General features: G+C 38.6%; 55 protein-coding genes, 3 pseudogenes and 1 riboswitch (2 of these 59 cut by a window edge). Of the genes and pseudogenes, 12 read left to right on the top strand and 46 right to left on the bottom strand.

The genetic code is table 11. The features are described 5' to 3' along the window. From glsA to nirB (MKX65_RS04965), 15 genes are all read right to left on the bottom strand, one after another. Positions 1–329, bottom strand: the beginning of a protein-coding gene (gene glsA / locus MKX65_RS05035; protein ID WP_340902667.1) for a glutaminase A. The gene continues 601 nt to the left of window position 1, outside the view; 329 of the gene's 930 nt are visible here — the first part of the coding sequence; its start codon is at positions 327–329; its stop codon lies beyond the left edge, outside the window. A gap of 116 nt (positions 330–445) precedes the next feature. Continuing rightward, on the bottom strand, positions 446–1051 hold the full coding sequence (locus MKX65_RS05030; RefSeq protein WP_340902666.1) for a GerMN domain-containing protein: 606 nt from the start codon (positions 1049–1051) through the stop codon (positions 446–448). A 148-nt stretch (positions 1052–1199) separates the two neighbouring features. Next, positions 1200–1634: a hypothetical protein gene (locus MKX65_RS05025; RefSeq protein ID WP_340902665.1), complete on the bottom strand. Its 435-nt coding sequence runs from the start codon at positions 1632–1634 to the stop codon at positions 1200–1202. Then, positions 1631–1894 (bottom strand): LLM class flavin-dependent oxidoreductase, encoded by a 264-nt coding sequence (locus MKX65_RS05020; RefSeq protein WP_340902664.1) that lies wholly within the window; start codon positions 1892–1894, stop codon positions 1631–1633. Before MKX65_RS05020 ends, MKX65_RS05025 begins: the two co-directional genes overlap by 4 nt. Positions 1895–1977: 83 nt before the next feature. Next, positions 1978–2961: a DUF3231 family protein gene (locus MKX65_RS05015; protein ID WP_340902663.1), complete on the bottom strand. Its 984-nt coding sequence runs from the start codon at positions 2959–2961 to the stop codon at positions 1978–1980. A 101-nt stretch (positions 2962–3062) separates the two neighbouring features. Then, the gene (locus MKX65_RS05010; protein ID WP_160549012.1) at positions 3063–3254 is read right to left on the bottom strand and encodes a YwbE family protein; all 192 of its coding nucleotides are present in this window, start codon (positions 3252–3254) and stop codon (positions 3063–3065) included. Positions 3255–3371: 117 nt separating this feature from the next. Next, a complete protein-coding gene (menC, locus tag MKX65_RS05005) occupies positions 3372–4478 on the bottom strand; it encodes an o-succinylbenzoate synthase (RefSeq protein WP_340902662.1) in 1107 nt (368 codons plus the stop codon). Between the two features lie 15 nt (positions 4479–4493). Beyond that, a complete protein-coding gene (locus tag MKX65_RS05000) occupies positions 4494–5279 on the bottom strand; it encodes a GNAT family N-acetyltransferase (RefSeq protein ID WP_340902661.1) in 786 nt (261 codons plus the stop codon). Positions 5280–5305: 26 nt separating this feature from the next. Further along, positions 5306–6436 carry an amidohydrolase gene (locus tag MKX65_RS04995; protein ID WP_340902660.1) on the bottom strand — a complete coding sequence of 377 codons (1131 nt, stop codon included), beginning with the start codon at positions 6434–6436 and terminating at the stop codon, positions 5306–5308. Between the two features lie 20 nt (positions 6437–6456). Beyond that, positions 6457–7845 (bottom strand): YjiH family protein, encoded by a 1389-nt coding sequence (locus MKX65_RS04990; RefSeq protein WP_340902659.1) that lies wholly within the window; start codon positions 7843–7845, stop codon positions 6457–6459. Positions 7846–7877: 32 nt separating this feature from the next. Further along, positions 7878–8735 carry a MurR/RpiR family transcriptional regulator gene (locus MKX65_RS04985; RefSeq protein ID WP_340902658.1) on the bottom strand — a complete coding sequence of 286 codons (858 nt, stop codon included), beginning with the start codon at positions 8733–8735 and terminating at the stop codon, positions 7878–7880. Positions 8736–9026: 291 nt separating this feature from the next. Continuing rightward, positions 9027–9350: a nitrite reductase small subunit NirD gene (gene nirD, locus MKX65_RS04980; RefSeq protein ID WP_160549006.1), complete on the bottom strand. Its 324-nt coding sequence runs from the start codon at positions 9348–9350 to the stop codon at positions 9027–9029. Between the two features lie 28 nt (positions 9351–9378). Then, positions 9379–11793, bottom strand: coding sequence for a nitrite reductase large subunit NirB (gene nirB / locus MKX65_RS04975; RefSeq protein WP_160549005.1), 2415 nt, complete (start codon positions 11791–11793; stop codon positions 9379–9381). A gap of 146 nt (positions 11794–11939) precedes the next feature. Beyond that, positions 11940–14084, bottom strand: coding sequence for an assimilatory nitrate reductase catalytic subunit NasC (gene nasC, locus MKX65_RS04970; protein ID WP_340902657.1), 2145 nt, complete (start codon positions 14082–14084; stop codon positions 11940–11942). A 39-nt stretch (positions 14085–14123) separates the two neighbouring features. Continuing rightward, positions 14124–16484, bottom strand: a complete 2361-nt coding sequence (nirB, locus tag MKX65_RS04965) for a nitrite reductase large subunit NirB (RefSeq protein ID WP_340902656.1) — start codon at positions 16482–16484, stop codon at positions 14124–14126. A 672-nt stretch (positions 16485–17156) separates the two neighbouring features. Between nirB (MKX65_RS04965) and MKX65_RS04960 the strand changes: the two genes are divergently transcribed. Both MKX65_RS04960 and MKX65_RS04955 read left to right on the top strand, forming a co-directional pair. Then, complete coding sequence (locus MKX65_RS04960) at positions 17157–18362, top strand: MFS transporter (RefSeq protein WP_160549003.1); 1206 nt, start codon at positions 17157–17159, stop codon at positions 18360–18362. Positions 18363–18534: 172 nt separating this feature from the next. Beyond that, positions 18535–19263, top strand: a complete 729-nt coding sequence (locus MKX65_RS04955) for a UTRA domain-containing protein (RefSeq protein ID WP_160549002.1) — start codon at positions 18535–18537, stop codon at positions 19261–19263. 32 nt (positions 19264–19295) lie between these two features. On the opposite strand, the gene MKX65_RS04950 is transcribed toward MKX65_RS04955, so the two are convergent. The 5 genes and pseudogenes from MKX65_RS04950 to MKX65_RS04930 all read right to left on the bottom strand — a co-directional run. After that, positions 19296–20117: a PfkB family carbohydrate kinase gene (locus MKX65_RS04950; RefSeq protein ID WP_340902655.1), complete on the bottom strand. Its 822-nt coding sequence runs from the start codon at positions 20115–20117 to the stop codon at positions 19296–19298. 14 nt (positions 20118–20131) lie between these two features. After that, on the bottom strand, positions 20132–21019 hold the full coding sequence (locus MKX65_RS04945; protein WP_160549000.1) for an ABC transporter permease subunit: 888 nt from the start codon (positions 21017–21019) through the stop codon (positions 20132–20134). A 3-nt stretch (positions 21020–21022) separates the two neighbouring features. After that, positions 21023–21886 (bottom strand): ABC transporter permease subunit, encoded by an 864-nt coding sequence (locus MKX65_RS04940; RefSeq protein ID WP_160549017.1) that lies wholly within the window; start codon positions 21884–21886, stop codon positions 21023–21025. 116 nt (positions 21887–22002) lie between these two features. Continuing rightward, the gene (locus MKX65_RS04935; protein WP_340902654.1) at positions 22003–23283 is read right to left on the bottom strand and encodes an ABC transporter substrate-binding protein; all 1281 of its coding nucleotides are present in this window, start codon (positions 23281–23283) and stop codon (positions 22003–22005) included. A gap of 83 nt (positions 23284–23366) precedes the next feature. Then, positions 23367–24230: pseudogene (locus MKX65_RS04930) on the bottom strand (SIS domain-containing protein); the annotation flags it as partial. Positions 24231–24526: 296 nt separating this feature from the next. On the opposite strand from MKX65_RS04930, the gene MKX65_RS04925 reads away from it, so the two are divergent. Continuing rightward, a complete protein-coding gene (locus tag MKX65_RS04925) occupies positions 24527–27589 on the top strand; it encodes a GNAT family N-acetyltransferase (protein WP_340902653.1) in 3063 nt (1020 codons plus the stop codon). Between the two features lie 21 nt (positions 27590–27610). Beyond that, a complete protein-coding gene (locus MKX65_RS04920) occupies positions 27611–28465 on the top strand; it encodes an amidohydrolase family protein (RefSeq protein WP_340902652.1) in 855 nt (284 codons plus the stop codon). A 69-nt stretch (positions 28466–28534) separates the two neighbouring features. Here the strand turns inward: MKX65_RS04920 and MKX65_RS04915 are convergent, their stop codons facing one another. The 13 genes and pseudogenes from MKX65_RS04915 to MKX65_RS04865 all read right to left on the bottom strand — a co-directional run bounded on the left by MKX65_RS04915 (position 28535) and on the right by MKX65_RS04865 (position 39981). Next, positions 28535–28945: an NUDIX domain-containing protein gene (locus MKX65_RS04915; protein WP_160548996.1), complete on the bottom strand. Its 411-nt coding sequence runs from the start codon at positions 28943–28945 to the stop codon at positions 28535–28537. 108 nt (positions 28946–29053) lie between these two features. Beyond that, positions 29054–30103 carry an aromatic acid exporter family protein gene (locus MKX65_RS04910; protein WP_340902651.1) on the bottom strand — a complete coding sequence of 350 codons (1050 nt, stop codon included), beginning with the start codon at positions 30101–30103 and terminating at the stop codon, positions 29054–29056. A gap of 69 nt (positions 30104–30172) precedes the next feature. Continuing rightward, a complete protein-coding gene (locus MKX65_RS04905) occupies positions 30173–31075 on the bottom strand; it encodes an AEC family transporter (protein WP_160548994.1) in 903 nt (300 codons plus the stop codon). A 138-nt stretch (positions 31076–31213) separates the two neighbouring features. After that, positions 31214–32023: a DUF2935 domain-containing protein gene (locus MKX65_RS04900; protein WP_340902650.1), complete on the bottom strand. Its 810-nt coding sequence runs from the start codon at positions 32021–32023 to the stop codon at positions 31214–31216. Positions 32024–32097: 74 nt separating this feature from the next. After that, positions 32098–32532: a transketolase family protein gene (locus MKX65_RS27050; protein WP_445677943.1), complete on the bottom strand. Its 435-nt coding sequence runs from the start codon at positions 32530–32532 to the stop codon at positions 32098–32100. 15 nt (positions 32533–32547) lie between these two features. Continuing rightward, positions 32548–33015 (bottom strand): annotated as a pseudogene (locus tag MKX65_RS27045) (transketolase family protein); the annotation flags it as partial. Then, on the bottom strand, positions 32918–33121 hold the full coding sequence (locus tag MKX65_RS27040; RefSeq protein WP_445677906.1) for a hypothetical protein: 204 nt from the start codon (positions 33119–33121) through the stop codon (positions 32918–32920). The gene MKX65_RS27040 and the pseudogene MKX65_RS27045, both read right to left, overlap by 98 nt. After that, entirely contained in the window at positions 33054–33905 is an 852-nt protein-coding gene (locus MKX65_RS04890) for a transketolase (RefSeq protein WP_340902649.1), read from the bottom strand. Before MKX65_RS04890 ends, MKX65_RS27040 begins: the two co-directional genes overlap by 68 nt. A gap of 95 nt (positions 33906–34000) precedes the next feature. Beyond that, entirely contained in the window at positions 34001–35371 is a 1371-nt protein-coding gene (locus MKX65_RS04885; RefSeq protein WP_340902648.1) for a PTS ascorbate transporter subunit IIC, read from the bottom strand. 42 nt (positions 35372–35413) lie between these two features. Further along, entirely contained in the window at positions 35414–35695 is a 282-nt protein-coding gene (locus MKX65_RS04880; protein ID WP_160549144.1) for a PTS sugar transporter subunit IIB, read from the bottom strand. 281 nt (positions 35696–35976) lie between these two features. Continuing rightward, positions 35977–37092, bottom strand: a complete 1116-nt coding sequence (locus MKX65_RS04875) for an IS4 family transposase (protein WP_340902647.1) — start codon at positions 37090–37092, stop codon at positions 35977–35979. Between the two features lie 120 nt (positions 37093–37212). Beyond that, complete coding sequence (locus MKX65_RS04870; protein ID WP_340902646.1) at positions 37213–39222, bottom strand: BglG family transcription antiterminator; 2010 nt, start codon at positions 39220–39222, stop codon at positions 37213–37215. Between the two features lie 426 nt (positions 39223–39648). Continuing rightward, the gene (locus MKX65_RS04865) at positions 39649–39981 is read right to left on the bottom strand and encodes a hypothetical protein (protein WP_340902645.1); all 333 of its coding nucleotides are present in this window, start codon (positions 39979–39981) and stop codon (positions 39649–39651) included. A 157-nt stretch (positions 39982–40138) separates the two neighbouring features. Between MKX65_RS04865 and MKX65_RS04860 the strand changes: the two genes are divergently transcribed. Next, entirely contained in the window at positions 40139–40519 is a 381-nt protein-coding gene (locus tag MKX65_RS04860; RefSeq protein ID WP_066056563.1) for an SET domain-containing protein, read from the top strand. Positions 40520–40810: 291 nt separating this feature from the next. Here MKX65_RS04860 and MKX65_RS04855 read toward each other — a convergent pair. Continuing rightward, a pseudogene (locus MKX65_RS04855) lies at positions 40811–40996 on the bottom strand (transposase); the annotation flags it as partial. 704 nt (positions 40997–41700) lie between these two features. On the opposite strand from MKX65_RS04855, the gene MKX65_RS04850 reads away from it, so the two are divergent. Then, positions 41701–43413, top strand: coding sequence for a methyl-accepting chemotaxis protein (locus tag MKX65_RS04850; RefSeq protein WP_340902643.1), 1713 nt, complete (start codon positions 41701–41703; stop codon positions 43411–43413). 104 nt (positions 43414–43517) lie between these two features. Here MKX65_RS04850 and MKX65_RS04845 read toward each other — a convergent pair whose 3' ends face one another. The 3 genes from MKX65_RS04845 to MKX65_RS04835 form a co-directional block, all read right to left on the bottom strand. Next, the gene (locus tag MKX65_RS04845) at positions 43518–43718 is read right to left on the bottom strand and encodes a cold-shock protein (RefSeq protein ID WP_066056568.1); all 201 of its coding nucleotides are present in this window, start codon (positions 43716–43718) and stop codon (positions 43518–43520) included. Positions 43719–43914: 196 nt separating this feature from the next. Continuing rightward, positions 43915–44283 carry a hypothetical protein gene (locus MKX65_RS04840; RefSeq protein WP_340902642.1) on the bottom strand — a complete coding sequence of 123 codons (369 nt, stop codon included), beginning with the start codon at positions 44281–44283 and terminating at the stop codon, positions 43915–43917. 148 nt (positions 44284–44431) lie between these two features. Next, on the bottom strand, positions 44432–44767 hold the full coding sequence (locus tag MKX65_RS04835; RefSeq protein WP_160549149.1) for a zinc ribbon domain-containing protein YjdM: 336 nt from the start codon (positions 44765–44767) through the stop codon (positions 44432–44434). A gap of 230 nt (positions 44768–44997) precedes the next feature. Here MKX65_RS04835 and MKX65_RS04830 point away from each other — a divergent pair, with 230 nt between their 5' ends. From MKX65_RS04830 to MKX65_RS04820, 3 genes are all read left to right on the top strand, one after another. Next, positions 44998–45348 carry a helix-turn-helix transcriptional regulator gene (locus MKX65_RS04830; protein WP_160549150.1) on the top strand — a complete coding sequence of 117 codons (351 nt, stop codon included), beginning with the start codon at positions 44998–45000 and terminating at the stop codon, positions 45346–45348. Further along, positions 45326–45997 (top strand): DUF1129 family protein, encoded by a 672-nt coding sequence (locus MKX65_RS04825; protein WP_340902641.1) that lies wholly within the window; start codon positions 45326–45328, stop codon positions 45995–45997. Before MKX65_RS04830 ends, MKX65_RS04825 begins: the two co-directional genes overlap by 23 nt. 158 nt (positions 45998–46155) lie before the next feature. Beyond that, positions 46156–46947, top strand: a complete 792-nt coding sequence (locus tag MKX65_RS04820) for a carboxylesterase family protein (protein ID WP_340902640.1) — start codon at positions 46156–46158, stop codon at positions 46945–46947. A 239-nt stretch (positions 46948–47186) separates the two neighbouring features. On the opposite strand, the gene MKX65_RS04815 is transcribed toward MKX65_RS04820, so the two are convergent. From MKX65_RS04815 to lepB, 7 genes are all read right to left on the bottom strand, one after another. Next, the gene (locus MKX65_RS04815; RefSeq protein WP_340906162.1) at positions 47187–47909 is read right to left on the bottom strand and encodes a 5-oxoprolinase subunit PxpA; all 723 of its coding nucleotides are present in this window, start codon (positions 47907–47909) and stop codon (positions 47187–47189) included. A 74-nt stretch (positions 47910–47983) separates the two neighbouring features. Further along, on the bottom strand, positions 47984–48634 hold the full coding sequence (locus MKX65_RS04810; protein ID WP_160549153.1) for a DUF1989 domain-containing protein: 651 nt from the start codon (positions 48632–48634) through the stop codon (positions 47984–47986). Between the two features lie 30 nt (positions 48635–48664). Then, positions 48665–49378 (bottom strand): urea amidolyase associated protein UAAP1, encoded by a 714-nt coding sequence (locus MKX65_RS04805; RefSeq protein ID WP_340902638.1) that lies wholly within the window; start codon positions 49376–49378, stop codon positions 48665–48667. A 23-nt stretch (positions 49379–49401) separates the two neighbouring features. Continuing rightward, on the bottom strand, positions 49402–50199 hold the full coding sequence (locus MKX65_RS04800; RefSeq protein ID WP_340902637.1) for an ABC transporter ATP-binding protein: 798 nt from the start codon (positions 50197–50199) through the stop codon (positions 49402–49404). After that, entirely contained in the window at positions 50200–51015 is an 816-nt protein-coding gene (locus tag MKX65_RS04795; protein WP_160549156.1) for an ABC transporter permease subunit, read from the bottom strand. 23 nt (positions 51016–51038) lie between these two features. Continuing rightward, the gene (locus tag MKX65_RS04790) at positions 51039–52049 is read right to left on the bottom strand and encodes an ABC transporter substrate-binding protein (protein WP_340902635.1); all 1011 of its coding nucleotides are present in this window, start codon (positions 52047–52049) and stop codon (positions 51039–51041) included. A 68-nt stretch (positions 52050–52117) separates the two neighbouring features. Next, positions 52118–52226: riboswitch (guanidine-I (ykkC/yxkD leader) on the bottom strand. A 207-nt stretch (positions 52227–52433) separates the two neighbouring features. Further along, positions 52434–52979, bottom strand: a complete 546-nt coding sequence (gene lepB, locus MKX65_RS04785; RefSeq protein ID WP_160549158.1) for a signal peptidase I — start codon at positions 52977–52979, stop codon at positions 52434–52436. Between the two features lie 170 nt (positions 52980–53149). On the opposite strand from lepB, the gene MKX65_RS04780 reads away from it, so the two are divergent. Next, complete coding sequence (locus MKX65_RS04780; protein ID WP_160549159.1) at positions 53150–53911, top strand: methyltransferase domain-containing protein; 762 nt, start codon at positions 53150–53152, stop codon at positions 53909–53911. A gap of 50 nt (positions 53912–53961) precedes the next feature. Here MKX65_RS04780 and MKX65_RS04775 read toward each other — a convergent pair whose 3' ends face one another. Then, entirely contained in the window at positions 53962–54237 is a 276-nt protein-coding gene (locus tag MKX65_RS04775; protein WP_160549160.1) for a hypothetical protein, read from the bottom strand. Between the two features lie 225 nt (positions 54238–54462). Here MKX65_RS04775 and MKX65_RS04770 point away from each other — a divergent pair, with 225 nt between their 5' ends. Next, entirely contained in the window at positions 54463–55053 is a 591-nt protein-coding gene (locus tag MKX65_RS04770) for an ECF transporter S component (protein WP_160549161.1), read from the top strand. A gap of 22 nt (positions 55054–55075) precedes the next feature. Beyond that, positions 55076–56071: a biotin synthase BioB gene (gene bioB / locus MKX65_RS04765; RefSeq protein ID WP_340902634.1), complete on the top strand. Its 996-nt coding sequence runs from the start codon at positions 55076–55078 to the stop codon at positions 56069–56071. Between the two features lie 367 nt (positions 56072–56438). On the opposite strand, the gene MKX65_RS04760 is transcribed toward bioB, so the two are convergent. Continuing rightward, positions 56439–57671: the 3' portion of an IS4 family transposase gene (locus MKX65_RS04760; RefSeq protein ID WP_340902246.1), read on the bottom strand. The gene runs 15 nt beyond the window's last position; only the last 1233 of its 1248 coding nucleotides appear in the window; its start codon lies beyond the right edge, outside the window — the gene reads right to left on this strand; the stop codon is at positions 56439–56441.

Here is a 57671-nt window from a genome sequence, read left to right as displayed (position 1 = left end):
TTTGCTACCGCCATAGTTTCTAGCTTTGCAATCGAATTAAATGGGTCTCCCGTAGGTTCCATGCCAACACGTTCAAAAACATAATCAGGTCCATGGTCCATTAACACAAGAGCTAGACTAATCACCTTTGAAATGCTTTGCAGGCTAATTTTCTTTTCTATATTTCCTGCTGAAATACAGCTGCCATCTGGATATTGTATCGCAATGGAAAGGTCATCCTGATTCGCTTTTCCCAGAGCAGGAATATAATCGGCAACCCTCCCATAAATGGTACATTTTTTTGCTTCTTCAACCAATGCCTGTAGGTCCTCACTTGATTGACATAACATTTTATCACCACTATTTTTTAATACATTTCCACTCTATTCTTTGTTATCAAGCGTGCACTTATGTAAATAAAATAGCCTGAAGTTCTCACTTCAAGCTTTTTTCGTCTATATAAATCTCACTTAAGCGATAACACTTCATCTAGTTTTTTCCCATCAATAAATACAGAAACCTTTTTCACACTATCAAACTGTAATGCCGTTTCTTCTATTTGCGCTTTTACGCGAGGGTTATCAAGTGCCCCACCTAGTTTTAGATTACCTGTAAGTTCAATAACTGCCTCACCATCGTCAATTATCACACTTTTAATATCTAAGTCTGATTGATAAAGAGAGTGATAAAACCCAGATTGGCCGTACATTTGTTCATTTAAGGAAAAAAGCTTGGTAAGTGCTGCCTTTAATGGCGCCTTCGTTGGTTCAACATCGACTAGTACCGGTATAGCACTGTCGTTTGCACCTATTTTCTTTCCGCTCGCTCCATTGTCGTCTATTCCAATAAGAAATATTTTCACTTTTGACACACCAGGACTTCCTTGATCAGTTGTTCCTGGGTTGTCATCTGTATCTTCTCCATCATCCTGATCCTGACTAGGATTATCTACAGGCTCCTCGTTTGCCGGGTTCTCGCCTACAGATGGTTGTGTAACAGGATCGTCCGTATTCTTTGTACACCCAATGAGTAACACAATTGAAATGAATAGTAGTCCAAAAAGCTTCCTCAACCCTTCCCCCCTCCCAGTTTCTTGTCTTACTTTATTATATTAAGCTGATAGGGAAGGTTACCTATTAAGGGGAAAAAATTTTTTCAGTTAAAATAATTTCATAAATGTAAATTCTTCCGCGATTATCAGCTAATTTTCCTTTTGGCCGTTATTTCTCATACGTTTTTTTCAACTCTTCAGATATTAGCTCATACGAGCGTAACCGCTCCTGATAGGAATGTGTTATAGAAACAATCATGATCTCGTCTGCCTGATATACTTTTTGAAGGCTCTTTAGTCTCCCTACTACTTCCCCTGGATTACCAACAACGATTTTGTTTTTCATGTGTTCCATTTTTTTTATCTCTTCCTCTGTATATTTGTACTGCTTTGCTTCCTCTAATGTAGGAACACCTTTTCTACCATCCCCTTTAGAAAGTTGAAGGTTCCATAGAAGCCCACTCATTGCAAGTTCCTCCGCTCTTTCAGTGGTCTCTGCACATATAACGGAGACGGCAACAATTGTTTCTGGAGCATCTTTTCGGCTTGGCTGAAAATGATCAATATAGCTCTTTACAATCTCAGGACCTGGCTTTTCACTCATGAAATGACCAAAGGTTTATAATGAGGAAGCAGGATAGCTCCAGCACCGATTCGGATAGTTGAGGTGTTAGCACCAACATACGCCAACATCACTTCCGGTGCCGGGCAAGTAAGACCAGGAAAATCATGATGTTCTGCAATCCAATATCGAGTGTACCCTAGCTGTTCTCCCCTTATTGCTAACTCCACCGATGCTTGTAAGGCTTGCTGTGGAGATTTTCCGTAAACTAAAGGGGATTGATCTAATATACTTAATTTCATTCCTTTACACTCCAATCTATCGAGAAAAAGAGCAGGATTTGCTCCTGCTCTTAGTTTATTTAATTCTACCCAGAGAAAGCAATTTACTTGATCGTCTGTGGTGGCTCTTCCATCCAACCGTTCTGGATCATTATTTTTGCTCCCTCATGGGCATATTCAAAAATATCCTTCATATATGCAGCAAATTTTAAAGGTAAATCGTTGCGAAGGCTAAAAGCGGTTCCGATTGAATTACCTCCTAACGAAAAGCTGCAGAATAGACTGATACAGTACATCATTATTTTATCCGAAAATGGTGGAACTTTTGAATCTGTTATATTTCCACCTGCCGTTGTTGGAACTTGTATATTGTTCTGAAGAAGAAGTTCACTCATATCCTTTATAATTGCTTTTGCCAATTCTCCACCCTTTTTAAAATACTTCTTAGCTTCTTTTTCTTTCGCCACCTGAGCAAAACCAAAAATCATTTGCATCCCTGTCACATTCGACTCAACCCCACGGTAAATATGAGCAATTTCCACCGCATTTAGGGGTCTTTTTTCACTAAATAGTTTTGCCCCGTCAAGGTAGTTATTTGTTTTAACAAATTCAATGGATTTTTCAATTGAGACATATGGTGCCCTCGGAAGAAGACCCTTTTTCAGCAAATACCTTGTACAATCATCATAATATTTTTGAGTCATCTTTGTTAGATCTCTAAAAAAGAGAATAATATCCTCGCGATAAACCATGGTTAAGTTTAAGGTATGCATCCCCGAACTGATTTCTTTTACTAACCGGACGAACATAATATCAAAGCCATTATCATAAAGCTTCGGTGCATCTTTATTTACGTCTTGTGATACAAAGCCAATTGGAATGGGTATTCCCTCTTCATTAAACATAGATACCATTTGTGTAATAAATGGTTGAATATCTCCTTTTAGGGAGCTCATGATTTCTTTTGCTTCATCATCGTCCGCTTTATTAATAAAGTAGTCTAGCATTTGAAAAAGCATGGTTTTTTGTTGATAGGTAATCCATATTGCTCCAATTTCTGAAGATGTCATTGAAGGTGTATCAGGCATGTTCTTTTCCTCCACGCGTCAAAAATTAACTTTCCTACCATTACTTTGCACGTGAACAAAATAAAAATTCCTTTGTCTGTAAAATACCTACTAATGGAAAATTATAATATTTCCTTTACCCTCCCAACCACACCATTTTCTAGCATCACCTTGATACCATGTGGATGAGTAGGGCTATTTGTAAGGATTTTCGCAACTACACCTTCTGTTAATTTCCCTGTTCGTTGATCCGCTTTTTGTACCACTTTTACTTGGCTACCAATTTTTATGTTTTCCCGTTTTTGTGACAACATTATTTTCGCTCCTCTACTATGTATGAGTACATTATCGTCTATTTTCACCCTATTTCCAAATGCTAAAAAAAGTATAAAAAAGGATATAGACTGGAAAGTAGTCTATATCCTTACTATCTATGAAAAGATCTTTTGTTCAAGGGTAACTTGATTGATCTTATTCCGATTTGGTTCAAAGCCAATTCCAGGTAAGTCCGGTACAGTAATAAATCCATCGCTCATTTCTACTTCCGGTAAAATAATATCTTCCTTCCAGTAGTGGGATGAAGGGGCTGTGTCCCCTGGAAGCGTAAAGTTGGATAGAGATGTAATGGCAATATTATGAGCTCTTCCAATTCCGGCTTCTAGCATTCCACCACACCACATGGGGATCTCATTTTCCACACATAGATCGTGTATCTTTCTTGACTCTGTAAGTCCTCCAACTCGACCAATTTTTAAATTAATGATTTTGCAGCTTCCGAGCTGTATAGCTTTTCTCGCATCTTCTGCAGAATGAATACTTTCGTCTAAACAGATAGGTGTCGAAAGCTTCGCTTGTAACGATGCATGATCAATGATGTCATCACAGGCAAGCGGCTGTTCGATCATCATTAAATTGAATTCATCTAATGCTTGAAGATGATCGATATCCTTTAATGTATAAGCACAATTGGCATCAGCCATTAAAGGAATCGTAGGAAATTCTCGGCGAATGGATTTCAATATTTGAGTATCCCAATCCGGCTTTATTTTCACTTTAATACGCTTATACCCTTCTTTTAGATACTCTTCAATCTGCTTAAGCATCGCGGCTTCTGACTTTTGGATACCTACACTTACTCCTACTTCAATCCGATCCTTCACTCCACCGAGCGCTTTTGATAAAGAAAAATTTTTTTCTTTTGCGTATAAGTCCCAGATTCCACACTCTAATGCAGCCTTTGCATTATAATTGCCACGGATAAATTGAAAACGCTCAGACACTTCATCCGGATGGGAAAGGGGTTCTTTTAATATTAGGGGGATTAGAAAATCACTCATGATATGCCAATTGGTCTTTACCGTTTCTTCGTTATAAATTGGCTCCATAATTGAAACAGACTCCGCCCATCCTGATAAACCACTTTTCGACTGTACCTCCACGATTATAAAGTCCTTATCCACCTCGGTACCGACACTTGTAGTGAACGGGGTTAACAGGTCCATTTTTACATGTCTTAAAATGATGCTCTTTACTTCCATTTCACATTCCCCTTGCTATAGCTTTTGTAAAACGTAGTAGTATTGGTTTTCTTTCTCCTTCCGTAAATCAGTAGCAATGTATCCTTCTTGAAAATAGTGACTAAACACCTTTCGAGTTGCCTCTCTCCATTGCTTGGCAAGGGAGAAATCGATAGTCTTTATCGCTTGAAAATTCCCAGGTACTGATACAAAAAGCTTGTCAGCAGTAAGGTTCAAATGAATTTCCACAGGAGTTAAGTTTCCATTACACTGATCTGTACTTATTACGTGCAGGCCATCTTGGTCTAAGTCCCTTTTCACACCATCGGACTTTAGTCGCCACTCTACTAAAAAACGGTCGGTTGCCATTCCTGAGTTCAACCCATCATTCATCACGCCGTATACATCTTCCAAATACGTACAACAGACGCCGCCAAGTTTATGTAAATTTAAGTTTGCATTTACGGTTTCGAGCGGATCATAGGTCCATGTGATTAACTCATAGCCCTTTAGAAGCGCCGTTTCCTTCTGAGCCCATTTCAGTTTCTCGCCGACACCAAATGCACGATAATCGGGATGAATTCCGAGGCTGTGAGAGCAAAGATACACTTTCGCACCATCAAACCCTGGGAAGCTATATTGAAAACCAATCAGCTTCTCATGGAGAAAAGCACCAAGAACGAAGCCGCCATTTTTTACAGCGGCTACCGTTTGGTTAACCGGCACAGAATCTTCCAAACTCCAAATGAGTGCCTCTAATTCACGTACTTTTTCTAACTCTGTGACAGTTTGAAGGTTGTGAATGATTACTTCATCTTTCAAATGTCTTCCCTCCTTCACCGGAGTTGTTACCAAGTCTGTTTGTCCGCTTCCAATAACAGCTTTGTTAAAATTTTTGTTCCATTAAGTAATGCTGTAATGTCAAATCGCATCTCTGGATGATGCAAGCCTGGTTCCAATCCGCAACCTAATCCAATCATGGTGGCAACCATATCTGGTTGCTTTAGTGTGTAGAAATGAAAGTCTTCTGCACCCGGAGAGTCACACATGGGTACGAAACATTTCTCTCCCAAGACGGATTTAATGGCTTCTTCGGCCAGCATCACAGCATGTTCATTCTTCACTGCAGCAGGAGAATAACTATCTTGTTGGAAAATAATCTTTGTTTTTGAGAGCTCCTCAATGGATTGAATCGTTTGTTTCGCCTCATCTATAAGCAATTCCATGACTTCATTTGATTTTGCCCGAAGATCAACGCTGAATCGTGCCGTTTCTGGAATCAGATTCGATGCTTCTCCACAATGCAGCTCAGTCATTTTAATCGAGTATGACACATCGGTTTGGACATGAATCTTTTGTAAAGCTTGAACCAAAAGGGCCGCTGCTTCAATAGGATTATTGCCTTCCTCCGGTCTCGCCGCATGTGCTGGTGTCCCTTTAATTGTACCTCTTATACAACTTGAAGCACCGTGCAAGATTACTGGGGCAGCCATTCCATTTGCAACCTCAAATGCTGGTCTCAAATGAATTCCACAAAGAAACTTTACATTTTCCAGCGCGCCTTCTTCAATCATTTTTAGCGCACCCTCTGCCTTTTCCTCTGCTGGCTGAAAGATAAAGCGAATGGTATGATGATGTTTTATTTTAGCAAGTGCAAGTGCAGTGAATAACACCATCGTACTATGACCATCATGACCACATGAATGATTCGCTTGTACGACACCATCTATCTCTTGCAAAAGAGCATCCATGTCCGCACGAACTGCGATTACCTCATGACTTTCACCCTTAATTTCAGCTATCAATCCATAATGACCCTGAAAGGTTTGGACATCAAATCCAGCCCTTTCTAGCTTTTGCCTTACATACAGAGAGGTTTTTTCTTCCTTCCAGCTTGGCTCGGCAAGCTCATGAAGTTCTTTATACGTATTCAAAATTTGTTTCCGCTCTGTATCAATAAAGTTTTCCAAAAGAACCATTTGTGTCAGAACCCTTCTAGTTAAAAGATAATATGTGCTGCAATGGCAACAATCGGTAAAGTAATAGCCGTACGAATTAAGAAGATTAGTACTAAATCCTTGAAGCTAACCGGCAGTTTTGATCCTAGTAGTAATCCGCCCATCTCAGAAAGGTAAATCAGTTGGGTAACGGATACACATGCAATGACAAAACGAGTTAATTCACTTTCGATTCCACTACCAATAATGGCTGGTAAGAACATGTCCGCAAATCCAACCACCATCGTTTGAGCCGCTTGGTCTGCTTCTGGTATTTGCATTAACGTTAAGATCGGCTCAAATGGCTTTCCTAGTATGGAGAATACCGGAGTAAATTCTGCAATCACTAAAGCAGTGACTCCAATAGCCATAACGATTGGTAGGACACCCATCCACATATCAAGCACATTTTGAAGTCCTTCTTTTAGCGTTGCCTTTATACTAGTATTTGTCTTTGCTTTACTTACTGCTTGTTCTAATCCCCATTGGGCGTACGATGTTCCAGCTGGAATGCTCGTTTCCTTTACTAACGTAGCATGCTCATAGCCAGTGTCTGCTTTTCTAGAAAGCGGTGGAATACGCGGCATGATCACAGCTGCTGCTAATCCAGCAATAACGATCGTTGCATAATAATGAAGAAAGTATTTATCAAGATTCAAGTACTGAATGACTACAATCGTAAAAGTGATAGAAACAACGGAGAAGGTTGTGGCAATAACCGCTGCTTCTCTTTTCGTATAATAGCCTTCCTCATATTGTTTGGTTGTTAGCAGTACACCAATTGTCCCGTCGCCTACCCATGATGCTAAGCAGTCAAGAGAAGAACGTCCAGGCAGTTTAAAAATTGGTCGCATAATCTTCATGGTTAATGCCCCAAAAAACTCTAATAAACCAAAGTTTAAAAGAAGAGGCAATAAAAATCCTGCAAGTAAAAAAGTGGTTAATAGAATCGGAAGTAAGCTAAATAGCAACATCCCTCCCGTATTTTCGGAGGAAATAAACTCCGGTCCAACTTCAGTTAGTGCGATTACTGTAAATATTGCCCCTAATACACGTGCAATCAACCAAAACTTGCTCACATTTAACAGTTTATTTAAAAAGGTATTTTCGATAATAAATTGTGGTTTGGCAATAACAGCAATAAGTGAGCCTAATACAGATAGGATAATTACACCTGTTGCAAAGGCTGGAATTTGATCAACAAATACGTTATTTAATTGACTGGCAAGGAAGGCAACTGGGATCGTAATTCCTTCACCATTTGAAATTGGAATAATAAATAACATAATACCGATTAAGGATGGTAAGATAAATTTCATATAATCTTGAACAGAAAAGGATCTTTGTGACGCTTCCTTTCTTTCTGCTCTAACATTTGAAGCATTGGTCATATAGGATAAACCTCCTCGTAAGTAATTATTTTTCATTCTAAAAAAATATTTTGCTCGGAATATAACTGCTCTAATTTCTTCTGACGGACATGGCTGTTTTGAGTGTTTCTTTTGTTCATTCCAGAGATGATCACCTGAAGCAAACCAATCACTGATGCAATCGAATGATGACTCGATTCCAAATGCTCCTCTGTCGTTAAGGTCAATTGAGCTAGCTGGCCAATAGGCGAAAGCTGCCGATCTGTAATCGCTATGAGGGTTGCTTTTTGATTGTTTGCATAGTTTGCTAGCTTAAGAGATTCACTTCGATAACGAGGATAGGAAAACATAATAACGGTCGACTGTTCATCAAGTTCACATATTTCTTCAGGCAAAAAACCAGTTGGGCTTGAGAGAACCACGTTTTCTCTCATCTGTTTTAGTGCGTAATACAACCAGTAAGCAGCAGCGTAGGAACTACCAAAGCCAGCGATAAAGATCTGCTTTGATTGATGAAGCTCATCCACTACTTGCCATATTTGGTCTATTTCTAATTGATTAAGCAATTGATTAAGAACTTGGCTTTCCTTCTCAATGATTTGATGAAACAACTGATTTTCTTCAAAGCCATCTCTACTTGAAGGTTTTCCTTCACTTTTTCCTGGTTGTACATGTGTTAGCCACTCTCTTCGAATCGTTTCCTGCATTTCTGAGTAGCCACTAAAGCCGAGTGCATACGCTAGACGAATGACGGTTGTTTCACTAACACCCACTTTTCGCCCAATTTGGAAAGCCGTGAGCAGCGATCCTTCATCCAAATGCTCTAGTAAAAACTCTGCTACTTTCTTCTGACCTGAAGATAATGCCGAAAAGTTTCCTTTAATCATTTGTGTTACCGTCTTTTGTTCCATATTCGTCTCGTCACCTTCTTGGATTTGGTGAAGGAAAAACTTCCTTTTTCCATTTTAAAGCAGAAAATACTTCATATTCAAGTGGAATTTTCCGAATTTTTAAAATAACAGAAACTTGTAATGTATAATTCCAACTACCTTCTGAATTATAATGCATAAAAGAATACTTTTTCAAGATGAATTTGTGTTTTTATTTATATACCCTAATAAATATTCAAGCAAAAAGAAAAGGAATTCTCCGTTCCCCTAAGAGCAACGGTATAACCCCTTTTCTTTGTATGCATAGAATCACTATTCAATAAGAAGAAACACGTCTTCTCCTTCAATAACCGTAGAATAAGTTTTGACGCAACCTTTATCCGGTGCTTGAACTAATCCATCCTCTAAGCAGATCTTCCAATCATGCATTGGACAGAAGACCGAATCACCACTGACAATCCCTTCGCTTAATACACCACCTTTATGAGGACAACGGTTTTCAATCGCACGAACCGTTCCGTTGGAAAGCTTAAATACCGCAAGTTCCATGTTTCCCACATGAAATGTTTTCCCTAAGCGCTCTGGCAGCTCTTGAAGGGAGCTGATCAATACCTTACTGATGTTTTTATTAACCATACGAAGATCTCCTCCTTTGATCGTTGTATTACGACGTGACCACTGTTTCAAACAGTTCTTTTTTCAGCTTTTTGTCCTCGATAATGGCCTTCCAAGGATCCTCAATTACAGATAAGGCTTTATCCATTCGAGCACTTAGCTCTTTACGCTTTTCTTTATCATCTAATACCTCACGGATATGATCCAAACCAACTCGGTCAACCCAAGCAGATGTTCTTTCAAGATAGTTCGCTGTTTCTCGATAATATTGAAGGTAAGCAGACGTAATCTCGATAACCTCTTCCTCTGTCTTTACTTTGTAAAGAAGATCTCCACCACGCACATGAGTACCACCATTTCCACCAATATAAAGTTCCCAGCCACCATCAATGCCGATGTATCCAATATCCTTAAACCCTGATTCCGCACAGCTTCTTGGACAAGCTGAAACCGCCATTTTCACCTTATGCGGTGTTTGAAGACCTTCATATTTCTTTTCTAACTGAATTCCAAGTCCCATTGAGTCTTGCGTACCGAAACGACAGAATTGTTCACCCACACAGGTTTTAACCGTACGAAGTGATTTTCCGTAAGCAAATCCTGATGGCATATCAAGATCTTCCCACACCTTTGGAAGATCATCCTTCTTTACCCCAAACAAGTCGATTCGTTGTCCTCCGGTTACCTTTACTAGTGGGATCTCATACTTATCAACCACATCAGCAATTCGTCTTAAATCATTCGCATTGGTCACTCCACCATACATTCTTGGCACAACAGAGTAAGTTCCATCCTTTTGAATGTTAGCGTGCATACGTTCATTAACGAATCTTGATTCTTTTTCATCTTCATATCCAGTTGGATTAACCATTCCTAAATAGTAGTTAAGAGCTGGACGGCATTTCGAGCAACCCTCTTCGGTTTTCCAATCAAGTACAAACATAACTTCTTTTACATGTGTTAAACCTTTTGCTTTGATTTCTTCTACTACCTCATCACGAGAAAGAGTCGTACATCCGCAGATTGCTTCTTTTTGCTGCTTACTATCAAATGACGAACCTAATGTGTGCTGAAGAACTTCTGCTACGAGTGGTTTACAACCACCACAAGAACGAGAAGCGCTCGTACACGCTTTGATTTCATCAACAGAAGTGCAGCTTTGTGTTTGAATAGCTGATACGATTGCTCCTTTTGAGACTCCATTACATCCACAAATGATTTCATCATCACTCATTGTTGCTACTAGACTTGCCCCTGCTTCTTGGCCAGTTGGCTGCAGAAGGGAAACCTTCATTGTGTCTGAAATGTCAGCCTGCTTTTGAATCATAGAAACCAAACGATTTCCGTCGCTGCTATCACCGAAAAGAACCGCACCAACGATTTGATTTCCACGAAGAACGAGCTTCTTATAATAGCTATCCTGCTCATCAAAAACTTTAACAGCCTTTTTATCGTCACCTTCCGTAAAATCACCGGCAGAGAATACTTCTACTCCTGATACCTTTAACTGGGTATATAATACAGAACCTTTATACGGCTCCGTCTTTACATCACAAATTGTTTTCGCTAATACTTTCCCTTGTTCATAAAGCGGGGCAACAAGTCCGTATGGAATTCCGTTATGTTCTGCACATTCCCCAACCGCATATACATGAGGGATATTTGTTTGCATATAATCATTTACAACAATTCCCCGATTTACCTCTAACCCACTTTCCACTGCTAGGGAGATATTAGGTTTGATACCAACCGCCATAACAACCAGATCCGCTTCAATTTCCGTTCCGTCACTGAAACGCAAACCTTCGACTCGCTCTTCTCCAAAAATCTCCTTTGTTTGTTTTTCTAATAAAAACGTCATTCCCTGCTTTTCTAATTCTGTTTGCAACATTTTTCCAGCCATTGGGTCAAGCTGACGCTCCATTAAATAAGGAGCTAGATGGATGACATTAACCTCCATCCCAAGGTTTAGAAGTCCCCTTGCCGCTTCAAGTCCTAACAATCCTCCACCGATTACAGCTGCTTTTTTATATTTCTTAGAGGCCTTTAGCATAATTTCCGTATCCTTAATATCTCGGAATGCTGTAACCCCTTCCTTATCTGCACCTGGAATGGGAAGAATGAAAGGAACAGACCCAGTTGCCACTATCACTTCATCGTATGGTTCTATTCTTCCCGCATCAGTAACGACTACTTTTCGATCGGAATCAACCTTAACCACGGTCTCATCTGTATAAAGCTGAATATCATTGTCTTCATACCAGCTCCAATCATTAAGCGTAATATCAGCAACCTCTGTGTCTCCTTGTAAAACCTTTGAAAGTAGGATTCTATTATAATTCGGATGTGGCTCACTACCGAAAATCGTAATTTCAAATTGATCCTTTGTAAGCTTTATTATTTCTTCTATGGTTCTAACTCCTGCCATACCGTTACCAACAAGAACGAGTTTTTTCTTTCCCAAATTAACGCGCCTCCCCAAGAAAGTTTCTTAAACTGTAACACATGATTTGTGTAAAATTGTTTAACATGTTAGATTACCTCACACGCTTTTTAGTTCGTAAACCGAATTTTCCGAATATTAAAGGAGAAAATCACCCAAAATTATCGTCATCCGACATCCATGGCAGAGGTTATTTTTACCGCACTTAATTTAAATCCAGGCATACGACAGGTTGGATCCAATTCCTTTCCGACAAGGAAATTCACATTTTGTGAATTGGCCCAGTGAAAAGGAACAAACAGTGTGTCTTGACGAATACTATCTGACAGCTTACTTCGAACAACAATACTGCCTCTTCTGGACGCAATCTTCACAAGTGTTTCGTCTCTAATTCCGTATTTTAAAGCCGTGGCCGGATGAATCTCCACATGTGATTCCACATTTCTTGCTGCTAATGAAGCACTTTTGCGTGTTTGAACACCTGTTAAATAGTGAGACATCACTCGTCCTGTTGTTAAATAAAGTGGAAACTCTTCACATACCTCATCCTTTGAAACCGGCGCGACATTAGAAACAGAGACCATCTTTGCTTTTCCATCAGAATGAGCGAAAGAATTTTCAAAAAGCCTCACTGTTCCTTTATGATCTAAAGTTGGACAAGGCCATAACAGCCCTTTTTCCTCTCGTAGTCGTTCATAAGTCACTCCATAATAATCAGCAATCCCACCTTTACTAGCAATCCGAAGTTCGTTAAAAATATCTTCTGCTGATTCAAAAGGAAAATACTTCCCCTTCCCAAGCTCCTGAGCAATTTCGCAAAGAATTTGCCAATCATGCTTTACTTCTTCTGGACAAGGATAACTGGCCTCTCTTAACGTGACTCTTCCTTCCACATTGGTCATCGTTCCTTCATCCTCTAAGTAGGAGGAAGCCGGTAATATCACATCTGCTAATCGAGCAGTCTCGGATACGAATAAATCAACTACAACAAGAAAAGAAAGTTTTTGTAAGGCTTCCTCCACAAAATGTGCATTGGGGTTAGAGACAATGGGGTTAGAACACATCAAAAGCATCCCGGATATATCACCGTCATGAATTTTTTCAAACATTTCATATGCAGAGACACCCTTTCTCGGCAGCTCAGCTTCGTTCACTCCCCATACCTTTGCAATATAAGCTCGATGATCCTCGTTTTCTATAAGTCTATAACCAGGAAGTTGATCGGCCTTTTGCCCATGTTCCCTTGCTCCTTGACCATTTCCCTGACCAGTAATCGCTCCGTACCCACATCCTGGTTTTCCAATTTTTCCAACCGAAAGTAATATATTTAGGAAATTTCTAACTGCAGCCGAGCCATCTGTGTGTTGCTCTACTCCGCGTGCCGTAAAAATCATTCCTGTTTCTTCTTTTGCAAACCGGTGAGCTACCTTACGAATCTGTTCAATCGGAACACCGGAAAAAGATTCGATTTCCTCAAGAGTCATCGAGGTTACATTCTCCCTCACTTCTTCGAATCCGTTCACTCTTTCTGAGATAAAGTGTTCGTTAGTAAGCTGTTCTTCGATAATTACCTTTAAGACTCCATTTGCAAAAGCGGCATCTGTTCCAGGCTTCACCTTAATATGCAAGTCTGCTAGTTTCGTTGTTGCCGTTTCACGAGGGTCTATTGCAATAATATAAGCACCGTTTTCCTTTGCCTTTTCAAAATAAGGCATGATGGTCGGTTGGCATTCTGCAATATTTGTTCCAGCCAAAATAATACAGCGAGAAGAAGGAATTTCACTTATGCTATTGGTAAATCCTCTGTCCATCCCGAAGGTTTGTGTAGCAGCCGAAGCGGCTGATGACATACAAAGCCTGCCATTGTAATCAATGTACTTTGTTTGCAACGCAACACGAGCAAACTTTCCAAGCAAATAAGCTTCTTCGTTCGTGATGGAGGCACTTCCATACACCGCCATTGCATCTTTTCCATGGCGTTCTTGAATGGATTGAATATTACTTTTGATGACTGCTAGTGCCTCTTCCCATGTAGCACGTACAAACTCCCCGTTTACCTTTATAAGCGGATACTTTAATCGGTCTTTATGAAAAGTATGTTGATGGGCATTAATGCCCTTCACACATAATCTTCCTTGTGTAGTTGGATTATCTAATCCAACAGTCGTATATTTCTTGCGCGTAACGATAGATTGCTCTATGAGCTGCATTTTGCATTGCATACTACAGAATGGACACTGTGAGTCATATGTTTTCTCTGACTCTACATGATTTTGTTTTGTTCGAAAGTATTTTAATAGCATTTCAGTCACATCATCACCCTCAATCCTTATACTCTTTGGAACTTACTTTTAAAAAATAGGAACATCTTTAGGTCCCTTGATCATTAAGCAATCCTCTTCAATTCGTTCTAACAACTGCTGTCGGAGTTCGAAATCAAAAAGTACTTCTCTCACATGTAATAAGCTCACTCGATCCACCCATTCCCATGTTCTTTCCAAGTAATTAGCCGTTTCTCGGTAGTACTGGACTAGCCCAGCAATGAAATGAACCGTCTCCTCTTCTGTTTCAGCGACGGTAAATAATTGACCCGCTTTAACACTTCGACCACTGCTTCCTCCCACATAAATTTCCCAACCACGCTTCGTGCCAATAATGCCAATATCCTTTGTGGTCGAACCTGCACCATTATGCAAGCAAGCAGAAACACCTATTTTCACTCGATACGGAGTGATAAGATACTCGAGTTTCTTTTCTAGAGTTGCCGAAAGTTGAAGCGCCTTTCGTTTATCACATTGACAAATATGCTCACCAATACAGGTTTTCACATTCTGAACTCTGTTCCCGTATGTGGCACTTAAAGGCATATTTAAATCCTTCCACACCTTTGGTAACTCTTCTTTTGTTAGACCCATCAAATGAATTCTTTGCTCACTAGTTATCGCTAGCTCTGATACTCCATATTTGTCTGCGACATTGGCAATTTTTCGTAACTCATGTGGATTCGTCATTCCTCCATACATTTGCGGGACGACAAAGTACGTTCCATCCTTTTGCAATGTTGCGTTCATCTTTTCGTTTACAAATAAAGTTTCTTGAACATTCTCATACTCTGGATTGATCATACTCAAGTAATACGTCAAAGCAGGAACACATTTGGAACATCCCTCTTTGTGTTTCCAGTTCAGTGCTTGCATGACTTCGTTAACAGAGGATAAATTTTGGACCTGCATCTCATGCACAACCTCATCCTCTGTCAACCTTGTACAATGACACATCGTAGGTTTCTCGATCTTCATTTCATCAAATTCATCACTATGAATATAAGATAATAGCTCTGAAACAAGCGGTTTACACCCTCCGCAAGAGCCGGATGCTTTTGTACATGCTTTTACGTCGTCTACAGTAGAACAACCATGATTTTGAACTGCTTCTATAATTGTCCCTTTAGAAACTCCATTACAATTACAGATCATCTCCGTTGCTGCCATGGAGGAAACAGCCGATTCTGAACCATTTTCTTGAAAAATGGTCACTTTTTCCACATCAGATACATCTTGCTTTTTTAGTATCATATTTTGTAATTTCGTACGGTCACTCGTATCCCCAAAGAGAACCGCACCAATGATTTTACCTTCTTGAAAAACAAGCCTTTTATAAGTACCCTCGACTTCATCGTGTATTTTTATTGACTTCTTTACTGAATCCTCTTGGAAAGCTCCAATAGAAAACACATCAACACCCGAAATTTTTAATTGAGTAGCTAACACAGTCCCCTCATAACTTTGAGCATCTACTCCACAAATACGCTTTGCTAAGACAACTGCCTGTTCATATAGTGGTTTCACAAGGCCATATACCATCCCTCGGTGCTCCACACATTCTCCTACCGCAAAAATATTGGGAATACTGGTCTCTAGAAAGTCATTTACGACAATCGCACGATTAACTGTTAACCCGCTATCCTTAGCTAATTGAATATTGGGCCTAACACCAACAGCCATTACAAGCAGGTCGGCTTCAACTGAAGTGCCATCCGTAAAACGAAGTCCTTCTATACGTTGATCACCTAAAATCTCTTCAGTTTGCTTTTCTAACAAAAACTTCATACCTTGCTTTTCAAGTTCTGCCTGAAGCATCTTTGCTGCCGTTTCATCAAGTTGTCTTTCCATTAAGAAACTACTAATATGAACGACATGAACCTCCATTCCGAGGTGTAATAGTCCCCTTGCAGCTTCTAACCCTAATAATCCACCACCAATGACCACTGCCTTTTTATGATTCTTTGCCGTTTCCTGCATTTGTTGACAATCCTCAATGGTCCGAAAAGAAATGACACCTTCTTTCTCCACCCCAGGCAAGGGAAGAACAAAAGGAACGGAACCCGTTGCCAATATCAATCGGTCATAGTACAAGCTACGGCCTTGATCCGTCATTACTATTTGGCTTTTATGATCAATAGCAACAACAGTTTCTCCTGTAAAAAGTTGAATCTGATGCTGCTCATACCACTTAAAATCATTAATGGTTATTTCTTCAAGCTTTGTGGTTCCTTGAAGTACGGAAGACAGAAGGATTCGGTTATAGTTTGGGTGTGGCTCACTCCCAACTACCGTAATCTCAAACATTTCAGAATCAGTTTTAAGAATTTCCTCTAAACACCGAACTCCAGCCATACCATTACCGACCATAACTAACTTTTGCTTTTTCATGTTATAACCCCCAACAAACAGTAGATGGATGCTCAAACCAAATTTCGTTTTATTATTTCATACATCTACTGAAATGAAATTTAACCTGTTACATTTTCTAACACGATATGTACTATTTGGGTGTTATTTACTATAAAAACTCCCTCGAAGGGGAGTATTTTTATGCATTCCTACGGTATACTCATTTTTCGTAAGACGAAGTAAAAACATAAGTTCATTCGATTTTTCTTTGGTTTTGTAATGCGCTTACAAGTATAAAAATTCAACCCGTTTGAAAATTCCAATAAATTTCTGTGTTAGATTAACTAACACCTTTTGAGACAAAGCAAGAGCATGCATACTATTCTTTAACAAGACAAAGATGGTAAAAACTCTGACAAACAGAAAAGCAAAAGCGCCTTGTTCAGCCCCGACAAGCATAAGACGGATCTCGTAGGAAGGCCTGCCTTCTGGAGAGATTTGGCTTATGACCTAGGAATAATGGCTTTATATTATTCCATCGAGGGGCTAGGCGCTGGAGCTAGACAAAAACAAGGGAGGATTTCCAATGACAAATAAGATAGGTTTTTTCTCGTTCTTCTATGTATTAGGTAAAATTTTATTTTCTCGAAAAAATTATATTGGCTGGTAACACATTTGGAATACCACATCTATTAAAAGGAGAGAGAAACTATGAAGTTAGCAAATTTAAGAAAAAGTGGACATGCACCCTCGCTATTTGCGTCATTTCTGTACTTTGATGTCAGTTTCATGATTTGGGTTATACTTGGGGCGCTTGGGGTTTATATCACCAAAGACTTTGGCCTATCTCCTTCTCAAAAGGGTTTAATTGTAGCGATTCCCATTCTCGGTGGATCATTCTTCCGTCTCGTTCTTGGTGTTTTAACCGACCGAATTGGGCCGAAGAAAACATCGATCATTGGAATGGTCGTTACCATGGTGCCACTCCTATGGGGTTGGCTGTTTGGAACGACATTAACAGAGCTTTATTTTATCGGTATACTATTAGGAGTGGCTGGAGCTAGCTTTGCAGCAGCCTTACCGATGGCAAGTCGTTGGTATCCACCCCATTTACAAGGATTAGCAATGGGGATTGCAGGAGCTGGAAATAGCGGGACTTTATTTGCCACCTTATTTGGTCCTCGCCTTGCGGAACAAATTGGCTGGCATAATGTACTAGGGGTAGCCCTTATTCCTCTTGCTATTGTGTTTATCATCTTTGTTCTTATCGCAAAAGATGCTCCTTCCCAGCCAGCACCAAAACCACTTAAAGAATACTTTAATGTTTTTAAGCAAAAAGATGCCCTTTACTTCTGTTTATTGTATAGTGTTACGTTCGGTGGATTTGTAGGACTATCTAGTTTTCTAAGTATCTTTTTCGTTGATCAGTACGATCTTTCAAGAGTAAGAGCCGGAGACTTTGTTACCCTTTGCGTTGCAGCAGGAAGCTTCTTTCGCCCAGTGGGAGGATATATCGCAGATAAGATTGGAGGCGTTCGTCTATTAACCTTCTTATTTATCGGTGTTGCTTTAACCATGCTGGGAGTTAGTCAACTACCTTCCATCGCTTTTGTTACCATATTTTTATTTGTCGGTATGATGTGTTTAGGAATGGGGAATGGAGCAGTATTCCAACTTGTACCACAACGATTCCAGGAAGAAATTGGAATGGTCACTGGAATTGTAGGAGCTGCTGGTGGTGTAGGAGGTTTCTTTATTCCTAATATCCTTGGAACGTTAAGAGAAATCACAGGCACGTATGCAACAGGATTCCTTGTATATGCAGGAATTGGTGTATTAGCTTTACTCGTTTTAATCATTGCACAGATGTCTTGGAAAAAGACGTGGGCTCCAAAAGAAACTTCTGTTAAAGCTTAACATTTTTAAAAGCTCTGGCTTGCCTTTCTATGGCGAGCCAGAGCTTTTTTTTTGCCCAATTTCACCTTTTTAATACTTTAGTATTCGAAATTCTCAGACTAATTATATACATTTTTCTGTTAAATGTTATATAATATTATATAACGATTTATACTTTGAAAGGAGTTCTCCTATGAAGTTAAATAGCTCTAGTTCACGTCCATTATACGAACAATTATTTAACACGATAAAAGAAGCAATTGACCAAAATACCTATCGACCAGGTCAACAAATTCCCAATGAAGCAGAGCTTTGTGATATTTACGGAGTAAGCAGAATTACGGTTAGAAGAGCGATTCAAGATTTAGTTGATGAAGGATTGTTGGAAAGAAAACAAGGAAAAGGCACGTTCGTTGCTAGAAAAAAAGTTGCTCGTGAATTAGTGACTATCGAGGGCTTTTCGGATTTCAGCAAACAGCTTGGAAAGAAAACCAGCAAGAAAGTTCTAGTTTATGAAGAAATAAAAGCATCAAAGAAAATTGCTGAAGATCTACAAATAGAGGTTAATGCACCAGTACTCAAACTTTTAAGATTAATGTATATTGAAGGAGAGCCCTTTACTCTTGATTTAACTCATTATCCGATAGAGCGCTTTCCTAACATTCAGGAGCATATATTTGATTATGAATCAACGTATGATGTTCTAAGTAATATCTATCACGTGGATATGAAGGACATTACAACGAAAAAAACCATTACTGGAATCCCTGCCTCTTCTGTAGAAGCTGAACACCTAAATTGCGAAATTGGTGAGATTTTATTCAATATCGATAAAATCGTCTACGATAAGAATAAAGTACCTATTCATCTATCTACGTTTAAAAATTTAACTACAGTTATTGCTTATACAATAACCACGTAAAAAGGGACTCGGCACCAGCCAGTCCCTTTTCTTTATTTCACCAATTGTTTTCCATAACCAAATGCTCCGTTCACTTCACACGTACGTGCCGCTCGTAATGCAGCTAGTTGTAGTGACTGCTTGATTGTATGGTGGTTCAAATAACAAGTTAAAAACCCAGCTATGAATGAATCACCAGCACCTAGCGTGTCGATTACTTCTGCTTCTTCTATTCCCTGTATAAAACTTTGTGTCCGGTCCGACATGATCACTCCTTTTGAACCTCGGGTAACAATTACATAATGCGTGCCATAACCATGAATTTTGTTAATTAATTCCTCGATTTGCTTGTCACCAAAGTCACTACCAGATAGGAAGGCAAAAGTGATGTGTGGACATACCGTTTTCAGTAGCTCATCTGTAAAATGATTGGAGAAATCATAAGAAATCGGTAATAGCTGTTTGATCAGGGGAAGTTGATCATCCAGACTGCTATAAATGCTGGTATGAAGAACATCAAAACCTTTGATATACTCAAAATCTGATGGATCCAATTTCAATCGTAGCTTCGATTGAATACCACCTTTGTTAGATTTTACGAAAATCCTATCTCCAGTCGCATCAATATCCACATACGCTTTTCCACTTTCCCCATAAGCCCTTCGGATATGACTTATATTTACATGATTCTTTTCTAAAGAATCAATAATGTGATCCCCTTCCGCATCATCTCCAACAATGCCAATAAATCCCGTTTCTTCTGCTCCGTATTGCTTAGCTAATACGGCAACATTTAACGCATTTCCACCTGGAAACATCTCATTTCGATCCAAATACACATCCACTACATTATCTCCAATTGCTAGTAGCTTCATTATTATTACCTCCCTTATCCTTTCAAACTTCCAGATGCCAGACCACGAACGAAATACTTTTGTAAAAATAAAAACAGTGTAATAATCGGGATGGCCGAGATCATTAATCCAGCTAAAAGAACTCCCCAATTTGTTTGTAATGCATCACGGAATTGCATTAGTCCAGCCGGAATCGTTTTTAAACTGTCAGAGTCAATAAAGATGAGCGCAAACATGAATTCATTCCATGTAAAGTAAGCAGTGATAATGATCCCTGTGAACAAAATAGGAAGGTTCAGCGGCAAAAAGATTTTTGTAAATACAGACCATGTTGAACATCCATCGAGGAAAGCTGATTCTTCCAACTCTTTTGGAACCTCTAGAAAAGCCGCTCTTATTAATAGAACAGTAATCGGAATACGGTAAGCCACATAGGGAAGAATGAGCGCTAAGTAAGTGTCATGAATACCCAATGCCTGGATAAGCTTATACAAAGGGACTAAACTCACCTGCGGAGATAGCATCATTCCACCCATACACAATATTAGTAGTATCTTCTTACCTTTAAATTGAAACCGAGTTAAACCATATGCTCCAAGAGCACTTAAGAAAACCGTTAATAAACAGGTGCTTAACGTAACAATGGTACTATTGATAAAGTACTCAGATATCCCTGTATTCCACGCATGAACATAGTTTGAGACAAGCCAGGTTGTCGGCAATGCCCAACTGTTTGAGAAAATTTCTTCTGTCGTTTTAAAGGAATTAATGACCATCCAAAACAAAGGATAGGCAATGATCATAAAATAGAAGATCAATATAGTATAGAGTGGAATCGCTCCAGCAATCTTTTTCCTCTTATAGGAACGAACTCTGATCGATTGAATGCTATAGTCAGTTGATGTTACTTTATCTGTCTCCATCTATTAATCCTCCTTCCCCGTCTTAAATAGCTTCATTTGAATAATAGCTACCGCCAACGAAAGCAGTAATATAATGGTCGCTATTGCTGAAGCGTACCCCATCTCATCTCTAAAAAAGGCTGATTTGTAAAGCAACGTGCCAAGCACTTCACTTGCATTTCCAGGTCCGCCACTTGTCAAAATATACGGCTCATTAAATACTGTAAATGCACCTGTTAATGTTATTAACGTTGCTACAAAAAGCATTTCTTTTACCTGAGGAACTGTAATGTGGAGAAATTTGTAAAATTTATTCGCACCATCAATATCGGCTGCCTCATAGAGCTCTTGAGGAATAGACTGAATGGCAACGATGAAAAGCATCATGATATACCCAATACTTTGCCACTGAGATACAGCGATAACAGCGAAAATGGCTGTTTCAGATTCCCCCAGCCATGCCCTTGTCCACTCTTCAAGACCGAGCAATCGAAGAAAACTGTTAAGTATTCCAATATCCGGGTTGTAAACAAAACTGAACAATAAAGCAATAACCGTTATGGATATGATTACTGGAAGGAAGAACGCGGTACGGAAAAAACCACTGAATAATCTAGTCAAAGGATCCTCTAATATAGCAGCTAAAACTAAGCCACCGAATACTTGACATACGATTGAGATGATTGCGTACCAAATATTATTTTTTAAAGCTATATAAAAAACCTCATCCTGAAACAGAGCAAGGAAATTTTCGAATCCAACAAACACCTTATCTGGGGCAAAAGCAGAAAACTCATAAAAAGCAAATCGGAAATTCTCTACAATGGGATAATAAACGAACAATCCCATTAACAAAATACAAGGGGCAATATATAAATAGGGAGCCATTTTCCTAAGTGTCACTGTATTCACCTCTTTTTTTAGGTCCTTTCCGACCCTTTTCTTGTTTTGCTTTATGAAAGAAAGGTAGTTTCGGTCCCCTACACTACCTTTCTTTTAAACTATTACTTCAGCTCTTTTGCTGCTTTTTGAACATCTTTCATTACGTCTTCAGCTGACTTTTTCCCATCTAACATCTGTTGAACACCATTTAAGTACGCGTCAACAATCTTAATATCTACAGCCGTATCAAACCATAAGTAAGTCTTATCGGCATTTACGATTAGGTCGATCGCTTCTTGTTGTAGAGCAGAACCGTTTTCAGGAGTTGTCGTTTCTTTAACCGCACTGTATTCACTTACTTCTTTTAACTGTTCAATTCCTTTTTCCTTAGAAGTTAAGAACTTAATAAACTCCATTGCTTCTTCTGGATGTTTTGTTTTAGAAGAAATCATAATTCCTTCTGGAGCAGCAGTAATGGAGCTTGGATTTCCTTCTCCACCTTCAACAAATGGTGTATTGAATACACCTAAATCCTCTCCAAGACTTGGCTCAATCAAACCAATTTCAGCTAACTGAAAGTATCCGATCGCTGCTTTTCCTCCATTAAATAGCTCTCTCGCATATTGGTGATCAACGGAGTTTACTCCTTGATTAAAATATGGTTCTAATTCAATGAATTTTTCCAAGGCAGTTACATAACCAGGATGAGCAAACTCTCCATCTGAATTACTTAGGCTATAGTCCTTTGCGATAACATCTTCCGGAACGATATACTCATTTAGTGATCCGATATAATGAGAAATTGTCCATGGCGCCTTACTTCCGAAAGCAATTGGAGTAATTCCTGCATCCTTAATTTTTTCAGAGACAGTTAGGAGCTCTTCCCATGTAGTTGGAATTTCAAGGTTTAAATCGTTAAAAACCTTTTTGTTATAGAAGAAGGCTTTTCCATCTGTTGACCAAGGAATCCCATAAACTTTTCCATCCAACGTAAAGGGACCAAATTGGGACTCAATGATTTGACCTGACCAATCTGTATCTTCCTCAACATAGCTTGTTAAGTCTAGGGATTGTCCAGCTCTGGCAAAATTGTAAGCAAACTCACCGCTCCATGAAAAGTACACATCAGGAGGATTATTTGAACCTAATACAACACGAATCTTTTCCTTATACGAGTCATTTAAAACTGCTTCGGTTTTTATCTTTATATTTGGATGTAGCTCTTCAAACTCTTTGACTGCTTCTTCAAAGTATTGCTTTTTGGGTTCTGTAGGCCATCTGTGGAAAAAACGAAGTTCGACAGTATCACTGTCTTCTGAAGCTGTTTGACTAGATGAGGAACAAGCTGCTAGCATTGAGAGAATTAATACGGCGATAATACTAAAGATTTTTAACTTTTTCATGAATTGGCCCCCTCAAGATTTTTCTTCTATGAATCTAGCAATGCGAGGAAAAGCGAAGGTCTCCTCGCTTTTCCTATTAGATTTTAGTATTCTACTTTCCACATATATCTTCTTGTAGAAAGTGGATGATTGCGCTGTTCTGCTAGGTTTTCTGCGTATCTTCTTAAAACGTAGTTTAATACGAGTGGAACGATGTATCCTTGTACCTCTTCATCAATTCCAGAAAAGTCAAAATCTTTTGCATCTAAAACAATTAGCTTTTTCCCATAACGTTGGGAGAATTCAAGGGCACGTTCCTCAAGGTATCTCGTTTCATCTAGACCAAGTAGGATAATAAATGGTGTTTCTTCATCAATGATTTCGAATGGCCCGTGGAAGTACTCACCTGCATGAATCGCATGAGAATGAACCCATTGCATCTCCATTAAAATACATATTGCGAAAGAATAGGCTACACCATAGTTTGAACCACTAGCCATCGTGTAGATGATTTTCTCATCCTTATACTGTTTTCCAAATTCTACAGCAGCCTCATGATATTTGGAAGCAGCTTTTTCAAATACAGTTTGTAGGTTTTCTAAGCTGTTCTCGATGGTTGTAAATTTTTCATTGTTTTCTACCACTTTAAGGACTCCAAATACTAGTTGATACAAAACAGAGTAGTTTGTAGCAAATGCATTCGCTGTTGGGCCCCACTCATACTTTAAGACAACTTCTGAAGCTTGAGCTAAAGGAGAAGTTGGCTCATTGGTTAAAGAAATCGTTAGAGCACCTTTTGCACGGGCAAATTTAGCTGCTTCTACTGTTTCAGGAGTTGTTCCAGAATGAGAACATAGGATGACTAAAGATGTATCCCCTAACTTCGCATGATTACGATGAATGAATTCATTTGCACTATATAGATGTGCATCAAGCTTTTTTGCCTCACGATCCACAACGTATTTACTTGAAACCAATCGGTGTCAGACACCCTCCGTGGACAAAACCCCCGATTCTGTCTTTTTGTGGTGTCTGTCACCTTTCGTGGACAGATTTGCTTATTTTGTCCGCATGGGGTGGACACTTATTTTGTAGTCTGAATTTTCTTTACTTTGAAAATTTAAGCGGTTACGATTGAATTTGGAATGGAAAAACATTCCTACTAAAAACACAAGGAGGAGATGCGAGATGATTCAAATAAGAATAAAAGAAAAGCAAGTTCAAATTAAAAAGGAAGAATCTACTTAGTGAGAGGAGAATCTTTATGCCATCTGTAAAAAATGGAATACAAATTGTAAGTTATCACGAAGGATTAGCCGCAGGGGTAGCAAAAATGTGGAATTTAAGCCGTGACAGTTGGGGCGGCGATACTCGTGTTATGACCGAAGAACAAGTGAAAACAAAGGAAGCCAATTCCGAAAATATTGAGCTTTATCTAGCATTAGATGAAAACGAAGTCGTTGGCTATTGTGGATTATCTGAATATAAGGAGGATACTGGCTCTTTATACATCCCTTTACTCAATGTTCTTTCGAATTATCATGGAAAGAAAATCGGCAAAATGCTTGTTATGAAAGCTCTTGAAAAAACGATCGAACTCGGCTGGCCTCGTCTTGATTTATACACTTGGCCAGGTAACACCAAGGCGGTTCCACTTTATAAAAAATGTGGCTTCTTTTGGGAGGATCGTGATGACACTACCCATTTGATGAACTTCATCCCTAACGTGTTAAACACCCCACTTCTTAAACCACTATTCGAAAAAGTAGACTGGTATGAAGCTAGCACAAGGCAAATTGAAGGAAAGCCAGACGGAATAAATGAAAACGGATTTACCTTCTACGAATATAGCTGGAGTTCGCCGGACACGAACGCTAGAGTACAAATCGAACGTACGAGTCGAGGCATTACCTTAATCGAAACCGATGACTTCCTTGTTCAGCTAACTATGGATCACCATGAAGTGATTGAGGAAATGGAGCATACTTATCAATTAAAAGTTGTGAACAAAACCGATACCCCTCTTACCTTCCAAGCAACTGGTACTAAGAATGCTCGAGTCAAATATCAGCTTAACACCGGAAAGCTGAATATAGAAAAAGATTTTACTCTCTCTGAGACTTTTACTATACGAAAAGGCGAAGAGCCTAGTGTGTGGCGGACTCACCCAAGTATCCAAATTACCGTAGAAATTAATGGTAGTCCTTGTGAAATGAGCCTTGGAATATTTCCTATGCAACCAGCTAAGCTTGAAGCATTTAATGAAGGAAATTTTGCTTTTTTAGATACAAAAACAGAATTTCATCTAGAGCTAAAGAATAATCTCTCAAATACAACCGAATTTGTTCTTACTATTCCTGAGAATGACCTGGTGAATCTAGAACAAAAAACATACGAAGTTACCGTTCCTGCTAAAGGAAAAATGACGATTCCTATACCTGTTACTGTTAGAAAGCATGGCTTTTACGATCCAAGTATTCATGTTTCAACTAAGTCTACCGATCATGTACTCACTTTTGAACAGCAAATTTCGATTGCTTTCAAAGGTGAAGGAAAGAAATTTGGTGGTGAATCAACGCTTTTCTGGCACATATACAATGGTCATAGTCAGTTAAATATTCGAAAGCTAGATCTTAATGTCCAATTAAAAAAGAATGCTAGAAGCAAAAAGCCATTATTTTCATTCCTTGCACCTAAGCTTGGAAAACCATATACAAACGAATTTAATAAAAAGAAGCCAACATCAGTATCCTGGGATATTGATGATTCATCTGTCTTGATTAAGTTCGTGTTGCAATCGGGGGAATTTCCAGGCATCTACTTAACAGAGTGTCTGCAGCTTTTTGGAGATGGAATCGTTCATCAATGGATAGAGATTGAAAATGTTCATCCAACTACTTACCAAAATATCGCAATCAGTCAGCCTGTATATCAAGAACTTGGCAACACATACTTTCCACTTGATCAAAGAGTTGTTTATTTTTCAAAAGATCGTCCACTCGAGTTCGGAGATTTAAATCCAGCCATGATAACGGGTCATTGGTATTTTTCCAAAACGGAAGGGAAAACGGTTGGAGTAACATGGCCTCAAAATAGCCATGCAGCTCCAGAAGGTTGGCAGTTTGTTATTGAGCAAAAAATAGGTGAGATGAAACCTGGAGCAAAGTCTACAACAGAAAAGATCATTGTAGCACTTGATTCATTCCAGGAAGCAAGTCAATTTCAGGCTTATGCTGAGAAAAGACATCTGCTTGAGCCGTATGAAATAATCAATGAACTTCAGCTCGAGGTGCATAAAATGATTGTGCCATCTAGTTCACCTACTTCCATCACGTTAAAGACTTATAGAAACAGTTTCTTGGATGGAACGCTTGAGGTTGTTTGTGACCAAGGTCCTGTCAGTAACTGGCGTATTCAGGCTAAGGAAGAGAAAAACTCAATTACCTTTGAACAACAGCTCTCATTAAATAACCCTGTTTCTCATCTAACAGCTCAATTTCAACAAGAAGGAATCCGGACAAATTTCGAGAATCTACTATTATCAACACAAGGAGACATTTCCTCTTGTACAGAATCAGATGGATCAATAGTTGCTGAAAATGGCTGTTTATCGATCAAAGCAAATGCTGATTTTTATCCAGGCTTATATTCCTTAAAAGTAAATGGACTAGAGTGGTTAGATACTCAGTATCCTGAAAGAACCGCCAAAAGTTGGTGGAGCCCATGGGCAGGAGGAATGAAATGGTCTCCTGAAGGAATCACCACCTTCTCTCTTTTAAAAGAAAAAACAAACATATCACCGACAACTATCAGTGACCGTAACGGAAATACTTGGAGAGGAATGGCCATCCAAACAACATTCGAGGAACATTCACAATGGAAAAATGTCGAGTACGTTCAATATTATGTAATGCTTCCTGGAGTTCCTGTTTTAGCAACATTTTTACGGGTCATGCATGATGGTGGGAAATGGCTGGATGGAGAAAAATGGTTGACTGATCTGTTCCTCGGTGGAGAAGCCTTACCGAACCTTACAATCAAGAGTGGCCGTTCAGAGTATCGTGCAGGTAAACAGGAACTACCAATGTACCTTCCCGAAGATTCCTATATTGAATCGGCTACAAAAAAAGAGAAGCTTTATGTGATTCCAAGTTTGAACATGGAAGAGACCGAGGCCTATATGAATAAAGAGGCCTTTCAATTAGTTGCAGCCCAACCAGGCTTCGCAAATAAGGAGGAAAAAGGCACCGCTCCTCTTTTCTTGCTATTTGATGAGCGGAAACTATCAACAGAAGCCGTTCAAAAACTACGAAATATCCAATTTTAGAAGGAGTTCTTATGAAATCTTATGAAAATCATCGATGCTCATATCCATCTATCAAACATAAAATCATTTCATGAAACAGCTGAAACCATTTCATTTGTCGACTATTCACCTTCAGGTATTCTCAAAGAATTCGAGGAAGCAGGAGTGGTGCTTGGTATTGGAATGGGATTGACAGAAACAGATAAAATGGGGTTTCCAGATTACGAGACACAAACTCCGATGGGACTGGATTTAACTGCGGAATTGCCGCCTTCTATCTTTACCTGCGTCGGAATCAATCCGTACAACCTAGACGAGGAGGCCCTTATTCGTTTAGAAAAGATGTTAGTACAACCAAAAACGGTTGGAATTAAAATTTATCTTGGTTATTATCCGTTTTATGCCTATGATCCTGTTTATCAACCTGTATATAGACTGGCGGCAAAGTACCATCTTCCCGTTGTCTTTCATACTGGCGATACGTATTCAGAAAGGGGGTATCTAAAATACTCCCACCCTCTCACCATAGATGAGGTAGCCGTTGACAACCGTGATGTGAATTTTATGATGGCTCATTTTGGGGACCCGTGGACACTGACAGGAGCAGAGATCATTTATAAAAATCCAAATGTGTTTGCAGATTTATCTGGATTAATTGTCGGAACAAAGAAGGACCTAACATTAAAAAGCGAAGGTCGTTTCCTTGATCATTTACGTCATGCCTTAGTTTTTGCCGACTCATATGACAAACTTCTATTTGGAACGGATTGGCCATTAGTGCCGATCGCCCCCTATATTCAGTTTATTAAGGACTTAATTCCGGAAGAGTATCATAGCCAGGTGTTTTATGAAACCGCATTAAAGGTGTTTCCAAGAATTCAGCCGTTTGTAAAATAAGGAAAGGAGCTGCTAAATGTACAAGGCAGCTCCTTTCTATTTATTGGGAATGATTGAAGACAAGACTAATTAAACCTCAACAAAAAATGGATGTACCTCTTCATTTAAACAATACTGTATTCTCTTCTTAAAGTGTTTCCACGTGACCATTTCAAGCGCTTTCTCTATCGGAAAATATCCCACTTCTAAACTCTCAGGTGACTTAGTCAGTTGACCTCCAACTACTTTCCCGATGAACAACGTACTGCAAATGGAGTGCTTTACATTTTGAAAAATACCACAGAACTTCACAATTTCAATATCTATCCCACTTTCTTCCTTTGTTTCACGTATTGCAGCTGCCTTAATGGACTCTCCTTCTTCAACCTGTCCTCCAGGCAACTCCCAACCTCTCCTTGGACTTTTCACTAAAAGCAATTCATTATCATCATTCCTTACGAAAGCGATGGCTGATACAATATGCTTTGGCGGAACTCCCATTACCCCACCCCCATCCAATTTATTAAGCTCCTCTTTTTCACAATATGTATCTTTTGAAAATAGTACACCCCTTAAAAATAAAAAATGCTGCTGATCTACCAGCATTTCTTACATCTCGGCTTTAACACCTTTATACTGAATTAATTTTTGATGTTTTTGTTTCAACAATTGTATTTGATGTAGTTCCTCTATTAGGTCGTTTATAGAAAGGAGCTCATACAGTAGAGCAATATGTGACTGTTTCATCTGATCTTCTTGTACACAATGTTTAAAGATAGACCGAATCTTCTTCACCACTTGATGATGCTCTTCATCCATCCGGTACTCCTTTTCATGCAAGGCATGTTTAATGGAAGAAAACATCAGCTCGACGGACTTCTCCTTACAAATTGGCGCATCGATCGGAGGAATCGCCATAAGATTCGCTACATGAAAAATGATTTGGCGTAAGGTACCTAACTTCTTATATTCATAATGAAATTCCTTGGTGTCCTTCCGGTCGAAATTATGCAGCTTCCATTCTAGCTTCTGGTATTCACACAATGTTTCTACTGTTTCGATATCCTTCCAAAGTCTTTCATACTTCACCTTCGTGTCTTGGTGTAACGGCTGCTGATACACAATTTCTTTTCCACGTGTTTCAATCAATTTGCCTGTTTCAATGATATACCGATGAAGTTTTGATTGAATCGTCAGTGAGTAATTCGGTTTTATGACAAGGAAATTCACAAGCGCTGATACAGTTAGTCCAATTCCCGTTGTTCCAAGGCGAACAAAAAACGAACTTAGAAAATGATCATGAACCGTAGATATCATCGCCACACCAGTCAAAACAGCAACCAGTGTTCCATCATGCAATCGAAGTTTGTAACACACGATAATGGTCATCACTGCGACAAGCATATACGTAAACGGACTATCACCAAAGGTAAAATTAAATAAAACAGAAAAAGCGGCTCCTAGTGCAGAAGCCGGAAACCGGACGAACGCCTTTTTAATCGAATGAGATGCAGTTGGCTCAATCGTTACAATCGCGGTAATAACGGCAAACATAGGAGGCCAAGACAAAAGATCACAGATAAGAGCAGTCAGAAACACCGCAATCCCTGTTTTAACAATTCTTCCGCCAAAAAATTTATACTTTCTAAAGAATTCCATGAAAACAATCCTTTTTTCATATTGTCCTATATTATGTTCATTTTTCCCTATATTAACCAAATTAACCTTTTACATCACCAACATCAACATGACCGGAACCGATAATATACTTAACAAGGTCGTCACTAATGTACTATAAGATACAAGATCTGGCTCTGTTCCAAATTCAAGCGAAAGCATCATGGTATTCGCTGCTGAGGGCATTGCTGATAGAACAATAAGAACTTGGGCCAGCATTCCTTCAATCGGTAATAGCCATACTAAAAGTAAAGCCAAGACAGGGGAAATTAGCATACGTTGGATCATAATTGTAGAAACATCTCCGATACTAACATTCTTCTTTGTAATGGCTCCGAGTTGCATACCCAAGACAAGCATAATGGTTGGAATGGTTGCATCAGCAATCAAATCGATAGGCTTCATGATCATATCTGGCACTGGCAGGGTTAAGAGCTGAAGACCTATCCCTAAGACAGATCCATAGATCATTGGCATTTTTATAATATTTAATATCGATTGTTTGACAGAATATCCTCTCTCACTTCCCTTACCAGCATAATACACCCCAATTGTACTCATAAGGAAGGATTGTATAACCATCATGATAACCGCATAATCAACACCCACGTTACCAAAAGCAAGTAAGATTATAGGAACACCATAGTTCCCACTGTTCATAAATACACCTGAAAGCACCATGGCTGAGTGCCTTGAACGAGGTAATTTTTTTAGGGCTGCTGTAATTTGTACAATAACAATCATCCCAATACAAAGAAGCACACAAAACAGCAAGATATACAAATATTCCATTGTAATTTCATTCGTATAGAAGGTCCGAAATGCCAAAAAAGGCTGCATTAAATATAAGGCCATGGCAGAAATCGCCTTCCGATCAAATCCAATGGTCCTTTGACCAATATACCCTACTCCGATCACAGATAAAGCTGATAATACAACGAATAATAGTTCCATGAGCCAGCTCCATTTTGTCAGTTTTTTGAATATTTCCATTATACATCATGAAAGCGCACTCATTATTTTAAAAATATAATTTTATGAGAACTAAAAATAGCCCCCAGTCAAAGACTAGAGACTTTGAATTCAATCATCCTAACTTGTTGTCCTTGGTTTGGTTGGATCGCAGTTGGGGTCCTCCACCTCTGTTGTCTCAGCTAGCTTCATTAAATAATAGCATTCCTCACGAGCCATATGATCCGCCATAAGGGGCGATAATACTCCTAGTATTTCTTTGTTTAACTCCATTTCTTCTATTTCTCTTAAAAAGCTTTTGAAGATTTCCATTTCTAACTCAATTTCTTTATGGAAACGACTTAAAGCGGGGAAAGAATACACATTCGCACGCAAGTACCCCGCCATCTCGACAGCCTTTATATAAAAATCCTCCCATTCCTTTGTGAACTCTCGCCCTCTCTCTTTGAGCTTCTTTTCCACTCGATCTAAATTAACATCTATGGCCCCCGCATGCCCTGCCGCATCTAATAGCCACAATAAATCATGATGTAACGGATGAACAATTGGAGGAATTTCTCCTTTAAGGAAAAATGAAAATACTCTTAATGCCTCTTCTAGCTCATTGACCATATGACTTAGAAAAGATGGTGGTAAAGTCATTTTCACTTCGCCCACCAAATGCTCTCGTACTAGAGTGAGTTTCAGTTCTCTGATTTCTGTCCCCGCTTTATTCGCTCTATGTAGCAGCTGCATAAGCTCCTCTCCTGCAGGCTGTCTACGTGAGATCGTTAATAGCTGATCAAATAACGTTATGAAGTTTTCCGCTTGACTGATGTATTGTGTTTCCGATGGTGCTAAAGAATCCTGGATAAATCGAGCATGGTCTCCAAGTACCTGTAACCAGAAATTCAATTCAAATAGTGCTTCTTGACGAAAGTTCTTGGCCAAAGCATTCACCTCTCTTTTTTCCCAATATATGAGAATGTTACTTGACCAATAACTAACAAGGGTGCCACGTTCCATTATTTATCTAATGATAATTCTCTAGCTTCCTCTGCAATATCTGTGGCTGTCAATTTATAGAACTCCATTAAATAATCAATTTTGCCAACCTGGCCAAATTGTTCTTTTACCCCGATACGCCTCATTCTCGTGGGACAATGCTCACTTAACACCTCAGCCACAGCACTACCTAACCCTCCGATTACATTATGATTTTCTGCTGTAACCACCGCTTTTGTTTTCGTTGCATATTTTACGATTAACTCTTTATCGATTGGTTTTATAGAGAACATATCAATCACCGTGGCTTCAACTCCCTGCTCTTTAAGGAGATCTGCTGCCTTCAGCGATTCTGCCACCATGATACCACTAGCAATAATTGTGACATCTCCGCCCTCTCTTAATACTTTCCCTTTCCCGGTCTCAAAAACTTCTCTTTCATCATATAGCTTCACACTGTTTTTTCGAATAGTCCGGATATAATGAATTCCATATTCCTTCTCAATCTTTCGAAGCAAGTAACCTAACATGGTAGAATCGCTCACCTCATACACTTTCGCATTAGGAATAAGACGAACTAGTCCTAGATCCTCAAAAGCCATATGCGTTCCACCATTATGTTCAGCCGATACACCCGCGTCAGATCCTAGAATTTTAATATTCGTTTTTGCGTAAGCACCGGATATAAATAATTGATCAAAGGCACGACGTGTAGCAAACTGTCCAAACGTATGGACGAAAGGAATTTTCCCAGTGAGAGATAAACCGGAAGCGACACCAATCATATTGGCTTCCATTATGCCACAGTTTATTAATTGGTCTGGAATCTCTTTTATAATTTTATTTGTTGAAATGGCACTCATTAAATCTGCTTCCAATGCCACAACATTGGGATTCGCCTTCGCAAGTTCTAGGAGAGTGTTTGCATACATTTGACGCATTTCCATATTTTCTAACTTGTAGGTAGATGTATGAATCATCTTGGCACCCCCTTTCCAAGTCTGTGTTCCAAGTCATCAATCGCTTGTAAAATTGCTTCTTCATCTGCTTGGCTAGGACGGATATGATGGTTATCAACCTTTTGTTCTAAGTATGGAACACCTTGACCTTTAGTCGTATCTAAAATAATGGCCACTGGACGTTCTGTTTGCTCTTTTCCTTTTTTAATAGCATCATAAATTTGTCCTAATGAACTACCGTCTACTTTCAGTGAATAGAAACCAAACGCTTTGAACTTCTCTTCAAAGTCAAATGGATTAATAATATCCTTAGTTAACCCATCGAGTTGCTTCTTATTATCATCAATGAAGACAAAAAGCTGATTTAACTTATGATGGGCTGCAAATTGAAAGGCCTCCCAGCATTGTCCTTCATTTAATTCACCATCTCCCACAATACAAAAAGTATAGTTTTCTCTCTTTGAAAGCTTATGTGAGAGAGCCACTCCAACAGCCGCAGATATCCCTTGCCCTAAAGATCCAGTTGTCATATCAACGCCTGGTGTTAAATTCCGATCCGGATGGGAAGGAAGTGTCGTTCCATTGTTATTGAGAGTATATAGTACCTCCTCAGGAAAATACCCTTTTACCGCTAGGGTCGCATAAAGACCTGGTCCCCCATGTCCTTTCGATAAAATGAAATAGTCTCGCTCTTCCCAATTAGGATTTTTCGGATCTATCTTCATGACTCCACCATACAACACCGCTAAGGTTTCAATGATGGATAAGCTTCCCCCATAATGACCAAAACCCAGATGATAGAGCTCTTTTAGCGTCTTTAATCGGATCTCATCCCGAAACTGTTCCACCTTCTCTAACTCAATACTCATATAGCATCCTCCGCTTTCTCTTAATCTTATAAAATAAGAAACCCTTCCAGGGAGAGTTCTCATAAAGCGAACGGCCCTTTGAAGGGTTTCATTATTTAGGCCTGGATTTGTTGTGTTTTATTCTTGTCTTTTTTCAAGAATCCGTATACTACTGCTAGTAACACGAGTCCTACTACAGTAACCGTCACACCAGTAGCTCCAAATGAGTTTGCAACATTACCAAGAATAATTCCCGATGCTGCAAAGTCCGCATCAGAGAATGTCGTACTAGCAAAACCTAGATCTCCAAGTACCGGCATTAAGAAGACAGGTAAGAAAGTAATTAACAAACCATTAGCAAAAGAACCTATAGTGGCACCTCTTACTCCACCAGTCGCATTTCCAAACACTCCAGCTGTGGCACCAGTAAAGAAATGTGGAACCACACCAGGTAGGATAATAACGGCTCCAGCCATGCCCAGGAACATCATTCCAACGATTCCGCCTAGGAAACTACAAAAGAAACCTATTAATACAGCATTCGGTGCGTATGGAAATACAATTGGACAATCGAGCGCCGGTTTTGAATCTGGTACAATTTTTGTAGAAATCCCTTTGAAAGCGGGTACAATTTCAGCCAAAACAAGGCGAACACCTGATAAAATAACAAATACCCCAGCTGCAAAAGTAACTGCTTGAATAAGGGAGAAAACTAGATAATGAGTACCACCGCTAAGCTCTCCTTCTACATAAGCTGGACCTGCAAATAGCGCTATAACGACATAAAGAATGGTCATCGTTAACGCAATCGTTACTGAACTATCTCGCAAAAAACCAAGGCCTTTTGGAAATTTGATTTCCTCTGTTGAACGAGAACCCTTCCCTACCACTTTTCCGACAAGACCTGATAGAACATAACCTAAGCTTGAAAAATGGCCAAAACCTACACTATCATTCCCAATAATCTTTCTCATGAACGGCTGACAAATCGCAGGAAAGGCTGCCATAGTTAACCCTAATGCTAGAGAACCAACAATAATAAGAGGAATTCCTTCTAATCCTGAGACAACAAGGATGACTGCAAGCATACATGCCATATACAACGTATGATGCCCGGTTAAAAAAATGTATTTTAACCTTGTGAATCGTGCAATTAAGATGTTAGCCAACATTCCAAAGAACATGATAAATGCAGTTACACCACCGTATTCCGTTAATGCCATGGCAACGATCGCCTCATTATTGGGAACCACACCATTTACATTAAATGCTTCCTGAAACATCTTTCCAAAAGGATCAAGGGAGCCAACGATTACACCAGCACCGGCAGAAATAACAATGAAACCAAGGAAGGTCTTGACCGTGCCTTTAATAATATCACTAGCAGGCTTTTTTAAGATTAATAATCCAACGAGCGATATTAACGCAACTAACACAGCAGGCGTACTCAAAATATCCATCACTAACTTTAGTAATCTCTCACCCATGTTATAGGCCTCCTTTTAATCTCATTCATTTGTTCAAATAGATTAGAGTATTCCTTTCTGTTCAAGCACTTCTTTTAGCTTTGACCGAAGTCCATCTAGATCGATAATGCTCTCTATGACGATAACCTCTCCTAAGTGCCCCATTCCTTCGGCAATATCTTTTGCTGCGATGAATAAATCTGCTGCATCAGGTGTAGCAGAACTTAAATCAGAATGTTCCACTTCAATTCCGCTTACCCCAAGCTCTGATAAGATTTGTTGAACATTCATTTCTAACATAAAACTGCTACCTAACCCTGAACCACAGACCGCTAAAATCTTCATATTAACCCCTCCTAAATTTTTAAAAAATCCTATATATATATAAATTATTGCTCACGAAATCATAGAATACTGTTTAAACATCTCAAGAATGCTGTCCATCGAATCGACCTCTTTTAATAAATCTATATTTTTACACTAGTGTTGCGTAAATATTGTTCCAATTTTCAGTTTAATCATTCTTCTAATTTAGAGCCAAAAAAGGAAATACCCAGTTAAAGGTGGCTCCATCCATTTGGAAATTTATTTACAATTAGACAAATGTGACGACGGCAATTTGCTTATTAAGGGATGGCTTTTCCTTCAATTTTCCGAAGCCAGATATTCGCTGGTTTCCACAATGCAGCCCTTAAATAACGACTAATTTGTAAGGTTTTTCTCTTACTTTTTGTTTCGATTTGTACGAGAACATGGAGGCAAAAAACAATAAGTGCGATAAACACTTGATTTTGAATTGCCCACTCGCTCTGACCGTAAAACTTCTTAATGCTGAGATGTTGTTTGATCCATTTAAAGAACAGTTCAATTGCCCAGCGTGATTTGTACATGTCTGAAATTTCTTCGGCACTTAAATCAAAACGATTGGTGACTAAATGGAGTTCATTTCCCTTGGAATCCAAGACCTTTATCAGGCGAAAATAATTTTCAGCACGGTTTTGTGTGGTACCTATTAAGACCATTTGGTCTGATAAAACAGGTGTATTTTCGGGTAGCTTAAAGTTGTAAACTTCCCGGATTACCGCGTTTTTCCGTAGCCTTGAAAGGAAAAAGTAGCCTTCATCGGTCATTCGGTCAAAACGCTCATAATCCAAGTAACCACGGTCAAAAACATACATGCATTCTTTATCATCTACCATGATTTCAAGCTGACCACGGTCATGTTCTTTTGCCGTTGTCATAACGACTTTTTCTGGGTACGAAGTGCCTTTTTCCATAAATACAAGACGTAGATGCAATTTTACTCCTGCCTTGGTTTTACGGAACTTTGCCCATTTATGGTTTGTTAAATTCAGTGGTAAGGTGCTTGAATCGATAATTTTTAAGGGCATCACAAGCTTCGTATAATGCGTTTTGGCATGAATTTGTGATACTAAATCGAGAAACAGCCTTTGGAAAAGGTCGGGGTTCAGCCCATTTAATCGTCGTGATAACTGAGAAATACTAATAGAATCAAGGTCGATTGCCTTTTGGAGCTTGTCATCGAAAAGACAGTCACTTAGTGCATGAAGACTCTCAACTTCCTGTAGCTGGGCAAAAAGCAGTAATTTCAGAAATGATTCAGTCGTTAATTTCTTCGTATAGAAGTCTAATTTCAATGTTTTCACTTGTTCCTCAAATAATTGAGAATTGATTGGTGAAAACCATTGTCCAAATGAATTTTTTCGTGTAATCTTGTCCATGAGAGATGTCCTTTATTAGTGGATTTGGACGGGTTACCACCTAGCTTTATCCATTATAAAGGACTTTTTCTTTGCACAAAACAAAATTAGTGAAGATTATGAGTCTTTTTAATATTGAAATTAAATTAATGCAATACTAGTGATATTTTTACTATTACTAAGAAGCTTGGTTAACTGCGAAAGCGCCTTTAAATGGGTAGTATTATCAATTGCTGCTATACAAAACAACAGCCTGACTGGATAATTTTCATTTTCTAGAAAGTAGACAGGAGTCTTTAACTTTAAAAAGCTCATTCCCACTTTATTAACGCCTGACTCAGGTCTTGCATGAGGAATAGCTACCTCTGGGCCAATGACTACATATGGTCCAAGTGTTTTTATATTATCGATCATTGAATCAATATAGGTTGATTCGATTACCCCATTCATGACTAATGGTTTAGCTGCTACTGTGACAGCCTCTTCCCAACTTGAAAGCTGATCCATTATTTGGATGGTTTCTTCCTTTAATAAATCACTTAACACAGGTTTTTCCTCCCTCTTTACTTCCACTCTTTTATGAAAAGTCAATTGACTTAATGCTTTTTTCAGTCCTGTTTCATCATATACATTTGCATATTGACCAATTGTTTTGATTAATTCTTTAATAGAAATATCCTTATATTGAATCCCAAATAAGCATTGGTATACTTCATTTACTAGAATGTTTTTTTCATTAGGAGTCATAATCGGCTTTACATAGAAGCAAGGAATCTTTGACTCTATCTCTACTGTGGAAAATAACAAATCATATTGCTCGAGATTTTCAATAGAGAACTGCTGTAACGAAATAGTTTTTTCGACTGAAATTTCGGAAAATAATGATTCTAACAGGTGTTTGACCATAAGGGAGGAACTTATTCCACTTGGACATACAACGATTGCTCGTTTCTTTTTAGGGACAGGTTTCTTGGGACTTTTTAATAGAGCTCCAAAGTGGATCGTTATATATCCAATTTCCTCTTCCGGAATCGTGATGCTAAGTAGAGATTCAATAGGTAGTAGTAACTCACTTACAATCGTATACAATTCTTTATGTTCGGTTTTGATTTGTTCTAGAAGGGGATTGGCTATAGGAATTCGATACTTCATTCGGAAATATGCAGGCTTAAAATGCTGGTACAAGGTTTGAATCGCTTCGTTTTTCTTCTCAAAAGCAATGGCTGTTTTCGATTCAAAGTTAAACACGAGCTGCTCACAAAGTTTAAACAGTATGTCTCTATCACTTTCTAAACTTTGTGGATTTCCTAACGATAACCCAAGAAATTGAATCGTCATAAAACAGACTTCTGTTTCCAATTCCTCAATTTGGAGATATTTATATAATGTTCGAGCTACATCCCACATTGAATCTTTTTTTATCAATTCTATTTCATCTTGATGATAACGGACGAACTTCTTTTCTTTTAAGCGATAAAAATATAAAACTAAGAAATAAGCAAATTGATTCAAGCGATCCTCAACAAATTGGAGGTGAAATTGCTTTTGTATTTCATTAAGATTACCCATAATATAATCTATGTGAATCTGCTCTTTGTTACCTAGTAATAAAACCATGAGCTTATGAAAATAGGGTAAATCGGTTAGCTGAGACAAATGATGTTGAACCAACACTCTTTTATCTAATTCATTTCCATGAAGATGATAGCCAATTTGTCTGGAATAACGGATTTCTACAAGAAATGGTGCATTCACTTCATTTGCTTTTTTCACGTCAGAGATGACTGTATTCTTGCTAACTTGTAATAGCTGCGTTAAATGGACGGATGATATAGGTTCTTCCCTAATAAAAAGGTATAAATATATAAAACTTAATCGCTCGTTCTCTGAAAATATAAAGTCTTGGTCTGAGTCATCCATACGATGGTGATAAAAATACTCCACCACTTTTTCTGGAATAACGATGTATTTTGTTCCCTTATAAGGAATAGAAGGAAGTTCTCTAGTTTTTAACCAATGATTGATTTTTTCCAAATCATAGGATACTTGCCTTTTAGTTAAATGGGTTTTATCTATTATCTGCATGATTGTAGTTTTTTTCACCTTGAGAAGATGCTTCATTAAAAGTGCTGGACGTTTCTCAATCATCATCTACTATGCCTCCTGTAATAAATATATATTAAAACGCTTACATTTCGTGTTGTGATTGGGAACAAATGATGTCATAGTACAATTACAAAATTGTACTCAACTTCTCCTTAGTTTACTTTTTGTAATTTATATCGTTAATTGCAGAAGAAATGTCTTTTTAATAGTACAGTTGTATTTTTTATAGGCTCTTTTCTAAAACATTGTTGCTATCTACACACTTTTTTTGAAATAAAAACTATATGTTCAACAGCCAATCTGGATTTTAGCATCCTTAGAAAAGAGCTACTCTCAAAATAGACCAATAAACCCAGAATAATACGGGAAAAATCCGGCTTCAAGGATTTTTCCAAAACCACAAACTTTACGAAAACAGCCTTTTTATAACACGAATAAAGCGACTGTTTAATGAACAGCCGCTTTCCTTTATTAATAGTACGGATAACCACCATATGGATTATATGTTGGATAAGGAGTGGCTGCTGGATAGCCATAGCCATAACCATAACCCGCTCCTTGAGTTAAAGCTCCTGCTGCAAGTCCACCAAGAAGACCCACAGCTAATGGAGCGGCACCGTAGCCTCCTCCATAGTAACCTCCGTGATGATGTCCACCGTGGTGATGCCCTCCATGATGATGTCCTCCATGGTGATGCCCTCCATGATGGTGTCCACCGTGGTGATGTCCTCCATGATGGTGTCCTCCATGATGATGTCCTCCATGATGATGTCCACCGCCGTATACATTTCGATTATTAGTCATATATATCTTACCTCTTTCCTTACATATTTGTCCTACTCCTTTACTGTATGCATCCAAGTGGACATACGTATGGGCAAATAGAGCGATAAGGTTCCTTTTTACAGACAACACTGATACAATCAGATGAAAGACAAAAACGAAGGCGAAGGTGACAACTGTGATTGAGATAAGAACTTCTACACTCAGTGATGGAGAACTCAATAGAGGCGTATTTGCAACAAGAGATATTAAAAAAGGTGAACTAATCCATGAGGCACCTGTTATTCCTTATCCGAATGACCAGCACGAACATATCGAAAAAACTCTTCTCGCGGACTATGCTTTCGAGTATGGAATCAATCATTCCGCCCTCCTACTTGGATACGGTATGCTGTTCAACCATTCGTATGAGCCAAATGCAACATATGAAATTAACTTTCCAAATCATACCTTTGACTTTTATGCTTATAAAGATATAAAAGCTGGAGAAGAAGTGTTAATAAACTACAATGGTGAAGAAGATAACCAAGATCCACTATGGTTTAATGAAGAGAAATAAAACGAAAGCCTCAGTTTTCTGAGGCTTTCAGATTGATTACAAAAGGTAGTGAGAAGTTCTCTGCTGCCTTTTGTCTTTTTTTGTTTGGGAATGGTGGGAAAAAGGCTGATTTCCGCTCCGGGCGCTTGCTTTCCGGGGGGCGGGCGGTGAGCCTCCTCGTCGCTGAAGCTCCTGTGGGGTCTCACCTGTCCCGCTGATCCCCCAGGAGTCAAGCACCCTCCGCTCCAATCAGCAGATTTACTCTTAAAACTTTGACTTTAAACCTATGAAATTACACTTTTAGAGTCATCGTCAAGTACCTAGCACAGTCCATGTAGCCAGTTTCTTAAAATTCATAGAAGCAAAAGTAAGCAACGCCTGCATGACAATTTTTTAAGACCGCGTAAGGTTGTCCAACGCATACCATGCTTATATTTGTTTCACTTCATGAGTGTGCCGTAGATGTTCTACCTCTTCTAAGTAAACCTCCCAAATATGTGTTGTCTAAACTAAATAAAACGACTGGATTAATACTTGAACGTCCTAATCCCAATAAAGGTCTTTCACCAACGGGTAGATAGATGTATGAGAAATCAATAGCTGTCTCTAGCTTGATCGTTTGCCATTTTTATAGATACAGGATCAAAATCACCTAGAAAACTTCCAAAATGGAGATTACAGATATGAAAACCTTTTTGATAAAAGAGTGCAAGGTTATCTAAATAATCTTGTGAACTAATTAATCAATCTCTAGCAATTTCTAATTGTTCTCTTTCATTAAACTAATTATTGGTCATCATGGTTAGTTACCTTTAGATAAAAATGGTTGACTAAGTGTAATAAATTGATTGGAGCGGAGGGTGGCGACTCCTGCGGGAAAAGCGGGACAGTCGAGACCCTGGACTGAGCGTAGCGAGGGAAGCGGCTCGGCCCCGCCCGCGGAAAGCGCCACCCGGAGTGGAAATCTAACCACATTGATGTTCTATCTATGTTTAAAATTTAAAAAGACCATAGGGAACTCGAAATCCCTCGAGTTTATCTTTAGTCTAAAAGTCTCAGTTTTCTGAGGCTTTTTTATTTTATTAACTTTTTGGACAAAAGTTCTAGTATAAAAGTATTAACTAATTGTGACTAAATGCCGATAACAAATGAGAATATATAATTCATCGAAAAATATTAAACTACAAAAGGAGCAACCGTCGATGAAATGGATTAAGAATTTAAAAATAGTACAAAAAATGCTTTTATTATCTGCAATAACTTTTGTAAGCCTTTTAACAGTAGGAGGAATGGGGGTTTTCCAACTTGCTAGTATGGGGAATAAACTTACAGATTTATACGAGATGAAGCTTCAACCGATTCAAACTGTTAGCTTATTAAAAACCAATTCTCAGGACGTACAGACCAACCTAGTAGAACTTATGGCCTCCAGGGATACAAGCCATAAAAACGAACTAATAGACGATATGGAAGCAACACTCCAAATGAATCGTGAAATTAGAGAAACGTATCAAACAACGAATAAAGAAGAGAATGAACTTATTTCAAAGGTTAATGACTTAGCACAAAACCTTCAAGAATCTAAAGAGAAAATAGTGACACTAACTTTAAAGAACCAAAATTTTGATGCCTATGAAATATACGAAAAAGAAACTGGACCGATTTTAGATGAGATTAACCAGCATTATACAAAATTAATAGAAATTAACGGTACAGAAGCAAAGAACGTAAATGAGGAGAATAAAGATTTTATAGAAACCTCTTCGCTTACTATGATTCTATTTATAGCTGTTGCTTTAATTATCTTTGCTGCAATCAGTTGGATAATTTCAAAATTGATTTACGGACCTGTTCGTAAAATGGAATACTTAATGCAGAAAGCGAAAAATGGAGATTTAACCGTACAAAGCGACTATGATTCAAGAGATGAGATAGGGTCCCTTTCAAAATCATTTAATGAAATGATCGCCCAAATTAAATCACTAATTATGATGGTTCGTGAATCGTCAGACCAAGTTGCCGCTTCTTCTGAGCAGCTAATGGCTAGTGCTGAACAAACCAATAAAGCCGCAGAACAAATTGCTGAAGCTAGTTCTATTATGGCAGCTAACGGTGAAGCATCTGTAAAGGGTACAGAAGTTGTATCTGTGTCAACACAGCAAATGGCAATTGGCATTACAAATATTGCGGATTCGATTACGCAAGTTTCTGATCATTCAAATGTAACAACCGAAGAATCAGAAAAAGGAAATATCGCACTTAAAAAAACCATAGATCAAATGGGATCTATCAACGAAACCGTACAAACGTCATCTGGTATTATTAAGGACTTAGGAGAACGTTCTTCTGAGATAGAGAAAATCTTAGCTGTTATCTCCGGAATATCAGACCAAACAAACTTACTTGCTTTAAATGCAGCTATTGAAGCTGCGAGAGCTGGGGAACATGGAAAAGGCTTCGCTGTGGTGGCTGATGAAGTAAGAAAATTAGCTGAGGAATCTCGACGTTCTGCTGAACAAATTACACATTTAATACATGATATCCAAAGCAGTACCTCCAATGCAGTTGTATCAATGGATAAATGTACAACGGAAGTACAAACTGGTCTTGTACTAATTAATGATACTGGTAAATCTTTTGAGAAAATTCTTCATTCTGCAGCGGACGTATCAAGACAATCGGTTGAAGTTTCTGCCGCTGTTAAGCAGTTATCTTCAAGCGTGGAGCAGGTTGCCATGGGTATATTTGATATCTCTATGAAAACCGAAGAATCTTCATCAGGTTCCCAAACGGTGGCTGCTGGAGCTGAGGAACAACTTGCTTCGATGGAAGAAATCACAGCTTCCGCACACTCGTTAGCAAAAATGGCTGAAGACCTTCAAGCAATGGTTAATACATTTAAAGTGTATGAATAATAAAAGTGGTGCTGAAACCATAAAGGTTTTAGCACTACTTATTTATATTAAAGATATAAAAAAACAGATGGTTAGTTTACCATCTGTTTCTTCTTATATGATATTTATGCTTTTTTTACGTTAGTAGCTTGAAGTCCACGTTGACCTTGCTCAGTATCAAAAGTAACCTTTTGACCTTCGTCTAAAGATTTAAATCCTTCACCTTGAATCGCTGAGAAGTGAACAAATACATCTTCTCCACCTTGAATCTCGATAAAACCGAAGCCTTTTTCTGCATTAAACCATTTTACTGTACCTTGTTGCATGTTGTTTCCTCCTGCGTGGAATACTCCACAATATAATACTATCATTGCTCAATGAGAAATCAAAGGCGAAAAAGCTTTCACTATTTTTTCCTTACAGACCGAACAAAAATAATTCTTTCTAAGAATAACAGGTTATGAGCAATAAAACAATGATAAGTATTAATTACATATATTCTCCAACCACATAGGAAAAAAATTATACAAATATTTTAGCTACTTTAGTCATCACTTTTTTGTCATTCGCAGTAAACTTTTTGGGCTTACTAGGAGAAGCTAATATTAAATTTCTCTGAATCTCTGAGGTAGTGATCTGAAGATAAAAAGCACTAGAATCTTCATCTCCATCTAAATACCCCTTAAGTATCTTCATTTTTTCAAGTGTACCTGTAATTTTCTTATTATAATCCCACTTGATTTTATTTTTGTATCTTGAATCCAACTTTTCCTTTAAAGAAAAAGCCTCTTCTACTGCTTCTTCAGGTGTTTTAAAAAAGGAGTTCATTCTTTTGATTCCTTTTTTTCTAATTCCATCTGCTACTTGAGCTTGGTAACCGATTACTGTCATTTTTGGCCATCCTTCCTAAGGGTCTCTTGCCTTCTACAAATGAGAACTAGAAGACCATATGGATGTTCCCTTACTACTAGTATATCCTTATATATCCAGTAAATACCACAAATATGTATTATACGGCTTTAATCAATCCATTCTTATGCTATACTTTCTTTACAAATTCTGATTTTAACTGCATGGCACCAAATCCATCAATTTTACAATCAATATCATGATCGCCTTCAACAAGACGAATATTTTTCACCTTCGTACCGATCTTAATCACTGATGACGAGCCCTTTACTTTTAAATCCTTAATAACGGAAACAGTGTCACCGTCGTTTAGTACATTCCCATTTGCATCCTTCACTACCTTTTGCTCTTCACTTATTTCACTTTCTGCAGTCCATTCATGTCCACACTCTGGGCATATATATAATGGACCATCTTCGTATGTGTATTCCGATTGGCACTTTGGACAATTTGGCAAATTAGCCATTTCATTTCCTCCGATCAAACTAGTTATAATCCTCTCTTATACTGCCAAAATGTCTCCGTAAAAACAAGAATCTATACATGTAAATATAACCTAAAAACAGCAAGGTTTTTTTCCATATTGACAAATAATAACCAATTACTTACAATAAAAATAACTACCATGTATAACAAAGTAGTTATTTTTTCATTAGCTACCTTGTTATGCAAAGTACCAGGAAGTGGGTATGCTTTATGTCTTTTCGAAGTCAGTTATTAAAAGGGATTATGGATGGCTGCGTTTTAGCGGTAATCGAGAAGGAAGCTGTTTATGGTTATGAACTTTCCAAAAAGCTCCAAGACATTGGTTTAAGTGATGTGAGTGAAGGAACCATCTATCCTGTTCTTCTTCGACTTCAAAAAAACAGTCTCATTCGGGGAGAAATGAAGCCGTCTGAATCCGGACCAAATCGAAAGTATTATTATCTAACAGATGCTGGAAAAGAGACGCTAGAAACTATCGCATTAGAGTGGGAGCAGGTTTTTCTTCCCGTTCATTCTTTATTTCAAAGGAGGAATAATCATGAAAGCAAAGCAACTGATTGAAGAAAATAATCGAAAGCGCGACAGATTAACCAAAGAGAACGAAAAATATTATAGTGACATGCTGGTATACATTCGACTGCAGTTAACCCTTTCGGAGCAACAGTCGGAGGAAGTGTTAATGGAAATGCTCGATCATTTATTAGAGGCTCAAAACGAAGGTAAAACAGCCAAAGATATCTTTGGTCTAAATCCTAAGCAGTACGCTGATGAGATCATCGAGAACCTTCCTAAGGAAAAAAAGCGTCAAGCACTTCCATTCATAAGTGGTCTTGCATTAAATATCATAAGTTATATGTTAATCATACGTTCTATCGTTATTCTTATAGGGTCCCAATTCAAAGAAATAACCACAACGGTATATCCGCTTACCTCTATCATTGTTATTTGCGTAATTTTAGCTAGTATTTCCTTTGGAGTTTGGTATATTTTTAAAATTATTAAGGACTCACTCTTCCTTGAAAAGCAGAATAATAAAAAGGATATGATAAAAGCAGGAATTTATGGGAGTGTATCAATGGGTATAATCATTGCTGTTAGTAAACTTATGCCAGAGGTTGGACCTTCCTTTTCCCTTTCTTGGTGGATCTCCCTTTTATGCGGTTGCATCATTTGGATCGTCGGGTATGGAGTGAAAAAAATTGAGTCTTAACTACCAGGAGAATAGAACCCTTTTTTATAAAGGAGCTGCATGAAAATGTAGCTCTTTCCTGTTTTAATAGGATTCGCAAACTTTTTCCTAAGAAAAAAGGAAAAAGGCTATCTTTTTATGAAAGCGCTTATATTCTATGATTAGCCTTGTATTTTACTATGTTAATAGAAGTTAAGAACAATAGTATTGCAAACGAAGTTAGTAATGGTGCAAAAAGTAAGGTATCCACGTTCACTTATACATTCACAACCAAAGAAGATATCGCTTCAAAGTTCCTAAGTTTCACCTACAATAACATGCCTTATCGCCTTTATGTACCTGAAAATTACGATCCATCAAATTCGTACCCGCTAGTCCTGTTCCTGCATGGAGGAGGAGAGCGAGGCAATGATAACGAAAAACAAATTTTAGCCAATGATGGTGCGGTAATTTGGGCAGCTCCTGAAAATCAAGCAAAGCATCAAGCTTTTGTCCTTGCCCCTCAAGCCCGTAATGTACACGATGGTGGGTTTGGAATCACTAGAGACACAAATAATAATATTAATCTAAGCAGAGTGTTCGAGTTCTCTCAAGACTTAGGTACTGCCTACGACATTCTTCAAAAGGTTAGAAGTGAATATAATATTGATAGCAAACGACTATACTCTACTGGATTGTCTCAAGGTGGATTTGGTACTTTCAATCTAAATATAAGATATCCTGACCTATTTGCTGCCATGGTACCAATTGCTGGTGGTGGAGATCCGACTCAAGCCTCACAGCTTGTAAATAAACCTATTTGGGCATTTCATGCCGTAGATGATGTTGTCATTCCAGTATCTTATTCACAAAACATTATCGCAGCGATTAAAAATGCTGGTGGGAATCCAATTTATACAGAATATCCAACAGAGAAGGGATATAACCATGCTTCATGGGTACCTGCGTATGAAAAGAAAGAAATGATTTAATGGGTATTTAGACAAGTGAAAAAATAGAGAATCAAAAAGGTGTCAGAATCTATGTCTGACACCTTTTCATATGCTAGTTGGTAACAGTAAAAAATTCTCATGTAGTTTGGAATATTTCTAACATTACTTTCCAAACTAATATTATGAAGAAACTATTAAAACACTCACTTCTCATATTAGCGATTATACTTTGGTGCTTGTTATTTCTTTATTATCTTCATATAGAAGGAATTTTCAACTTACTTAACTATTAACGATTTCCTTCCTATTTGCCAGCCCTTTTCTAATAAGGCTTCTCGAACCGATCTCATAATTGCTGGTGCATTAGGCGTATCACTATGCACACAAATCGTTTCAACAGGGCTTTCCTCCAACAACTGCAAAGCTCTTTTGGCCATTGTGTTTGGCTGTCCAATTTCCTCTAATGTCCAGCCGAACATTTTCACATAATTATTCACATACGGTCGATCAGCAAAATATTCGCTCACTACCTTTAATTTTGCTTCCTTTGCCGCATGATAAAGCTCTGAATTTGGTAATGTATAGATCTCAATTTCACGATTGAAGTCCAAAACGGCTTCCACCGTTACTTCCGCTAGCTCTCTTTTTTCAGCTGTCATCATATAAAGAGCACCATGCGGTTTAATATGAGACAATGATGTATGACTCTTTTGCAAGAAACTAGTAAGAGCTCCGAGCTGATAAAGAGTATAATCGTAGATCTCTTGTGGCTTAACTTTCATTTCACGACGACCAAAGCCTAATCTATCGGGTAATCCTACATGCGCTACCACCCTTACACCATATTGAACGGCCAACTCGACAGACTCGCGCATGACATGTGGGTCCCCCGCATGAAAACCACACGCAATATTAGCCGAGCTTATTAATGGCATGAGCTCCTCATCAGCACCATACTTATACAGGCCAAAGCTTTCTCCCATATCGCAGTTTAGATCAATATATTTCTCCAGAATAATTCCTCCCTTTAATGAATTACATTTCCGTTAAAAAGCCATTTAAGTAAACTCACATTCTACGATTCCCAGATATAGACTTTAATAGGTGTAGGATTGTAGTCATTGCATGGGTTGTTCAGCTGGGAGCAGTTGCTAAGAAGGACCATTGTGTTACATTTCGCTTTTAGCTCAACATAGCTTCCAGGTGCAGAAATACCATCAACGAATTCAATGGCACCATCCTGAGTAAAAGGTACAATACAAAAGAAGTTAACGCTTGGCGGTAGATCTCTTTTTGTATATCCCGCTTGATTTTCTTCCATCAAAAGCAAAAAGGTATCACGACAGTTATGCATATCAATCTTGTCATGTCCATAGCGGACCGTATTGCTTTGGGCAGAACAAAAACTAAACCAAGCATCATGGCAACCAACTGTATCTGCAACAATAGTGACGAGTTCTTTACCTGATTCCGCAAGTAGGGTCGAACCGGTCTTAAGGTACATATTCTCCTGCTCAGCAATGGTTAAAACGGTGCTATAGTGATCGTCTGGATTGTCCGCATCATAAAACAAAGCATCCACTGATTGGTTTCCTTCTATGTCTTCAATTCTTATTACTTGTCCGGGTAGAAGCTTTTGCATAAATCCTTTCCCAGCCAAAATGGTTTCACTATATATCGCATCCTTCGTGTCTCGGGGACTTTCCACTTTCGTTAGAACAGGCATTGTTTGACCCTCCTTCTTCGAAAAAAGTATTCAGTATAAATCGTAATAAGCCCAAGTATTTTCAAATGCACGTCGATTTTCGGGACGATTGTTCACACATATGTCATTCTCTTCTACTTGGGGAGAAGAGGAAACCTCCATTTGGACAGGCACAGCCGGAAACTCTGTCTTTGGATCTAGAGGATTAGGTGTATTGGAGAGGACAACTAAAAGATCCATCTCCGTTCTTAAGGTCACTCTTGCACCTTTAGGACAATGACTTTTTTGAAAGGTTAATTGACCATTTTCATTTGTAGTGATTTTAGAAAATAAATTGACTACTGGTACTAAATCACGTGCCCCTAAGCCATTTCGAGCAAGCTCGGTAATCAAGTTTTCTCGCCCACTTCGAAAATACTCGTTTCGCTGAATTTGATAGGTGGTTACTCCATATTTAGCATCCGTTTTCTCACGAGTCGTACATCCAGCGATCGGATCATGCCAGCCAACACTATCTTCTAAAAAACTTGCCAACACTCGGCCATTATCACTTAAAAGAACATGACCTTTTGTTAAATGGCTTGTAAACTGAGACTTTAGTGTGTCGGACATGACATAGCGCTCGGTTAAATCCCTTGCGTTATAAAAAAGAATGGATACATTCGCACCTTCCTCAAGTGCAGTAAAACGAATACATTTCCCTCGTTTTATAAACCCTGACCATTTTCCACCAGGAGAAAGAATGGTCGACCAAACATGTGTCATCCTAATTTCCTCCTTTTAATCCATCATCCATGCTTGAGTAGCGTAATGATATGTTTCTTAAGTTTCATAAATCGGTCCACTTCGACTAGTTCGCCATTCTTAAATAGTTGAAGATCTGCATTAATTTCTTCTTTAATTTTTCCAGGACGAGCATCCATTACATAAATTCGTTGGGATAGAAAGATCGATTCATCAATGTCGTGGGTAATAAAGACAATGGTTGTTTTTTCTTTTTTCCAAATATCTAATAGCAATTGCTGCATGGACTGCTTCGTTTGCGCGTCAAGTGCCCCAAACGGTTCATCCATCAACAAGACCTCTGGATTATTTGCTAATGAACGGGCAATGGCCACACGCTGCTTCATGCCACCTGATAATTCTTTTCCATAAGAATTGGCAAACCGCTCAAGACCAACAACCGCTAAGTATTTATCAGAAATGTCTTTCCGTTCCTTCGGGCTAACACCTTTTAACTTCAAACCAAATTCAATATTCTCCCGAACGGTCAACCATGGAAAAAGGGTATAAGATTGGAAGACCATCCCCCGCTTGACGCTTGGACCTTGTACTTCCTCACCAGCTACTTTAACTGACCCAGACGTTGCTTCTTCTAGGCCGGCTAATATTCGAAGAATGGTTGATTTCCCACAGCCAGATGGCCCCAAAATGGAAACAAACTCCTCATTTTTCACATATAAAGAAACATCCTCCAAAGCCTGGAAAGTGCTGTTTTTCGTTTCGTAGATTTTTGATAATCCATTGATTTCAATTTCGATATCAACCGGATCGACTACCACTTTTGGCTGTACAATAGTCACCATTTAATTCCCACCTTCCACCCAAGGAAATAACTTTTTATTCGCGATCGCAAATGCTCTATCAATAATCAGCCCTAATAGTCCAATGACAATAATTCCTACAAAGATAGACTCTGTATCTAAGAATCTCTGTGCCTTCATGATGAAATAGCCAAGTCCATTATTCGCTGCCACCAGCTCAGCAACGACTAAATATGTCCAAGCCCAGCCCATAATCAAACGTAGAGTTGTCATGAGTTTTGGCAGCAACGCAGGAATAATGACTTTGAAAATCACTTGCTTTCGATTCGCACCAAGAGTATAAGATGCGTAAAGCAAATCTTTGCTAATACGATTGGTATCATCGGCCACCATCAAGATGAGCTGAAAGAAACAACCGATGAAGATCACCAATATCTTGGCTGTTTCTCCAATTCCTGCCCATACCATAATTAGAGGAATAAAGGCTGCTGCAGGCATATAACGAATAAACTCTGACATTGGTAAAATAAAGGATTCTGCGAATTTAAAGGTTCCTGCTAATATTCCAAGTGGAATACCAATCACACAAGCCAGTAAAAATCCCATAAATACGCGATACACACTTATGCCAATATGCTCCCAAAACTCTGGGTTTCCAAAAGATTGAGCTAACGAAAGTACCACTCCGTTTGGGGTTGGCAGGAAAACTTCGTCAACGATGTTAATAAACCTAATACCACCCCAGAAAAGGAAGAGTAATAGAAAGGTGATACATACACCAAACAAATACCATTTTTTTGGAACCTCTTCACGTATAGAAGTTAAGCTTCTTATTGTTCTATTTTTTGGTAGCTTCATTCCACTCACCCCTTCTATTCTTATTATTTTGAAACATTTTCTACAAAGGACGAATCAACAAAATTGGAGAAGTCAGGTATTTCATCCACATAGTCCTGTCTCTTTAAGAACTCTGCATTTTTCTCTGCTGTATAGTAGAAGGAATCGTAACTATTTCCTTCTTTGAAGGAATCAAGATTATCTTCAGGGGTAAACATTTTGAACCCTTTAAATCCTTCTGTTAGCTCTTCACTAGTAATTCCAGCCTCTTTGGCAATAATATCAATGGATTCTTCCGGATTCTTTTCCAAGTAGTCAACGGCATCAAACCAAGCATTTACTATTCTTTGTAACTCTTCTTTCTTCTCTTTCGTAACCTCTTCTCGAACAACAAAGACGTCAGATACTAACCCAGGATAATCTGCAGAAGTAACCAGTTTATGTGTGCCTTCCTTGCCAACTGCTTTGCTTAAGAATGGCTCCCAAAGTCCAGCTGCATCAATATTTCCGGATAGGAAAGCATTCCCTGCATCAGGGACAGTCAGGTTTGTGAATTTCACATCAGACTCCGTCATACCTGCATCTTCAAGAGCAGTCAGTAGGAAAAAGTGTTCAATCGTTCCTAGTTCCGTACCCACAGATCTTCCTTTTAAATCTTCAACAGATTGAATATCACTTGTGGCAACAATTCCATCACCACCTATAGAATTATCCGTAATAAAAATGGTTTTTAAATCAATTCCTTTATCTAAAGGGGGAATCGCATCTAACAATGCTTGAGTATTTCCATCGATTTTCCCTGTATTTAAGGCCGATAAGGAGTCAGCATAGACTGGAAAATAGACCAATTCAACATCAACATCATATTTCTCAAAGAAACCCTTTTGATCCACAAGATGCCATAAGTACCAGCTAGGTAGAGCACTAAAACCAATTTTAACGGTATTGCCACTGGATTCACTTCCAGAGGTTTCTTTTGTTGAACTTCCACAAGCACTTAAGAACATTGTTCCAACCAATACGACTGCTAAAAATACATGTTTCATTTTTCTCATTCTCTTCACCTCATAGTTAAATTTTGTTTTTGAAAAAATAAAAGAAGGATAAAAGAATGAGAGAATGAATCTCCCAGGCTTTTATCCTTCCGTGTATATAGAAAAAAATTCTATACGCTCTCTCTTGGACCAGACTTGATACGACACCATATCAACGGAACCCTAGACAGCTTTTTGCTCTCACTGATACTTTTTTTGGAGAGCCTATATTTACTTGCAAAGATTTAAGTTGGTTTCAGTATATATCGATTACAAAACTCCCCCAACACTCGTGTTACATTTTCTAACAGGGTTTTTATTATTAACTATCCTTTCACCAGAAAAAAATAACCGTACTCCAGGCTCGAAGTAGGTTATTTTTAGATAATTGTTTTTACTAAGCAGTTATTCGGGAATACCAATTTTCCTTATTGGATAAATCTGTAACTTCACTTCTCCTATTAAAGAAGAAATAGGAATTGGGCCAAAAAATCGACTATCCTTACTATGTAGCCGGTTATCTCCCATAACAAATAACGTTCCATCAGGCACGACTGATTCCCCTGTTAACTCCTCAAGTGTAAAGTCTCCAGTTAATTTATCTAATAATAGATCTTTCTTTATATCTTCTAAGTACGGTTCTTCCATTGGGTTCCCATTGATATAAAGGGTATCATCTTTCACTTCTACCTGATCTCCAGGCAAGCCAATTACCCTTTTAATATACCGTTCATCTGAATCTGGTGCGTTAAATACGATTAGGTCAAATCGTTGAACATCTGATACTTTACTAACCAATAGCCGGTCATGCTCTTGAAAGGTTGGTAACATCGATTCCCCATAAACGATGGCAGGTGAGAATAGGAAGTGACGACAAATAAAAGCAACAATAAATGCAAACACAATCGATTTAAACCAAGAATAAACTTCCTTTTTTGTAGTTTCACTCAAACCGTTTTCCTCCTTTATTTTTATTTATCAGATCACTGCTTGCTAGATTATTTTAATTTCCCCTTTTTTCGACTGCTTATCTTATAACATACCACATTCCAGATGGAAACTTTTTCTTGTATGCTAAAATATGTTAAAATTTCGATAATTCAAGCAAGGGAGAGTTGAGGATGGAGAACACTGCACATCAACAGGATCCATGGAATGCAAACTTATACGATAATCATCACTCATTTGTCTCGAAATATGGGAATAGTCTTATTGAATGGTTGGCACCCCGTAAAGGAGAGCGAATTCTTGATTTAGGATGCGGAACAGGTGATTTGGCGAAAAGGTTATTTGATCAGGGGGCCCAAGTGATAGGGGTAGATAAATCAAATAATATGATTGCACAAGCATTAGAAAAATATCCTGAAATACCATTTTTCGTCCAAGATGCAACACAACTACCTTATACAAATGAATTTGATGCTGTTTTTTCTAACGCAACTCTTCATTGGGTAAAAAAACCTAAGATAGCTTTAGAATGTATCTACAAAAGCTTAAAACAAGACGGAAGATTCTTAGCAGAATTTGGTGGAAAAGGGAATGTACAAACCATCATAGATGAAATTCGGCATCAATTAGGGAGTGATCGAAATGATTCCCCTTGGTATTATCCAAGTATTGGTGAATATTCTTCATTAATGGAAGCAGTTGGTTTCAGAGTTACTCTTGCCCAACATTATGATAGACCAACTCCTCTAGAAGGTCCCAACGGATTAAAGAACTGGATAAAGATGTTCGCAATGAGCTTTTTTCGTGGAATAGATGAAACAGATCGAGAGGAAATCATAAATAAGGTTGAACAACAACTAAAATCAAAATTATTTCAAGATAACCAATGGATTGCGGATTATAATAGAATTCGTGTCATCGCAATCAAGGAATAATAAAAGGCATCAAGATGTCATTTAGCCCATCTTGATACCTTGTTACTTTTTTATTGTTTAACTTCTTCCCAATAATATTGTATGGCTTCCTTCCGAACGACTTCCGGGCATTCCACCTCATTGTCCCAATGATCGTAGTTATTCTCACCATTCACATGATGAATATCTACACTGTAGTATTTATCTTTATATTTAAAAATAATAACCACCATTTCTGAGTAACCAGCATCATCATTTCCAAGTTCTTGGACAAATTCTAATCCATAAGCATCGTGGTTTTTTCTTTCAGCAACTGAATCAAGTATTACATCTTTAGGAAACTTCATCTTTCTCGTCTCTTCCCTTCCATTTTATAAGCGTATTTTACTACGGTTATGAGGAAAAAGAAACATGATTTATCGAAAGGAATATGACAAATTTTTGAGCTTTTTTTAAATCCCTTTTTTTCTAGAGGTACGATTATTTTTTGTTAACCTAAAAAATATTTAGTTGACAAAAAATACTTTGAAAATTTATGCTTTACTTATACAAAAAGAAAAGGGGCTATTTTTATGAAATTAAAAACAATTGATCTTACATTAGCAGCCATGTTCGTTGCATTAATGGCTGTAGGTGCAAACATTACCTCATTTGTGCCATTTTTGGTGGTCGGAGGAGTTCCAATTACGCTACAAACTTTTTTTGCTATTTTAGCAGGTTTGATTCTTGGTAGTCGTTTGGGAACGATCTCCTTGACTGTATATGCGCTTGTCGGATTGGTGGGCGTTCCGGTTTTCGCTAGATTTGGAGCTGGTTTTTCCAGTCTCTTGAGTCCAACCTTTGGATTTATTGTTTCATATGTTATTGCTGTTTTTGTAGTAGGAAAAATCGTAGAAAAGAACCGATCCCTTTCTGGCTTCATCACAGCTGCTATGGTCGGACTTGTTATTAATTATGTATTTGGAACAAATTGGATGTACGCGGCATACAAACTTTGGGCGGCGGCCCCTGAAGGTTTCACTTACCAAATGGCATGGTCTTGGATGGTCGTTCCAATGCCAAAAGATATTATTCTTACAGCACTAGCTGCCATTCTTGCTTTTAGACTAGAAAAAACAGTTTTATCAAAGGGTAGCTTCAAACATTTAAAAAGAACGGCTTAATAGCGGAAAGAGAGGATACATGGTGAATAATTGGAAAAGACTTGCTCTTGATGTATTAAATAATGGCTACGAGCTCACGAATGATGAGGCGTTAAATATCCTTACTTGTCCTGACAATGAGCTGCTTGAAATCCTTCAGGCAGCTTATGTAATACGAAGTCATTATTACGGCAACAAAGTAAAACTTAACATGATCATCAACACCAAATCAGGATTATGTCCAGAAAATTGTGGTTACTGTGCACAATCAAGTATCTCAAGCGCACCTATCCAAAAATACAGAATGGTTGACAAGGAAACGATTCTACAAGGTGCCGAACGAGCCTATCAGCTAAACGCCGGCACGTATTGTATTGTTGCAAGTGGCAGAGGCCCAAGCGAAAAAGAAGTGGATATTGTCACTTCTGCCGTCGAGGAGATAAAAGACAAATACGGTCTGAAGGTTTGTGCTTGCCTGGGTCTACTCAACTCGCAACAGGCAAAACGATTAAAGGAGTCAGGAGTCGACAGATACAATCATAATATTAACACGTCAGAGAGTCACCATGAATCCATTACTACCTCCCATACATACGAAGACCGAGTGAACACAGTCGAGCTAGTGAAGAATGCAGGTATCTCACCTTGCTCAGGAGTTATTATAGGAATGAAAGAAACACAGCAAGATGTGATTGACATGGCGAGAAGCTTAAAAGTATTGGATGCTGATTCTATCCCTGTTAATTTCCTACATGCAATTGATGGTACACCTCTTCAAGGTGTAAGTGAGTTAAATCCGCGTTATTGCTTAAAAGTGCTATGCTTAATGCGCTTTATAAATCCAGCAAAGGAAATTCGGATTTCGGGCGGACGAGAAGTTAATCTTCGAAGTCTCCAACCTCTCGGCTTGTACCCTGCTAATTCTATTTTTGTGGGTGATTATTTAACAACAGCTGGACAAGAAACAACGGCAGATCACAAAATGCTACAAGACCTCGGATTTGAAATAGAATTTGCTAAGGAAGAAACGACAGCATAAAAAGGCATAACAAAGTAGAGCAAGGGCTTATACCCTTGCTCTTTTTGCCTTAATTACTAATTCTTCGGATTGAGAATTACGAATTTTGCTCATTTAGAAGTTTGCAAACCATTTCTGCCTTCACCGTATCGATATCGGGTTGTCATGAGAGGTCATAGGCGGAGAATTTCCTGTTAATGTATATAAGGGAAGCCTAAATAGCGGAAATAGGCGGAGATATTCCACTAGCGTTGCAAAAATATCCACAAGGATACAATGGATTTACTTTTTATGTATTTTATGTATAATTTTTACAGATTTATTTTTCGACTTTGAGCCAAAAAGTTAAGGGGGTTATATTTGAACCCAGTTATCCAAAAAATGGATGTTATTTTCTTTGTTTTTTATATTTTGCCATTGAACTAGTACTTACCCCCACCTGTTTTACAATTGCCACACCTGCATCATGAAGTTCAATTTCATTTGGCGGGTGATGGCTCTTTTGTCTTCCTTTAGATGTTCTTTGTGGTAACCGGTGTAACTCATTGAGAAAACTTTCCCATGTCCTTTCGGCATGGATGCGAAGAAGGGTGAGCACTTTCCAGGTGGTCTTCTTATTATTCTCAACTAACCTAACATATAAAGTGACACAGTACGCCGCCATAGCAAAGAAAATCTGGTTCCAGATTCCTTGAGGTTGGGTACTTTGTAGTTTAACTAGACGTAGATGTTGTTTCATCCACTTAAAAAATAGTTCAATCATCCAACGGTGCCGGTACAATTCAGTTACTTCTTCAGCTTTCAAATCCCACCGATTGGTTACTACACGGTACTCTTTCCCTTCTTCATCCGTGAATTCCACAAGACGAAGGGGCTGTTCCATGGATCTAAAACTACTCCCCATGACGACTAAGGCGTCTAGCTTAACCCTACTGCCAGCGGGAACTTCATAGGATTTTATCATGTTCGCCTTATGCCCAGCTTGGATACGCATGGCGAATGGAATCCGGTTTTCCACCCAATGGTCCATTTTTTTGTAATCCACATAGCCACGGTCCATCACATGGGTCGCATGAGGGTCTACCACGAGATTAAGCATGACTTCACGATCATCCACATTACCTGTAGAAGGAATGACCATGTCGGGATAAGCTGTGCCGGGATCGGTTATCACAATCCGAGTATGTAGCTTCACGCAATTACTATGCTTTGTAAAATACGTCCATTTTCCTAGTGTAGGTCCAAGAAGCAGAGAAGAGGAATCTACGAGATGCAGACGGCCCAAAGAAGGGATCCCTTTTCTGTTACTCGTCAATTTATTCAACTGGGTAACAGCATCAAGAAATAACTGCCGTGGCAGGACCGAAGGTAAGGCATTGACTCGACGACTTAGTTGAGATGCACTTATACTAGTGAGGCCAAACAGTTCTTCTGTACCATCCATGGCACGAATACGTTCTTCTGTTTCCTCGTAGGATTTCCAATTTCCTAGTTGCATAGCGACACAAATCCTCATTAAATTAGCGGTGGTCAGTTTTTTTACTCCGTTGTCTAAGGACGAACCCTTAAATTTTTCAAATGGTAAGAAAGAAAGGCATTTACTAAATACAGTTTGATTTGA

Source organism: Robertmurraya sp. FSL R5-0851, from assembly GCF_038002965.1.
GTDB lineage: Bacteria > Bacillota > Bacilli > Bacillales > Cytobacillaceae > Robertmurraya_A > Robertmurraya_A beringensis.
Note: the sequence above shows the minus strand (reverse complement) of the source record. Positions and strands in the feature narration are given on the sequence as shown.

What these genes read in the sequence shown, in the direction of transcription:
- MKX65_RS04890 (WP_340902649.1), bottom strand. Translation starts at nt 33,905, where the DNA reads ATGAGTATTGAGTTAGAGAAGGTGGAACAGTTTCGGGATGAGATCCGA.
- MKX65_RS05010 (WP_160549012.1), bottom strand. Translation starts at nt 3,254, where the DNA reads ATGTTGTCACAAAAACGGGAAAACATAAAAATTGGTAGCCAAGTAAAA.
- MKX65_RS04800 (WP_340902637.1), bottom strand. Translation starts at nt 50,199, where the DNA reads ATGGTGACTATTGTACAGCCAAAAGTGGTAGTCGATCCGGTTGATATC.
- MKX65_RS04960 (WP_160549003.1), top strand. Translation starts at nt 17,157, where the DNA reads ATGAAGTTAGCAAATTTAAGAAAAAGTGGACATGCACCCTCGCTATTT.
- MKX65_RS04940 (WP_160549017.1), bottom strand. Translation starts at nt 21,886, where the DNA reads ATGGCTCCCTATTTATATATTGCCCCTTGTATTTTGTTAATGGGATTG.
- MKX65_RS04885 (WP_340902648.1), bottom strand. Translation starts at nt 35,371, where the DNA reads ATGGGTGAGAGATTACTAAAGTTAGTGATGGATATTTTGAGTACGCCT.
- MKX65_RS04820 (WP_340902640.1), top strand. Translation starts at nt 46,156, where the DNA reads ATGTTAATAGAAGTTAAGAACAATAGTATTGCAAACGAAGTTAGTAAT.
- MKX65_RS04770 (WP_160549161.1), top strand. Translation starts at nt 54,463, where the DNA reads ATGAAATTAAAAACAATTGATCTTACATTAGCAGCCATGTTCGTTGCA.
- MKX65_RS04795 (WP_160549156.1), bottom strand. Translation starts at nt 51,015, where the DNA reads ATGAAGCTACCAAAAAATAGAACAATAAGAAGCTTAACTTCTATACGT.
- MKX65_RS04995 (WP_340902660.1), bottom strand. Translation starts at nt 6,436, where the DNA reads ATGGTTCTTTTGGAAAACTTTATTGATACAGAGCGGAAACAAATTTTG.
- nirB (WP_340902656.1), bottom strand. Translation starts at nt 16,484, where the DNA reads ATGAAAAAGCAAAAGTTAGTTATGGTCGGTAATGGTATGGCTGGAGTT.
- MKX65_RS04835 (WP_160549149.1), bottom strand. Translation starts at nt 44,767, where the DNA reads ATGGCTAATTTGCCAAATTGTCCAAAGTGCCAATCGGAATACACATAC.
- MKX65_RS04830 (WP_160549150.1), top strand. Translation starts at nt 44,998, where the DNA reads ATGTCTTTTCGAAGTCAGTTATTAAAAGGGATTATGGATGGCTGCGTT.
- MKX65_RS04950 (WP_340902655.1), bottom strand. Translation starts at nt 20,117, where the DNA reads ATGAAGCTACTAGCAATTGGAGATAATGTAGTGGATGTGTATTTGGAT.
- MKX65_RS04875 (WP_340902647.1), bottom strand. Translation starts at nt 37,092, where the DNA reads ATGGACAAGATTACACGAAAAAATTCATTTGGACAATGGTTTTCACCA.
- MKX65_RS04780 (WP_160549159.1), top strand. Translation starts at nt 53,150, where the DNA reads ATGGAGAACACTGCACATCAACAGGATCCATGGAATGCAAACTTATAC.
- MKX65_RS04840 (WP_340902642.1), bottom strand. Translation starts at nt 44,283, where the DNA reads ATGACAGTAATCGGTTACCAAGCTCAAGTAGCAGATGGAATTAGAAAA.
- menC (WP_340902662.1), bottom strand. Translation starts at nt 4,478, where the DNA reads ATGGAAGTAAAGAGCATCATTTTAAGACATGTAAAAATGGACCTGTTA.
- MKX65_RS04845 (WP_066056568.1), bottom strand. Translation starts at nt 43,718, where the DNA reads ATGCAACAAGGTACAGTAAAATGGTTTAATGCAGAAAAAGGCTTCGGT.
- MKX65_RS04880 (WP_160549144.1), bottom strand. Translation starts at nt 35,695, where the DNA reads ATGAAGATTTTAGCGGTCTGTGGTTCAGGGTTAGGTAGCAGTTTTATG.
- MKX65_RS04985 (WP_340902658.1), bottom strand. Translation starts at nt 8,735, where the DNA reads ATGGAACAAAAGACGGTAACACAAATGATTAAAGGAAACTTTTCGGCA.
- MKX65_RS04945 (WP_160549000.1), bottom strand. Translation starts at nt 21,019, where the DNA reads ATGGAGACAGATAAAGTAACATCAACTGACTATAGCATTCAATCGATC.
- MKX65_RS04990 (WP_340902659.1), bottom strand. Translation starts at nt 7,845, where the DNA reads ATGACCAATGCTTCAAATGTTAGAGCAGAAAGAAAGGAAGCGTCACAA.
- MKX65_RS04865 (WP_340902645.1), bottom strand. Translation starts at nt 39,981, where the DNA reads ATGACTAATAATCGAAATGTATACGGCGGTGGACATCATCATGGAGGA.
- MKX65_RS27040 (WP_445677906.1), bottom strand. Translation starts at nt 33,121, where the DNA reads ATGAAGAAGCAATTTTACAAGCGATTGATGACTTGGAACACAGACTTG.
- MKX65_RS04955 (WP_160549002.1), top strand. Translation starts at nt 18,535, where the DNA reads ATGAAGTTAAATAGCTCTAGTTCACGTCCATTATACGAACAATTATTT.
- nirD (WP_160549006.1), bottom strand. Translation starts at nt 9,350, where the DNA reads ATGGTTAATAAAAACATCAGTAAGGTATTGATCAGCTCCCTTCAAGAG.
- MKX65_RS05025 (WP_340902665.1), bottom strand. Translation starts at nt 1,634, where the DNA reads ATGAGTGAAAAGCCAGGTCCTGAGATTGTAAAGAGCTATATTGATCAT.
- MKX65_RS05015 (WP_340902663.1), bottom strand. Translation starts at nt 2,961, where the DNA reads ATGCCTGATACACCTTCAATGACATCTTCAGAAATTGGAGCAATATGG.
- MKX65_RS04915 (WP_160548996.1), bottom strand. Translation starts at nt 28,945, where the DNA reads ATGGGAGTTCCGCCAAAGCATATTGTATCAGCCATCGCTTTCGTAAGG.
- MKX65_RS04775 (WP_160549160.1), bottom strand. Translation starts at nt 54,237, where the DNA reads ATGAAGTTTCCTAAAGATGTAATACTTGATTCAGTTGCTGAAAGAAAA.
- MKX65_RS05020 (WP_340902664.1), bottom strand. Translation starts at nt 1,894, where the DNA reads ATGAAATTAAGTATATTAGATCAATCCCCTTTAGTTTACGGAAAATCT.
- MKX65_RS04810 (WP_160549153.1), bottom strand. Translation starts at nt 48,634, where the DNA reads ATGCCTGTTCTAACGAAAGTGGAAAGTCCCCGAGACACGAAGGATGCG.
- MKX65_RS04935 (WP_340902654.1), bottom strand. Translation starts at nt 23,283, where the DNA reads ATGAAAAAGTTAAAAATCTTTAGTATTATCGCCGTATTAATTCTCTCA.
- MKX65_RS04850 (WP_340902643.1), top strand. Translation starts at nt 41,701, where the DNA reads ATGAAATGGATTAAGAATTTAAAAATAGTACAAAAAATGCTTTTATTA.
- MKX65_RS04920 (WP_340902652.1), top strand. Translation starts at nt 27,611, where the DNA reads ATGAAAATCATCGATGCTCATATCCATCTATCAAACATAAAATCATTT.
- MKX65_RS04870 (WP_340902646.1), bottom strand. Translation starts at nt 39,222, where the DNA reads ATGATGATTGAGAAACGTCCAGCACTTTTAATGAAGCATCTTCTCAAG.
- MKX65_RS04805 (WP_340902638.1), bottom strand. Translation starts at nt 49,378, where the DNA reads ATGACACATGTTTGGTCGACCATTCTTTCTCCTGGTGGAAAATGGTCA.
- MKX65_RS04825 (WP_340902641.1), top strand. Translation starts at nt 45,326, where the DNA reads ATGAAAGCAAAGCAACTGATTGAAGAAAATAATCGAAAGCGCGACAGA.
- MKX65_RS04910 (WP_340902651.1), bottom strand. Translation starts at nt 30,103, where the DNA reads ATGGAATTCTTTAGAAAGTATAAATTTTTTGGCGGAAGAATTGTTAAA.
- MKX65_RS04925 (WP_340902653.1), top strand. Translation starts at nt 24,527, where the DNA reads ATGCCATCTGTAAAAAATGGAATACAAATTGTAAGTTATCACGAAGGA.
- MKX65_RS04790 (WP_340902635.1), bottom strand. Translation starts at nt 52,049, where the DNA reads ATGAGAAAAATGAAACATGTATTTTTAGCAGTCGTATTGGTTGGAACA.
- MKX65_RS04905 (WP_160548994.1), bottom strand. Translation starts at nt 31,075, where the DNA reads ATGGAACTATTATTCGTTGTATTATCAGCTTTATCTGTGATCGGAGTA.